The sequence below is a fragment of the Halomonas fontilapidosi genome (genome assembly GCF_014192285.1).
Classification (GTDB): Bacteria; Pseudomonadota; Gammaproteobacteria; order Pseudomonadales; family Halomonadaceae; genus Halomonas; species Halomonas fontilapidosi.
Window position 1 is genome coordinate 510,588 of record NZ_JACHXQ010000001.1, and the last position, 57,671, is coordinate 568,258.

Consider the following 57,671-nt stretch of genomic DNA (forward strand, 5'->3'; position numbering starts at 1 on the left):
ACGGCGAACACCCGCTGGACGTCCAGCTTGCCCTCGGCAAACAGCTTGCCGAAGGCGATGACGTCCTGATAGCCGGTGTGCCAGACGCGCTTGTGCAGGGCCACGGGCGAGAGGTGGTGGATATGCGTACCAACCAGGCCGGCAGGATGCGGGCCGGCGAAGGTCTCGTGCTGCACGCCCTGGATGTCGGCACCCGGGAGGCGGGCTTCCGGTGCCGTGCACAGATAGACCTTGCCTTCGGTGAGCCTGGCCAGCACCTTGAGCCCGTCCTCGAAGGCCTCGGGCTGCTCGTTGATGATGCCGGCAGGATCCGGCGCCAGCGGATGGGTATCGATGGCCGTGACGAAGATGTCGGTCGGCGTGCTGTCGATGGCCGGCGTGCGCGAGTAGGGACGCGTGCGCAGCGCCGTCCACAGGCCGGACTCGACCAGCTGGTCGACGACAACCTGGCGCTCGAGGCTCTCGAGCTTGTCGCGGCCGTGGGCCGTGAACTCGACCGCCTCTTCGCTCTCGTCGACCTTGATCACCACCGAGAGCAGCTTGCGCTTCTCGCCGCGATGGATGGCGACAACCTCGCCGGCCGCGGGCGCCGTGAAGCGCACCCCGTCGATCTTCTTGTCGGTGAAGAGCAGTTGGCCCAGCTTGACCCTGTCCCCCTCACTGACCTCCATGGTCGGCTTCATGCCGACATAGTCGGTGCCCAGGACGGCCACATGGCGCACCGGTCGCGCATTCTCGATCTGCGCCTCCGGCGTCCCCGCGATGGGGAGATCCAGGCCTTTTTTGACTTCGATCATAGTCTCGCCCAGTTGATGGATCGGATATGTGAGGCCCGAGCCACGCTCGAACCACCCCGAAAATCCACCATATTATAAAGAGAAGCGAGAAGGATGGCCACCTGACCTAAGGTCGCAAAGCGGCCAAGCGGCCAAGCGGCCAAGCGGCCAAGCGGCCAAGCGGCCAAGCGGCCAAGCGGCCAAGCGGCCAAGCGGCCAAGCGGCCAAGCGGCATAATGGTCCTGCCACCCCTAGCGTCAACACAAAGCCCCTGCTGGATGCTTGATCCGGCAGGGGCTCATTTTACCTCCGCACCTGCCGCCCGTTAGGGATCAGCTTGGCGGCTCGGCGCTTGGCGGCTTGGCGCTGCCCGAAGGGCCTTACCCCTTGACGCGCGGCAGCTTAAGGAAGTGCACGTTGGAGACGTGCTGCAGGATGCGGATCACCTGGCAGCTGTAGCCGAACTCGTTGTCGTACCAGACATAGACCACGGCATTCTTGCCGTTGGCGATCGTCGCCTTGGCGTCGACGATGCCGGCGTGGCGGTTGCCGACGAAGTCGGTGGAGACCACCTCGGGCGAGTCGACGTAGTCGATCTGCTTCTGGTAGGGCGAGTCCAGCGACATGCGCCGCAGGTAGTCGTTGAGCGCCTCGGCGTCGGTCTCCTTTTCCAGGCGCAGGTTGAGGATCGCCATGGAGACGTTGGGCGTCGGCACGCGGATGGCGTTGCCGGTGAGCTTGCCGTCGAACTCCGGCAGCGCCTTGGCCACCGCCTTGGCGGCGCCGGTCTCGGTCAGCACCATGTTGAGCGGCGCGCTGCGGCCGCGACGGTCGCCCTTGTGGTAGTTGTCGATCAGGTTCTGGTCGTTAGTATAGGAATGCACGGTCTCGACGTGGCCGTGCTCGACGCCGAACGCGTCGTTGAGCACCTTGAGCACCGGCACGATGGCATTGGTGGTGCACGAGGCCGCGGAGAGGATGCGATCCTGCTCGCCGATATCCTGATGGTTGATGCCGTAGACGATGTTGGCGATGTTGCCCTTGCCCGGGGCGGTGAGGATCGCCTTGGCCACGCCTTTGCACTGGATATGCTGGCCGAGGCCGTCCTCGTCGCGCCAGATGCCGGTATTGTCGACCACCACGGCATTATCGATGCCGTAGTCGGTGTAGTTGATCTCGGTGGGCGAATCGGCGTAGATCACCTTGATGACGTTGCCATTGGCGGTAATGGTGCGCGCCTCGGCATCGACGCTGATGGTGCCGTTGAAGGGCCCGTGCACGGAGTCGCGGCGCAGCAGACTGGCGCGCTTTTCCAGGTCCTTGGCGATGTCGCCGCGGCCGCGCACCACGATGGCGCGCAGGCGCAGCAGGTTGCCGCCGCCGGCCTTCTCGACCAGCACGCGCGCCAGGATCCGCCCGATACGACCGAAGCCATATAGCACCACGTCCTTGGGCTGGCCGTTGTCGCCGTCGGCGTCATGGCCATCGACGATTTCGGCCAGTTCGTCACGCAGGAAGGCCACCGGGTCGCCGCCGCGCGCCTTGAAGGCCACACCGAGCTTGCCCACGTCGACATGCGCCGGCCCCAGGTTGAGCTCGGTCATCGCCTTGACCAGCGGGAAGGTGTCCTGAACGGAGAGCTCGGTACCCTCGACCTTGCGCACATAGCGGTGATCCTTGAGGATGCGGATCACGCTGCGGTTGAACAGCGACCGCCCGTACATGGTCACCACCACGTTGTTATGGCGATACAGGCTGCCGATCATGGGGATCATCTGTTCGGCGATCGCCTGGTTGTCGTGCCATTCCTGGAAGACGCTATCGAGGGGTTGCTGACTCACGGGTGACCTCTCCTTGGGGATAGGGGTGGGCTAAGGCTATCTGCGCATTATCCGGGGCGGCGTCGGCCGGGGCAATCGCAGGATGGTCGCACTGGCTGTAGGCGTTTTACAGAACGCCATCCTGGACTACAGGCCCGCCGCGAGGCTGGTATCATACCCGCTTTCCGCAAGCCGCTCATGACCACGGTTGGGTAACCGATAGCATGCCGAATTTCTCGCCGCTCGACCCGCCGCGCCCCCAGGGGCTGCGCGACACCCTCTACTGGCAGGCACCGCCGGGCAGCGCCAGCGCCCTGGCCCTGGCCCACCTGGCCGAGGACGCGCCGCTGCTGGTGGTCACGCCCGACACCGCCTCAGCCCAGCGCCTGGAGAGTGACCTGGGCTTCTATGGCCACCTGCCGGTGCTGCCCTTCCCCGACTGGGAGACGCTGCCCTACGACAGCTTCTCGCCGCACCAGGATATCGTCTCGGCGCGGCTGCGCACGCTGCGCCGGCTGCAGGACGGCGAACACGGCATCGTGCTGGCGGCCATGAACACCCTGATGCAGCGCCTGCCACCGGTCGACTACATCGCCGGGCGCGTGATGACGCTGGAAACCGGCCAGACCCTCGACCGCGAGGGCTTTCGCGACGCCCTGTCGCGGGCCGGCTACAGGGCCGTGGAGACGGTCTATGAACCCGGCGAATACGCCCTGCGCGGCGCCCTGATCGACCTCTTCCCGATGGGCGCCGAGGCGCCGCTGCGTATCGACCTGTTCGACGACGAGATCGACACCCTGCGCCACTTCGACCCCGACACCCAGCGTAGCCAGGACCGGGTCGAGCGCGTGGAACTGCTGCCCGCCCACGAATATTCGCTGTCACGCTCGGCGATTGCCTGCTTCCGCGAGGGCTTCGAGACGCTGTTCGACGTCGACCCGCGCCAGTGCCCGCTCTATGTGGATGCCCTCAAGGGCATTCCCGCCCCGGGCCTGGAGCAGTACCTGCCGCTGTTCTTCGACGAGACCGCCACGCTCTTCGAGCACCTGGCCGAGGGCACCCGGGTGGCCATGCTGCCCGGGGTCTTCGAGGCGGCCGAGCATCACTGGGCGGCCATCGAGAGCCGCTACGAAAACCTCGGGGTCGACCCCACCCGGCCGCTGCTGCCGCCCCACCGCGCCTTCGTGCCGGTCGCCGAAGTGTTCGGCGCCATCAAGCGCCACCCGCGGGTGGCGCTGACCACCGAGACCGACCACCGCCACGCCGTGACGCCGGCCACCCGCACCCCGCCGACGGTGACGGTGAATGCCCGGGCCAAGCAGCCCTTGGCCGCCCTCGAGACCTTCCTGGCCGAGCACCCGGCCACCCGGGCGCTGTTCGTCGCCGAGTCGCGCGGGCGTCGCGAGGCGCTCGAGGAGACCCTGGCGCCGCTCAAGCTCGCGTTGCGCCATGTCGAGGACTTCCCCGCCTTTCTGGACAGCGACGACCGGCTGGCGATCACCGAGGGCGAGATCGATGCCGGCCTGTGGCTGACCGACCCGGACCTGGCGGTGGTCAGCGAGACCGAGCTGTTCGGTGAAGTGGTTCGCCAGAGCCGCCGCCGCGAACGCGCCACCGACGACAGCGAGCTGGCAATTCGCCACCTGTCGGAGCTGCGCCCCGGCGCCCCGGTCGTCCACCAGGCCCATGGCGTGGGCCGCTACAAGGGCCTCGAGACCCTCGAGGCCGGTGGCCAGGCCGCCGAGTTCGTGACCCTGGAGTACGCCGACGGGGCACGCCTCTATGTGCCGGTCGACAGCCTGCACCTGATCTCGCGCTATGCCGGCGCCGATGACGAGCTTGCCCCGCTGCACAAGCTCGGCTCCGACCAGTGGGAAAAGGCCCGGCGGCGTGCCGCCGAGAAGATCCGCGATACCGCCGCCGAGCTGCTCGACATCTATGCCCGCCGCGAGGCCCGCGAGGGCTTCGCCTGCGACCTGCCCGACGCGGAGTACGCGCGCTTTGCCGGCAGCTTCCCGTTCGAGGAGACTCCCGACCAACGGGCGGCGATTCAGGCGGTGATCGGCGACATGACCGCCCCGCGCCCCATGGACCGGGTGGTCTGCGGCGACGTGGGCTTCGGCAAGACCGAGGTCGCCATGCGCGCCGCCTTCCTGGCCGTGCACTCCGGGCGCCAGGTGGTGGTGCTGGTGCCCACCACCCTGCTCGCCCGCCAGCACTACGAGAACTTCCGCGACCGCTTCGCCGACACCGCGGTGAACATCGAGCTGATCTCGCGCTTCACCGCGGGCAAGGGCCAGTCGGCGTCGCTGAAACGCATCGAGGAGGGTCAGGCCGACATCGTCATCGGCACCCACAAGCTGCTCTCGAAGAGCACCAAGCTGCCGCACATGGGACTGTTGATCATCGACGAGGAGCACCGCTTCGGCGTGGCCCAGAAGGAGCGCCTCAAGAGCCTGCGCGCCGAGGTCGACATCCTGACCATGACCGCCACGCCGATCCCGCGCACGCTCAACATGGCGATGAGCGGCATCCGCGATCTATCGATCATCGCTACCCCGCCGGCCCGGCGCCTGTCGGTGAAGACCTTTGTCCAGCAGCGCGACGAGGCGGTGATCAAGGAGGCGATCCTGCGCGAGATCCTGCGCGGCGGGCAGGTCTACTTCCTGCACAACGAGGTCAAGACCATCGAGCCCGCCGCCGAGAAAGTACGCGAGCTGGTGCCTGATGCCCGGGTAGGCGTCGCGCATGGCCAGCTGCCGGAGCGCTCGCTGGAGCGGGTGATGTCCGACTTCTACCACAAGCGCTTCAACGTGCTGGTCTGCTCGACCATCATCGAGACCGGCATCGACGTGCCCAGCGCCAATACCATCGTCATCGAGCGCGCCGACAAGTTCGGCCTGGCCCAGCTCCACCAGCTGCGCGGCCGCGTCGGGCGCAGCCACCATCAGGCCTACGCCTACCTGCTCGCTCCGCCGCCGCGGGTGATGAGCAAGGATGCCGTCAAGCGGCTGGAGGCCATCGCCGGCGCCGAGGACCTGGGCGCCGGCTTCACCCTGGCCAGCCATGACATGGAGATTCGCGGCGCGGGGGAACTGCTCGGCGAGGAGCAGAGCGGGCAGATGGAAGCGGTGGGCTATGGCCTCTACATGCAGATGCTCGACCGCGCCGTGACGGCCATCCGGGAGGGCCGCACGCCCAATATCGAGGCGCCGCTGGACCAGGGCGTCGAGGTCAGCCTCAATCTGCCGGCGCTGATCCCCGACGACTACCTGCATGATGTCCAGCAGCGCCTGGTGATGTACAAGCGCATCGCCAACGCCGGCGACGAGGCCGAACTGAATGAGCTCAGGGTCGAGATGATCGACCGCTTCGGCCTGCTGCCGGACCCGGTCAAGACCCTATTGCGCCAGACCCGGCTGCGCCAGCGCGCCGAGCGCCTGGGCATCACCCGCCTGGAAGCCGGCCCCGAGAAGGGCCGGGTGATCTTCGGCAGCCAGACCCCCGTCGACCCGCTGGTGCTCGTGGAGCTCATCCAGAAGGCGCCGGACCGCTATCGCCTGGACGGCGCCGACACGCTGCGCTTCGAAGCGCCCATGGAGAAGGCCGACGACCGCTTCCAGGCCGTGGAACAGCTGCTCGATACCCTTAACCGCAAGGCCGAAGCGGCGTAGCTGTCAACCTGGGTGGTCAACCGGGGTCAGACCCCAACTGGGAAGGGGACCCCAAGTGGGAATTTCTGATTCGCCGGGCGATACTATAGGCTAAGGATGCCCAGGATGGGCCCATCGCAGCCCCGACCCACGGCAACCACGAGACCATGACTCGATGACGCACTCTTTCCCGCTCGGGCGCACCGCCCGATTCGCCTCGGCGCTGGCGCTCTGCGCCGCCCTGGCAACGCCCCTGCAGGCCAACAGCGAAGAATGGCCCCGCGGTTACTATCCCCTTCCCGAAGAGGGCGACCTGGTAGGCGAAGTCTATCGCGTCGTTGCCGAGAGCGGCGACACCCTGATCGATATCGGCCATGAGCACGGCATCGGCTACGAGGAGATGGTGCGCGCCAACCCGGGGGTCAGCATCTGGGCGCCCTTCGAGGGCACCGAGGTGGTGATTCCCGGTCGCTTCATCCTCCCCGACGAGCCCCGCGAGGGGCTGGTGGTCAACGTGGCGGAGATGCGCCTCTACTATTATCCGCCGTCCGATGACGGCGAGACGCCGCGCGTCGAGACCTACCCCATCGCCGTCGGGCGCATGGACTGGAAGACGCCGCTGGGCACCACCCGCATCACCGAGAAGGTCAAGAACCCGGCGTGGTATCCACCGGCCTCGATCCGCCGCGAGCACGCCGAGGCCGGCGACCCGCTTCCCAGCGTGGTGCCACCGGGCCCCGACAACCCCATGGGCACGCGCAAGATGCGCCTGGGCATCCCCGGCTACCTGATCCATGGCACCAATCGCCCCGAGGGGGTGGGCATGCGCGTGACCCATGGCTGCATCCGCATGCTGCCCGAGGATATCGAGGCCCTCTTCCCGCGCCTGCCCACCGGCACCCAGGTCAAGCTGATCAACGAGACGCTCAAGCTCGGCTGGTCGGATGGCACCCTGCACGTTCAGGCCTACCCGTACCTGGACGAGGAGGACGGCACCACCATCCAGCGCATCACCGAGGCCCTCGATCAGGTGGACATGGCAACCGACGGGCTCGACTACCCGGTGGACTACGCCCGTCTTCGTGAAGTGGTGGAAGTACCGCGCGGCATGCCCGTGGCGCTGGAGGTCAGCGCCCCCGAGCCCGCGCCGGAAACGCTCTGGGATCGCCTGGAGCTGATCGCTGCCGATACCGAATCCCTCGAGAACCAGCCCGAGGAAAGCTGAGGCTCTGCTGGTCTGATCGCGAAGAGGCAGCCACCCCATCGCGATGCAAGTCGAGGCGTCGAACCGTTCGCTCCCACAAGGACAACAGTGCCGCCACAGAGTGAATAGCACACTTCAAGCAAACAACAAGGGCCTCGCCGTTACCGGCGAGGCCCTTGTCTTGAACGTTCTGCTACCGCCCTAGCGGGCGGCGGAGAACGATCACTTGCGCATGGAACGCTCGAACATGCGGTTCATCTCTTCACGGTTCTGCTCGGACATCTGCAGGGCCGCCTGAGCATCGCGCTGCGCCTGGTTGGCGGTGTTCTGCGCCTGGGTGGCGATGCTGCGTGCTTCAGCAGCGTCGGCCTGGGCAGACTCGGCGGTCATGCGGACTTCTTCCAGGGCGCTGGTAGAGGCACAACCGGCCAGGATGGCCAGCGAGGCGGCAGCGGCAGTCAGCTTCAGGGTAGTCTTCAGAGTCATGATGTTCTCCTTGAGTCTTCCTTGGATACGGCATTGGTGTTGCCTGAAATTCAGGCTGCCTGCGGAAGCAGGCCTTCTTGCAGCGACTTCTGCTGCGAAGCACAGGAGTCAAACGCTGTTTTATGATATGCAACGGCGCTTGTCCATAGCTTAGAACGTCCCTAGCGCATGTAAAGCCTAGCGGATGACGACGCGTGTGCCAATGTCGATCAGTGACGACAGGCGCTCGACCTGATCGTCGGTCACCGCCACACAGCCATCCGTCCAGTGGAACTGCTGGTGGATGTCGAGATCCCCCTCACCGACACCATGGATGCCGATGAAACCACCCAGCACCGTATCCTGGGGAGGATAGCCGTGTCGACGGTAGTAGGAGAAGTAGTCGTCGTAGTCCTGCTGCGTGTAGACCCCTGCCTCCAGCGCCATGCGGGCATGGGTCGGCGTGGGGTAGTCGAGTCCGATGAAGATATGGAACTTGCTGCGGCGATTGAAGCGATTGACCCGGAACTCGCCAAACGGCGTGGCGCGGTCGCCCCGCTGACGCTGCGGCCGGGCCCCACCCCGGCCCAGCGAGACCGGTTCGAAGCGCTCGACAAGGCGATTGCCGCGATAGACGCTCAGCATCGCCTCGCGATCCTCGACCAGCACCCAAAGCTCGTCGTCATGGCGAGGCACGATGGCGCGGGACAGCAGGCTCTCCATCAGGCTGGCAGACGCAGGAGGGGCCAGCAGCAGCAGCGGCGAACTCAGCGCCAGCAGGCCGAAGCGACGACGGGACAGGAGCTTCATCGGTGACGCCTCAGGGACAAGCAGGATGGAAAAACTTCATGTTGACAGCCGTTATACCGGATTGCTGCCGGCCTGTCAGGGGGTGTGGGCCACCGCTGAGACATGACCGGCATCGACCCAAGGACTGAACCAGCGCGACACGGCGTTTCAGGCGCGCAGGATGGCGCCCATCCGGAAGACCTCACGCAGGCTGGTGATGCCGGCCTCGGCCTTGGCCAGGCCATCGGCAAACATCAGGGTCTCGCCGCGTTCCAGGAGGTTGCGTCGCAAAACGGCGTCATCGGCGTGGCGCAGCAGCAGCGCATGATCCTCGGGGGTAGGCTGCCAGATCTCGAAGACCCCGGTGCGCTCCCGATAGCCCAAGCCATCACAGTGCTCGCATCCCACGGGCACCCAGGCGTACTCTGGCACTTCGACCCCCACCGCCTCGAGCCATTGGGCATCCCGAGAAGGCGTCGGCTGCCGTTCCCGACAGTGCTCGCATAGCCGGCGCACCAGACGCTGGGCGATCACCAGGCCAAGCGTGGCGCTGATTTCGGCATCCTCCAAGCCCAACTGTCGCAGTGTGGAGACAGCCCCCACGGCGTCCCGACTGTGCAGCGTGCCCATCAGCGAGCGGCCGCTGCCGGCCACGCTCACGGCCGCCTCGGCGGAGCCGGCATCACGGACCTCGCCGATCAGCACATAGTCCGGATCCAGGCGCAGCATGGAACGCGTGCCGGAGGCGAAATCGAGCCCATTGGCGGGGTCCACCTGGATCTGGTTGATGCCGGGGATGGCATACTCCACGGGATCCTCGAGCGTTACCACATGACTGTCGCTGAGACGCAGCTGATTCAGCAGGGTGTAGAGGGTGGTGGTCTTGCCGGCGCCGGTGGGTCCGGCCACCAGCAGCATGCCGCCGGTGGCATCCATCCAGCGGCGGATCCCCTGCGCACCCTGCTCGCCGATCCCCAGCGACAGAGTGTCCTGGAAGGTTCTGGGCGGTGCGAGAAAGCGGATGGCCAGTTTTTCACCGGCCACACAGTTCACCGCGGTAACCCGCAGCGAGGTCTCTTCCAGGCCCTCCTCATCGAGGGGCCAGCTGAAGCTGCCGTCGTGGGCGACACGCGAGGGCATGGGGTCGAGCCGGGCAAGCACCTTGAACTGGTTGACCAGCTGGAGGCCGATGCCGACATCAAGGTCCAGCGCATCGATGACGCGACCGTCGATGCGCAGTCGAACGCGCCATTGCTCTGGAGAGGGGTCGATATGGATGTCGCTGGCCCGTGCGCGGATGGCTTCATCGAGCAGCACATGGGCCATCAGGGTCTCATCGTCACCCCCGGCCGGATCGGCAACCAGGGCCGAGAGACGCGGCAGTAGCCGCCACCCTGCCGGCTGCCGTTGTTCCGCCATCAGTCGGCGCGCTCGACGATGAACTGCGAAACCAGCTTGTCGGTGCGACCGCGCAGATGCATCTCGGTGGTATCGAAGGGAAAGCGGTCGATGTAATCGTGGTTCACCGGCGGCTTGTGGAGGTTCACCATGGCCGCTTCGAGACGCTCGCGGTAGACATAGGTCGCCGCCGCCACGCTATAGCAGAGGACCTGTCCGCTCTCCAGTTGGCCGGACCACTTCTCACGCAGCTCATGATGGCGGATGCGTTGACGCACGTCACCGGACTCACCGATATACAGCAGCCGCTCGACCTCGGGCTCGCCTTCACCGGCGGGGGTGCCGGCATACACACAGAAGATACCCGATATATCGGGAATATCGCCAAGCTGCTCGTCCGTCCAGTAGCCCAGCAGCTTGAGTGACAGAATCTGATCCGACATCGCTTTCTCCTCAGTAGTCCTCTAGACGTTGCATGTCGCGGGCAATGCGGCGAACCTCGGCATCGTGACCGTTGGAGAGTGCGGCAAAGAATTCACGCTCGTCTTCCGCCGTTGCCCGTTCGACTCGGTGAGCATACAGGTCCTGAAGCGTCCTGTGCATCGTCAAGGCGGTGGAGAGCACATCTTGCACGCTGTCGCAGGATATGCTGCCGGTGAGGCGGTCGAGCGTGGGCGCATGGGGAAAGTCCTCGGGGTCATCGAACCAGGTCTCGAGCACCTTGCGATGCTGGCTCTTTTCCTTGAGGTACTCGGCCAGTTCGGTCTGCATCTTGCGCTCATGCTCGGCCAGGTACTCCAGCGCCATGCGTACCCGGTCGTTGACGTCACCGGCGGCCAGCTGGTCGTACTGCTCGGCGAGCCCCCGGTGGTAATCGGCCGCCCAGGCGACCAGTTCCTTGACCTGATGAAAGCGCATTGCGACTCCTCCCCTGCGGATGCCCTGACGCGGGCGATTCGTTCATAGCTTCATCCTAGCCAAGCCGCGTCCATCATGCTTGATGCATATCAACTCGAGGGGATACGGGGTCGCTGATCAGCCAAATAGCCCCTGACTGCGCAGGTAGTCGTCGTAGCTGCCGCTGAAGTCGGCGACGCCCTGCTCGCTCATGTCGAGAATGCGGGTCGCCAGGGAAGAGACGAACTCGCGGTCATGGCTGACGAAGATCAGGGTGCCGGGATAGTACGCCAGGGCCAGGTTGAGCGCCTCGATGGACTCCATGTCCAGGTGATTGGTGGGCTCGTCCATCAGCAGCACGTTGGGGCGCGTCAGGGCGAGCTTGCCGAACAGCATGCGACCCTGCTCGCCGCCGGAGATCACCTTGACCGACTTGCCGATGTCGTCGCTCGAGAACAGCATCCTGCCCAGCGCGCCGCGCACTTCCTGCTCCCCGCCCGTGGTCCACTGGGCCATCCACTCGAACAGCGTCGCGTCATTGGCGAAGTCGTCGGCATGGTCCTGGGCATAGACCCCGAGTTCGGCACTGTCGGTCCAGCGCACCTCGCCGCCATCGGGATGCAGCTCACCGGCCAGGGTGCGCAGCAGGGTCGTCTTGCCGATGCCGTTGGGGCCGATGATGGCGATGCGCTCGCCGGCTTCCACGGTCATCGAGAGGCGCTCGAACAGCGGCGCCTCGTCGTCGAAACCCTTGGTGATGGCCTCGACGTTGACCGCATTGCGATGGATCTTCTTGGCCTGCTCGAAGCGGATGAAGGGGCTGACGCGGCTGGAGGGCTTGATCTCCTCGAGCTTGATCTTGTCGATCTGGCGCGCCCGCGACGTCGCCTGCTTGGCCTTCGAGGCGTTGGCCGAGAAGCGGCTGACGAAGGCCTGCAGGTCGGCGATCTGCGCCTTCTTCTTGGCGTTGTCGGCGTGCTGGCGTTCGCGGGCGGCGGTGGCCGCCGTCATGTAGTCATCGTAGTTGCCGGGGAACAGCGTGATCTCGCCGTAGTCCAGGTCCGCCATGTGGGTGCAGACACTGTTGAGGAAGTGGCGGTCATGGGAAATGATGATCATGGTGCTGTTGCGCGCCGTGAGCATCCCCTCCAGCCAGCGGATGGTGTTGATATCGAGGTGGTTGGTGGGCTCATCGAGCAGCAGCACATCGGGGTCGGCGAACAGCGCCTGGGCGAGCAGCACGCGCAGCTTCCAGCCCGGCGCGATCTCGCTCATCGGACCGGTATGCTGGTGCAGCGGAATCCCCAGGCCCAGCAGCAGCTCCGCGGCTCGCGGTTCGGCGGTATAGCCGTCGAGCTCGGCGAAGCGCACTTCCAGGTCGGCCACGGCCATGCCGTCCTCCTCGCTCATCTCGGGCAGCGCGTAGATGCGTTCACGCTCGGCCGCGACCTGCCAGAGTTCGGCGTTGCCCATGATCACGGTGTCGATGACCCGCTCGTCCTCGAAGGCGAACTGGTCCTGGCGCAACTTGCCGAGGCGGGTACCGGACTCGACCATCACCTGGCCCGAGGTGGGCTCGAGGTCACCGCCGAGGATCTTCATGAAGGTGGACTTGCCGCAGCCGTTGGCCCCGATCAGGCCGTACCGGTTGCCATTGCCGAACTTGACGGAGACATTCTCGAACAGCGGCTTGGCGCCGAACTGCATGGTGATATTGGCGGTGGAGATCAATGAGGGGTCCAGGTCAGTGCGTAAATTCAGGGGGCGCGATTGTACCGGTTATCGCCGCTGCACACACCCGCATCGTCGCGGCGCCAGTCGAAGCGTCGGGCTGGTCGCTCCCAAAGGATGCACAGAAGTTTTTTGGGAGCGGTGCTTGCACCGCGATGGGAGGCCTCCGGTCCCACAAGGACCGGCCAACCTCACCGCCGCTACGCGCCGGATCGCGCAGCAAGCTGCGCTCCCACCGCTATCACGGAGAGCATCGACAACGCTTCCAGGAGAGCTTTTCTCTTTACGCGATTTCCCTGGCTTAGAGCAGCAGCTCACCCTCGATGGGCACAAAGTGGCTGGCGGCGCGGACCAGCGAGTCGGCGGTGAGCCGTTCCACGCCGACCACCTCCACCACCACCCCATGGCGCTCGCGCATCCGCTCGACCAGCAGGTCGAAGTCGCCATCGCCCGAGACCAGCACCACCCGGTCGACCCGCGGTGCGGCCTCGATGGCGTCCAGCGCGATGCCCACGTCCCAGTCGCCCTTGGCGGAGCCATCACGCCGCTGGATGAAGGGTTTGAGCTTCACGGTGAAGCCGATGCGGCGCAGGATGGCCTGGAACTGCTGCTGGCGGGGGTCGCCACGCTCCACCGCGTAGGCGTTGGCCTCGACCACCTCGCAACCGGCCGCGAAGCGGGCCCAGAAGGCGTGATAGTCGAAGTGCCGGCCGAAGGCCTCGCGGGTGGTGTAGTAGACGTTCTGGACATCGACGAAGATGGCCACACGTTGCATGGCGGTAACCTTGAGCGGCAAAACCGCTAGCCTGACACAGTAGAAGTCCCGCTGTCGCGACGCTGCGCGTCGTCTCGCGGCGGCGCGTCCTCCGCGTCGAACGGCACCCGCATCAGCAGGGAATAGAGCACCGGCACGATACACAGGGTCAGCACGGAGGCGACCAGCAGTCCGAAGATGATGGCGATCGCCATGGGAGCCCACAGCAGTCCGCCGCCCAGCCATAGCGGCACCAGGCCGCCACTGGTGGTCAGGGTCGACATGGCCACGGGGCGCAAGCGGCGTCGGCCCGCCTCGAGAATGGCCTGCTGGTGACGCATGCCGGCGCGGGCTTCCCGATCGATACGCTCGATCAACACGATGCCGTTGTTGATCACGATACCGGCGAGCGAGACCACGCCGAGAAAGGTCATGATCCCGAAATAGGAGCCGGTGAGGGTCAGGCCGAGCACCACGCCGATCAACGCCATGGGAATGGTGGTGAGGATGATCAGCGGCCGACGCAGCGAGTTGAACTGAGCCACCAGCAGCAACAGGATCACCGCGGCGCCGATCGGCAGCTTCGCGGCGATCGACTCCATGGCGATCCGCGAGGACTCCACCTCGCCGCCGAACTCGTGGAAGAAGCCCTCCGGCCAGTCTGCCTGCTGCTCCGCCAGCCAGGGGCGCAGCGTCGTCACCACCTCGGCCGCGGTCACGCCCTCGGCCAGTTCGGCTTCCACGGCCATGGTGAGAAAGCGGTCACGACGCAGGATACGCGCCGGCCCCCAATCGAGCTCGACCTCGGCGACCTGAGCCAAGGGCACGCCCTTGCCTCCCTGGGCAGGCAGGACCGTGATCCCCTCGAGGGCATCGGGGCTGCGCTGTTCGCCATGCTGATTGCGCAGCATGATCGGCACCAGGGTGTCGTCGTCGCGGAAGGTGTCGACCCGCAACCCCGACAGGGCGGTCTGCAGACTCATCGCCACGTCACGCTCGGTGACGCCGGCGCGCAGCGCGCGAGCCGGATCCACGTCGATACGCAGGCGCTTGATCCACGGCCCCCAGTCGTCGCGCACATTGCGCGTGCCGGGCAGCGAGGTCACTTTCTGCCTCACTCGGTCAGCAATCTCGCGAAGCTCTGCCTCGTCATGGCCGGAGAGCCTGACCGACAGCGGTACCGTCACAGGAGGGCCAAAGCTCGTCGACTCGATGCTCGCATGCAGATCCGGGAAACGCGTCCCGAGCCAGCCCTCCAGCCGTTCGATCACCGCGTCCACTGCCTGCCAGCGATTGGCCTGCAGCAGCAGGAACGCATACTCCGGGCTTGGCGGCTCCGGGGCGTGATTGATGATATAGCGCTCCCCGCCGAAACCGATGAAGCTGCCCCAGCGATCGACGCCGTCGCGAACCCACCCGCCGTTGGCGTCGCGCTCGGCGGCAAGCTCGCCGGCCAGGAAGGTCTCGATCTCCTCCACCACCGAGCGCGTGCGCTCGATGGGCGCGGAGTACGGCAGGCGCAACTCCACGGTGACGAGGGTGCGCTCCGCCTGGGGGAAGAAAATCTTGGGCAGCTGACCGAAGCCCAGCCAGGCGACCCCCATGCAGGCCGCCACGACCGCCAGGGTGACGAGTCGGTGGCGCAGCAGCGTCAGCAGGATACGCTGATAGCGGTCGTGGGCGGCCGTCGCCAGCCGCTCGCCAAGCCCGGGGCGCGACGTCGCGCCCTGGCGGCTGTCGTCGTCCTCGCGACGCCGTGTCGAGGGTTTCCTGACCTTGAGAAAGGCCACGCAGAGCAGCGGAATCATGGTCAGCGACAGCACCCAGGAGGCGAGCAAGGTGATGGTGACCACCTGGAACAGCGAGCGGGTGTATTCGCCCACGTCGGAGACGGCCAGGAACTGGGGCAGAAAGGCGGCCGATGTCGTCAGCGACGCGGTCAGCAACGGGAAACGCAGCTCGCTGGCCGCGGCGAGGGCGGCCTCACGGACCGAGCGCCCTTCCCGGGCGCCCACCTGGGTGGACTCCACCATGACGATGGCGTTGTCGACCAGCATGCCCAGGGAGATGATCAGCGCACCGAGCGACACCTGATGCAGGCCGATATCGAAGAGTCCCATCAGCGCCAGGCAGGCGAGAATGGTCATCGGCACCAGGCTCGCGACGATCAGCCCGGTGCGCAGCCCCAGGAACAGCAGCATCACCACGCACACCAGCACGACCGCCTGGAGCAGGTTGTTCAGGAACTCGTTGATGCGCACCTCGACCCGCTGGGGCTGGTCGGTCAGGACCTCGAAGGTCAAGCCGATCGGCAGTGTCTGTTCCAGGCGGGTAATCAGCGCGGCGACCTGCTCGCCCAGGTCGAGAATGTTGCCGCCTTCGCGCATGGCCACGGCTATCGCCAACCCCTGATGGCCGCTGGCGTGGTAGCGGGTGGTGGGCGGATCGGCATAGCCATGGCGAACCTCGAGCAGCGACCCCAGCGGTACCAGGGAGCCGTCGGGGAGCGGGACCAGCGCGTCACGGATGTCATCGAGGCGGGTGAAGTTGCCCGTGGGCTCGACCACCAGGCGCTCGTCGTCGCTGCGAATCGCCCCGCCGGGCAGCACGATATTGCGGGCGGCCAGCAGCCGCGCCAGCCCCTGCGGCGAGACGCCAAGCTCGGCCAGGCGTGCCTCACGGTACTCCAGAAAGATGCGCTCCTCGGCATAGCCGTGCAGCTTGACCTTGGCCACGTCGTCGAGCAGCAGCAGCCGGTCGTGCACGTCGTCGGCCACCTCCTTGAGCTCCGCCTGCTCAAAGCCCTCGCCGGTCAGCGACAGCATGATACCGAAGACATCGCCGAACTCGTCATTGACGATCGGCGGTAGCGCCTCGTCGGGCAATTGCCGCCGAGCGTCGGTGATCTTGCGGCGCAGCTTGTCCCAGCTGGCCTGCACATCCTCGACCACGGGGCGCAGCTCCACGCGAAGGATCGACACGCCCGCGCGCGACGTGCTCTCCACGAAATCGAGCTCTGGCATCTCCATGACGGCGGCTTCGAGCGGCTCGGTGACCAGCTGCTCCACGCGCTCGGGGATAGCGCCGGGGAGATAGGTGACGATCTGTGCGACCCGCACCGTCACGGCCGGATCCTCGGCCCGGGAAATGCTGAGGTAGCTGTAGAGCGCGCCCAGCAGCACCATCAGCAAGCCGGCGATGGTGATCCGGTTATAGCGCAGCGCCGCCTCGGTCAGCGTCACTGCCGCGCCTCCCGATGCGCGTCCATCACGCGCACCCGCTGGCCATCATGCAGCCGGCTCATGCCGGCGACGACCAGCGACATGCCTTCGGCCAGGCCCGCGTCGATTCGCATGCGCTCGCCGCGCTGATCGCCAAGCACCACGTCCCGGCGACGAATGGTCGCTTCCCGCCCCTCGCTCCCCGACGCCGGCGCCTCGACGTCGGCCACATAGACATAGGCCCCGCGCGCATCACGCTGCACCGCCGCCATAGGCACCCAGATCCCGCTCTCCGGGCCGTTCACCGGCAGCGTGAGCTCTGCCGCCATGCCGGGACGCAAGGCCACCCGCTCGGCGGACGAGAGCCCAGACAACGCCACGCGCAGCGGCCAGGTAGCCTGGCGCGGGTCCACCGGCAGGCCGATCTCGGTAACCTCCCCGGCAACGCTGAGCCCCGCCAGGGGCAGGTGGACCCGCACCGGGGCGCCCGCCGACAGCTCGCCCAGCAGATCCTCGGAGAGCGCGGCGCGCACCTCCAGTTCATCGCCGCAGGCCAGCACCAGCACCGGCAGACCGGCCGCGACGTTCTCGCCGGCCTCCGCCAGCCGGGTCGCCACCCGGCAGTCGCCGGGTGCTTCGAGCCGCGTGAAGCTCAGCTGCCGTTCGGCCAAGGCCAGGGCATCACGCGCGCTGTCGCGTCGGGCAAGCGCCGCCTCCCGCTGGGCGCGGGCGGCGTCCAGGTCCCGGGCCGGGGCGCTGCCGGCTTCAAAGAGCCGCCGGGCCCGCTGCCACTCGGCCTCGGCATTGGCGGCCGCCGCCTCGGCGCCGGCCAGCGCCGAACGGGCGCGATCGCGCTGCAGGCGCAGGTCGGTAGCCTCGAGGCGGGCCAGCAGCTGGCCGGCGGCCACTGTCTCCCCCACCGCCACGCGATGGGCCTCGAGCTGGCCCGCCACGCGAAAGCTCAGGCGACGGTTGGCGGCTGCCTCCAGGCGGCCCGGCAGCTCGCGTGCGGCATCAACCTCGCTGACCGCCACGCTGAGCGTGTGCACCGGCCGCAGCGGCGCCTCGTCCACGCGCTCCTCGGCACAGCCAACGAGCAGCACCAGCGCCATCAAGATGGCCCCCCGCATGATCATCGCCGTCCTCCGCTGGGTAGCGTACTGTCGATGCCCGCCAGCAGTCGGTCGCGGGCCGCGGTCGTCATGGGGCCCGGCGTCATGCCCAGTGCACGCTGCAGGTGCACCAGCGCCTGCAGCGCCTGCCAGCGCGCCTCGGCGGCGGCGAGCCCCGCCTGGCGCGCGCTGGTCCGGGCGTCGATCAGCGCGACCTGGGACAGCGCCCCTTCCCGCCAGGCCACTCCGGCCAGTTCCAGCGCCTCCTCGGCGTGGCCGCGTGCCTCGTCGCGCAGGGTGATGCGCCGCCAGGCGGCAAGCAGCTCGACGCTCGCCGCGCGCAGCCGCGCTTCCAGCCCAAGGCGCGCCTCGGCGTCCTCGAGCGCCACCTGCTCGAGGCGAGCCGCGCTGCGGTCGCGTTCGATGCTGCGCCGGCCCCCGGCATAGAGCGGCAGCCGCGCCGAGACGCCGACACTCCACTGGTCGCGGCCGGTCTCGGGCAGCGACACGCCCAGCCTTTCCAGCGCCCCAACACCGGCCTGGACCAGCGGCCGGGACGACTCCCAGGGCGCCCGGTCGCCTGCGCCGTCGCGGGACAGTTCGCTGGTGTAGCGGGCCTCCAGGCCCACTTCGGGCAGCCAGAAGGCACGACGGCGCGAGACCAGCTCACGCTGGGCGGCGCGGCGCAACTCGCCCAGCGCGTCGAGCTCCGCGGAGTGGCGCAAGGCGCTGGTCACCAGCCGTGACTGCCAGTCGGCAAAGCGCGCGGGATTGTCGAGGACCGTGGCGAAACGCGCGTCGCCGCCCAGCCATTCGACGCGCGTCAGGTCCGGTTCGGCCGGTTCCAGCGGCCTGGCGGGGTCACGGCCAAGGCGTCGATTGAGCGACACTCGCAGCCGCTCCCGGTCGGCGACTGCCCGCTCATGGCGCTCGCGGGCCTGGGCCAGCTCGGCCGCGAAGCGGGCCACCTCGCCACGCCCTACCGCGCCGGCCACCTCGCCGCGCTGCGCCCGGTCGTATTGGGCGCGGGCCAGCTCGAGATCGGCCTCGAGCACCTTGCGGCTGGCATCGAGCCTGAGCAGATCGAGGAACTCGGCTGACACGTCGAGTGCCACATCGAGGCTCTCCACCTCGAGTTCGGCGCGCCGCGCACGGTCGCGGCGGTCGGCAATCTCGATGGCCGCCAGGGCCGGCTCGGAGAACAGCAGCTGCTCGAGCACCGCCGATCCGCTGGCCAGCCGCTCGGGCTGCTGACCGAGGGCCAGACGCGCGCGTGTCTCGTCGATGACCCGTCCGGTGGCCTCCAGATAAAGATTGGGACGGTAGCGCGACGCCGCCAGGTCGCGATCGAAGGCCTCGACCTGGATCTCCTGGCGCACGGTGGCAAGCCCCAGGTTGTCGGCGAGTGCCAGCGCCACGGCCCGCTCAAGATCCAGTGGGCCGTGCCGAGGCGCGACGGCCTCGCCGATCAGCCGCGACCGGCTGAGCAGATCGAAGCTTGGCGAATGGTCGAGACGTGCCGCCGTTTCCAGGTTGAGCCAGGGGCGCGGCAGCGTGGGTCGCTCATCCAGCGGCTCGGGCCGGCGCCCCGCGGCTCGATCCGCCAGGCGTAGCGCCACCGCGCGTCGCCAGGCGTCGTGATCCAGCGCCTGCGGCGAGGAGAGCAGCACCCCGCGCTCCACCTGGCGGGCGTCGGTCAGTGCCATGCTGGGCACCCCGGCCTCGACCAGCATGGCGAAGAGCCGGCGCTGGGCGGCCTCGTCGAGGTGCGGCAGGGCGAGCACCAGCGCGGCGTCGGCCCCGCGTAGGGCAGCATCGTCGGGCTCAAGGGCAGATTCGTCGACGGGCAGCGACACCAACGTGGCACCGTGGGCTCGCGCCTGGCCGACCAGGGCGTCGACGGCGGCGTCGAGCGTTTCAGGCGGGCCGATCAGCACGATTCGGCTAGCGCTTGCAAGCGGCTCTTGTCCGAAAGGCGCCGCGGCGACAAGAAAGTCGGGCGTTTCCAGCACATCCCGTCCGGGCAGCGCTGCGCCGGCACCGGGCCGTGCCGGCGCGAGCCCGGGCGTGGGGCGACCGGCAGAAAGGCGCGAGAACTCCTGACGCAGGGCGGGGAAATCGGCTTCGCCCCCCGGCATCAGTCGGGCGTCAAGGACGAGGTCGGCCGCCTCAGCGACGGCCGAGGCCAGCAGGAGGGCCAACAGCGGCGCAAGGAACAGGCGCTTGCATGCGGTGGCATTCATGTGGGTCGACCGATCGGGGAGCAAGGAACCCGATTATAAGCGTCTGTTTGAAGGTTGCCAGGCGCCCTACCACTCCTCGCTGGTTTCGCGCAGGGCGGCGATCTCGGCCTTGGCCTCGGCGAGACACCAGCTCAGCTCTTCCCCCAGTGCTGCGCCGCTGCCCACGGCGATCAACCCGGCGGCGGCGCCGCTGCGGCGGCGGGCCACGCCATCGCTGCCGTGCAGCGCCTCGAGCTTTCCAACCAGCCAGGCCAGCCAGCTGTCGGGGCGCACGGCCAATTCGCGCAGACGATGCAATTCGGCAATGTCGGCGCCCTCGGGGCCGAGCAGCTCACGCCAGTCGTGACGCTCCAGGTTGGCGAGTTCGGTGACTTCACGCAGCAGCGACTGCAGCGCCAGCTCGGCCAGCGCCAGGCTGCCCTCCTCCGCGGCCATGCGCCGCGCCTGGGCGTGCTCGTCGCTGCCGACCGGCGTCTCGAGCAGCAGCTCGGCCTGATAGAGCAGCTGATTGGTGCGGGATCGCGGCGTCACTTGCGCTTGTCCTCCACGTGCCACTGGCGGCCATCGAAGTTGGCCTTCCAGCCGGTGGCCTTGCCACCCTCGTCGGTCATCACATACTGCTCCTTGGCCTTGCGCGAGAAGCGGATCTGCGCCGGGCGGCCGTCCGGATCCTCGCTGGGGGCATCGAGCAGGTAGCGGTACTTGTCGGGCAACTCCTCGGCATGCGCCTTGAGCTCCTTGACCAGCGGCGGGCGCGTCTCACGGTTCTTGGGGAACTTGCTGGCCGCCAGGAACAGGCCGCTGGCACCGTCGCGCAGCACGTAGTGGTCGTCGACCTTCTGACACTCGAGCTCCGGCATGGGGATGGGGTCCATCTTGGGCGGCGCCACGTCCCCGCTGCGCAGCAGCTTGCGGGTGTTCTTGCAGTCGCTGTTGGTGCAGCCGAAGTACTTGCCGAAGCGGCCGGTCTTGAGCTGCATCTCGCTGCCGCACTTGTCGCACTCGATGGTCGGACCATCGTAGCCCTTGATGCGGAACTTGCCCTTCTCGACCTCGTAGCCGTCACAATCGGGGCTGTTGCCGCAGATGTGCAGCTTGCGGGTCTCGTCGATCAGGTAGCTGTCCATGGCGGTACCGCACTTGGGACAGCGATGCTTGGCCCGCAGCGCATCGGTCTCGGCATCCTCGCCGGCATCGGCGGCCACCGCCTCGTCGCCGGGCAGCAGGTCGATGGTGGTCTTGCAGCGCTCCTTGGGCGGCAGGTTGTAGCCCGAGCAGCCCAGGAAGACACCGGTGGAAGCGGTGCGGATCTGCATCTTGCGCCCGCAGGTCGGGCAGTCGATGTCGGTCGGCACCGGCTGGTTGGGCCGCATGCCATCCTCGCTCTCGGCCTCCTCGAGCTCCTTCTTGAACTCGGCATAGAAGGCATCGAGCAGCGCCTGCCAGTTGCGCTCCCCTTCGGCCACCTCGTCGAGACCATCCTCCATGCGCGCGGTGAAGGAGTAGTCCATCAGGTCGGGAAAGGACTCCTTGAGCCGCTCGGTGACGATGTCGCCGAGCTTCTCGGCATAGAAGCGCCGATTCTCCAGGGTGACGTAGCCGCGGTCCTGAATGGTGGAAATGATCGAGGCGTAGGTGGAGGGACGGCCGATACCGCGCTTCTCCAGCTCCTTGACCAGGCTGGCCTCGGTATAGCGCGCCGGCGGCTTGGTGAAGTGCTGCTGGGGATCGAGCTGCGCCAGGCTCATGGGCGTGCCCTCGGCGAGGTCGGGCAGCGACTGATCCTCCTCCTTGCGGCCCATCGGCTTCATCACCCGGGTGTAGCCGTCGAACTTCAGCACCCGCCCCTTGGCGCGCAGCTCGAAGCCATCGACCTCGACGGTCAGGGTGCTGGAGAGGTACTCCGCGGGCGTCATCTGGCACGCCACGAATTGGCGCCAGATCAGCTCGTAGAGCCGCTCGGCGTCGCGTTCCATGCCGGCCAGGTCGGTGGCGCGGCGCGCGACCTCGGAGGGGCGGATGGCCTCGTGGGCCTCCTGGGCGCCCTCCTTGCTGGAGTAGCGATTGGGCGCCTCGGGCAGGTAGCGGGAGCCGAATTCCGAGCCGATGAACTCCCGCACGTTCTCCACCGCATCCTTCGAGAGGTTGGTGGAGTCGGTCCGCATATAGGTGATATAGCCGGCCTCGTAGAGGCGCTGGGCCAGGGTCATGGTCTTCTTCACCGAGAACCCCAGGCGACCGCTGGCCGCCTGCTGCAGGGTCGAGGTGATGAAAGGCGCGTTCGGCTTGGAGCGCGTCGGCTTGTCTTCCCTCGCCGTGATCGCCAGGTTCGCCTGGCGCAGCGGGGCAATGCGCTCCAGCGTCTCGGCCTCGGAGGTGGGTCGGAACGCCTTGCCGTCCTGACGCACCAGCTCGAAGCGCACCGCCGGCTGGTCGCCGCCGGCCCCGTCGACGTGGGGCACCAGGTCGGCCTGGACGTCCCAGAACTCCTCGGGAATGAAGGCGTGGATCTCGCGCTCACGCTCGACGATCAGCCGCGTGGCCACCGACTGCACCCGACCGGCGGAGAGGCCACGGGCGATCTTGGCCCACAGCAGCGGTGAGAGCATGAAGCCCACCACGCGATCGAGGAAGCGGCGGGCCTGCTGGGCCTCGACGCGCGGAATGTTCAGGCTGCCGGGATCCTGGAAGGCGTCCTGGATGGCGTTCTTGGTGATCTCGTTGAACACCACCCGCCGATAGCGAGTCTCGTCGCCACCGATGGTCTCGCGCAAGTGCCAGGCGATGGCCTCCCCCTCGCGGTCAAGGTCGGTGGCGAGATAGACGGTATCGGCCTTCTCGGCGAGCTTCTTGAGCTCGGCCACCACCTTCTCCTTGCCCGGGAGAATCTCGTAATGCGCCTCCCAGCCGTGCTCGGGGTCGATGCCCATGCGCCGGATCAGCTGGTCATGGGACTTGCGCTTGCGGTGCTCGGCCTTCTCCTCGGGCGACATCTTGCGGGTCGCGGCCGCCTGGCGGGCACGCTCCTTGGGGTCCGTGGCTGCCTTGCCAGAGCCGCTGGTCGGCAGGTCGCGGATGTGCCCCACGCTCGACTTCACGATGAAGTCGTTGCCGAGATACTTGTTGATCGTCTTGGCCTTGGCCGGCGACTCGACGATGACCAGTGACTTGCCCATAGTGCTCCACTGTGCTGATGACGCCAGCGCGACGGCTGGCACCAGACGGTTTCGGTCACCCTGTTGCGCGGGTGAAAAATGCGCTTACCCTACCCCAGCGCTCGACGTCACGCCAGTCGCCGCCGGCAGCCGGCCCCCGTGGTGATCGCGGATAGTGGCATTGTCCAGGCTGATCGGACGACCTTTTGACCCTAGCTTCCCGGACGTTATCACGCCAAGCCGGAAAGGATGCCGGACTCAACGAGCGCGCCCCCGCCGAAGGGTGGCGGGGGCGCGGGTGCGGCGGGAAGAGCCGATCAGCTCTTGTCGGTCTTGCGCGGCGTCCGCCGCCGCGGCGTGCCGCGGCTGGCGGGCTTGCGCCTGGCCGGCGCCTTGGTGCTTGCGGCCGTATTCGCGCTGGCCGTTGATGCGCTGCCGGGGTTTGCCTTGGCATCGGCAGAGCCTTCGGCGCCCTGGTCGGAGCCTTCAGCACTCTGACTGGAGCCCTCACTGCCCTGTTCAGCGCCTTCAGTGCCCTGGTCGGAGTCATCACCGCCCTGAGCAGGCGCTTCCTTGGAGGCCGTCTCAGACACGGCGTCAGACGCGGACTCCGGGGGCGCCTCAGCGGCCTTGGCCTCGGCGGCAGGCGCCTGCACCGGTGCCTTGGCAGCGGGCTCGCTGACAGGTTCCTTGACCGGGGCCGTGGCAACAGGCTCGCTGGCAGGCGTCGGGGACGGAGCCGCAGAGGCTGCCTGTTGGCGGGAGGCCGCCGATGGCGCCGGCTGGGCGACGGGCAGCGACTCCATCAGGCTCTCCATCTCATGGCGGGCGAGCTGGCCGGCCTGGGCCTGGCTGGCGACACTCGCCTGGGCCTCGCGCCGCGCCTCCTGCTCCTCCTGCGGGGCCTGCTTGATGGCCTGGTGGAACAGCGCCTTGATGTGCTCGAAGCGATCCGCGGCATGCTCGCTCAGCTCGCCGCTGGCCGCCAGGACATGCTCGATATGCGCCAGGTGGGCATCGATCTGACTGGCCGTCTGCCCGCGCAGCAGGGTCGGGATGGCCGCCAGGGCCGCTTCATGATCCTGCTGCAGGGTGAAGAACTGCTCACGCACCAGGTGCTTGAAGTCGGCCAGCTGGATGCCCGGCTCGAGTTCGGCGCGCGAGGCGCGCAGCCGCTTGAAGTTGCGCTCGTCAGTCGCCGGGGCCCCACCCAGCACATGGATCACCGAGCGCATGACCGCCTCGTGGCTGCCGCCCTGGGTGGTAGCGCGATGTACCTCATCACGGCGACGCTCGATGAAGCGGCGATGCTCCGGCTCGGCCCCCGGACGACGGCGATGCGCATGGGCGTCACCGCCCAGGCCGACCATCGCCTGCAGCATCGGCTGGCCATAGAAGTCGAGGAAGAAACGCTCGCTGCTACTGTCGCGCAGATCGCGCCACGCATTCAGGCTGCGCGTGATCTGGTCGGAGAAGATACCCTCGACCGCGCGGAAGACGTTGTCCTCGTGAACCGGATGGCGGTCGGCCCGGATCTTGTCGGCCAGCACCGGAATCGCGGTCATCAACGGATTGCGATCGGAAAGCAGACGGTAGCCCATGCGGTTGGGGTGCATGCGCCGCATCCACTTGGCGGACTCAGGGGTCGCCAGGCCACGGATCCAGGGCTGCACAAACAGGCGGTAGAGGCCCAGATTGATCTCGGAGATCCGCGCCACCGCCGCGAAGCGGGTGTCGTCCTCGGGGTCATGCTGAACCTCCTGGTCGAGCTCCTCGATGGTGCGAGGCGAGAACTCGAGCAGGTAGTCGCGCTCGATCAGCTCGGCATCTTCACGCTCGGCGGCACTGGAGACGGTGGTCTCATAGAGGCCGGGCGGCAGGACGTCGATGTAGTCCATGTTGGCGGTGAACTCGGCGTGCTCCTTGCGGGAGACACTGCCGGACACGAAGATGCCGAGATGGCCGGTGGTGTCATGGACGCAATAGACGATGGTCTGCTCGTTGGCGATCACGTCCTCGACCCCTTCGTAGAGGTCGCGCACCCAGCCCAAGGCCTGCGGCGGCGGCGTGATGTCATCGCCGCGCGAGCAGAACACCACTACCGGGGAGCGCACGTTGCGCAGGTCGATGCGGCGGCCGTCCGAGGTCACCAGCTGGGCGGTGGAGAGCCGGTTGCCGACGAACAGGTTGTCGACGATGTACTGGATCTCGTCACCGCCAAGGACCACATGCCCCCCCCACCAGCGCTCGAACTCCAGGTAGCGCTCGGCTTCGGTGTCGACCTGGGCGTAGAGCCGGTACTGCTTGGTCCACCAGGTATTGGCCGGATTCAAGCGCTCGAAGTTCTGGACCAGCCAGGCGCCATCGAAGAGGCCGGCGCCCAGGTCGCTGAACAGCGAGGTCATCCAGCTGCCACCGGTCAGCCCGCCGGTGTAGCGCATCGGCGCCTTGCCGTGCTCGCCAGCCCAGTAGGAGAGCGGTGCACCGGCGATGAGAAGTGGACCGAAGAGCTGAGGCTCCAGGGCGGCGGCCATCATGATCTGCCAGCCGGCCTGGCAGTTGCCGACCACCATCGGCTTCTCGGAGGTCTCCGGATGCCGCTCGATGATGTGGCGAAGGAAGGCGACTTCGGCCTCGACCACGTCCTCGACGGTTTGGCCCTGCACCGGATAGGGCAGAAAGCCGATGAAATAGCAGGGATGCCCGGCGCGCAGCGCCACGCCGATTTCGCTATCCGGCTTGAAGCCACCGATGCCGGGGCCGTGACCGGCGCGCGGGTCTACCACCACGAAGGGGCGCATCTGCAGGTCGGTCTCGACCCCCGCGGGCGGCTGGATGCGCAGCAGCTCGTAGTTGACCGGACGGGGCAGGTTGCGCCCATCCATCAGCACCTCGGTGTCGAAGCCCAGCACATTGGGCTTGGTCTTCTCGATATGCTCGAGGTACTGGTTGCCGCGCTGGCGCATGACATCCATGAAGAGCACGCTGCGCTCCAGGGTGTCGCGCCAGTAGTTGCAGGCGGCACGTCCGAAACCGAACGGATCCACGAGGGGCAGCATGCTGGCTGGAGGAGTCGGTATCAGGGAATTCATTTTTCAGCTCCAGGGTTGCTCGGTGCCGGGCAGTCCCGGTGCCGATGCATGAAATCGGGCTTTGTTGCAGTGCAATATAGCGTATGCGGCGCGCTGAGGCGAGCACGGGATGCCACACTCCTAAGCGCGTTTCAGGTCCTCTGCCTGCGCATAGCGCGCGAGCGGCACGCACATAGCGGGCGGGCGGCGCATCAGGCGCCGAGACCTTTTGCCGCTTCGCGCCGCCCTTGCCGCGCCATGGCATCGATGGTCGGCGGCCAACGGCGCAACGACGGTCCGCCGGGTGACCCAGGGCACGGGCCGCGGCTGTCCAGGGTGACAATTCCTGTGGTATTTTTGGGGGCATAGATCCCCGAATCATTCGACGTGCCAGGCTGCCTGGAACCGCCGACCGGCGCACTCCCGGAGATCCCGCGGCAGCGCCCGCATGGCGTCGACAGCCGGCGAGCAGAGAGGCTCACAGCTATGCGCGACACCCCCTCCCCACGCGTCTCCAGCGGAGAGAAATACCGCAACGATCATGGCACGGCCGCCATCAAGGATGGCATGAAGGTACGTCGCCAGGTCGAAGACGGCGCTGCCGACGGCCGCAAGCCGAAGTGGTTGCGCGCCCAGATTCCCGGCGGCGAACGCTTCGAGGCGGTCAAGAGGAACGTGGCCACCCATCGTCTCAGCACCGTCTGTGCCGAATCACACTGTCCCAACCAGGGCGAGTGCTGGAGCAACGGCACCGCCACGATCATGCTGATGGGCTCGGTGTGCACCCGTGCCTGCCGCTTCTGTGCGGTAGACACCGGCAACCCCAGGGGCTGGCTGGACACGGAAGAGCCGGACAATACCGCTCGCTCGGTCGAGCTGATGGGCCTGCGCTACATCGTGCTGACCTCCGTGGATCGCGATGACCTGCCCGATGGCGGCGCCACCCACTATGCCGACTGCATCCGCGCCATCAAGGCCCGCACCCCCGAGGTAGTCGTCGAGGCATTGACGCCGGACTTCGACGCCGAGCCCTCGGCCATCGAGCGGGTCGTCGATTCGGGCCTCGAGGTCTTTGCCCAGAATGTCGAAACCGTCGAGCGGCTCACCGAGCGGGTTCGCGACCCTCGGGCCGGCTATCGCAAGACCCTGGACGTGCTGGCCCATGCCAAGCGCCACCGCCCGGGGGTGATCACCAAGACCAGCCTGATGCTCGGTCTCGGCGAGACCGAAGAGGAGATCCTGGCGACCTTCGACGACCTGCGCGCCATCGGCGTCGACATCGTCACGCTCGGCCAGTACCTGCGCCCCACCCGCAACCACCTGCCGGTGGAGCGCTGGGTCACGCCGGAAGAGTTCGAACGCTATCGCGTGCTGGGCCTGGAGAAGGGCTTCATGGAGGTACCGTCCGGCCCCCTGGTGCGCTCCAGCTACCGGGCCGACCGCGTCTTCGAGAAGAACAACCTGGGCCTGGCCGCCCCCGCCGAGGTACCCGGCCAGCAGGCCGACCCGAACCGCATCGACGCGGTGAATGTGGGTTGAGCGCCAAGCGGCCAAGCGGCCAAGCGGCCAAGCGGCCAAGCGGCCAAGCGGCCAAGCGGCCAAGCGGCCAAGCGGCCAAGCGGCCAAGCGGCCAAGCAATCCAGAGTGAGCCCCGAAAACAAAAACAACCCCCCGAAGATCATTGCCTTCGGGGGGTTACTTGTGGCTCGGCGCATGGCTGCTTGGCGCTGCTAGCTCCCTCCCCAGTTCCCGCGCCAGGCACGCCGCCAGGCCCTCCCCCACCGCCGCGACGTCGGCGCCGTCGTCAATCAGGTCCGCCAGGCGGGTCATGGCCATGCCGGCATAGCCGCAGGGGTTGATGCGCTGAAAGGGCGAGAGGTCGCCGTCGACGTTGAGCGCCACGCCATGGAAGCTGGCACCACGACGGATCCGCAACCCCAAGGAAGCGATCTTGGCCTCCCCGACATAGACCCCGGGCGCGTCCGGTCGGGCCTGGGCCACCACGCCATGCTCGGCCAGCAGGGCGATCACGGCATTCTCCAGCGCACTGACCAGGTCGCGCACGCCCAGGCGTGCGCGGCGCACGTCGAGCAGCGGGTAGAGCACAACCTGGCCGGGACCATGGTAGGTCACCTGCCCGCCGCGATCGGTGGCCACTACCGGGATATCGCCCGGCATCAGCAGGTGCTCGGGCTTGCCGGCCTGTCCCTGGGTAAATACCGGGTCGTGCTCGACCAGCCAGAACTGGTCGGGGGTCTGCGCATCTCGTCCGTCGGTGAGCTCACGCATCGCCTGCCAGACAGGCGTATAGGGACGACGCCCGAGGCGATGCAGCTGGATCGGTGACCGCTCGCATCCGGCTGCCATCAGACGACCATGTGCACGCGGCCCGTGGCCTTGAGCTCGTCGAAGAGCGCCTTGAGCTGCACCTCGCCGGTGGCGCGTATCGTCAGGCGCACCGACTGGAAGCGGCCCCGGCGGCTGGGCACCACCTGAATGGTGCTCGCGTCGAAGCTCGGGTCATGCCGGATGACAATCTGGCAGACCGTGGCGGCAAAATCCTCGGCGGCGTCGCCGACGACCTTGATCGGGTAGTCGCAGGGAAAGGTGATCTTCGGCGGCTTGCCAGCTGCCTGGCGGCGAGGCTTGCGAAGATCACGCAGGGAGTTGTCATTCATGAAGCCTTCCGGCAGGTCGGGAATATGCCCGCATTTTACCCAACCTGGCGCGGAGAGACCAACGCCGGCCCTAGTCGAACCAGCCGCCGATGAGGTTGGTGAAGAAGCGCTGCACCTGGTCGAAGAAGCGCTTGAACAACCCGCCCTCCTCGATGTTCTCGAGCGCCACCAGGGGCCGTTCGCCAACCACCTCATCGCCTTGGCGCACCTCCATGGTGCCCACCCGAACACCGGCCTCGATGGGGGCGGTAAGATCGGCCTCGATGTCCAGCTTGGCGGTGAGCTCCTCATTGCGGGCGCGCGGCACGGTCATGACCACGTTGCGGTCGACGCCGACGCGCAGCTCGTTCTTGTCGCCCCCCCAGATCCGCGGGGTATTCAGCACGGCGCCGGCGTCGTAAAGCTTGAGGGTCTCGTAGTAGCGAAACCCGTAGCTGAGCAGCTTCTGGGTCTCCTGGGCCCGGGCCTCCTCGGACGCGGTGCCCATGACCACCGAGATCAGGCGCATGTCGTCACGCTTGGCCGAGGCCACCAGGCAGTAGCCGGCGGCCTCGGTCCAGCCGGTCTTCAGGCCATCGACGCTGTTGTCGCGCCACAGCAGGCGGTTGCGATTGGGCTGCTCGATACCGCCGTAGCTGAACTGCTTGCTGGCGTAGTTGGCATAGTGTTCCGGGTAGTCATTGATGATGTGCTGGGAAAGCAGCGCCAGATCACGGGCCGACGAGTAGTGGTTATCGTCGGGCAGGCCGGTGGCATTGACGAAATTGGTGTTATGCATGCCCAGCCGGGTGGCGTGCTGGTTCATCAGGTCGGCGAAGGGGCGCTCGCCGCCGGCCAGGTGCTCGGCCATGGCCACACTGGCATCGTTGCCCGAGACGATGATGATGCCCTTGAGCAGTTCGTCGACGCTCACCAGGGTGTCGACCTCGATGAACATCTTGGATCCCCCGGTGCGCCAGGCCTTCTCGCTGATGGGCACCTGGTCCTGGGGCGAGATGTTGCCACGATCGAGTTCGCGCTCCACGAGATAGGCCGTCATCAGCTTGGTCAGGCTGGCCGGTGGCAGGCGCTCGTCGGCATTGTGCTCGACCAGTACCCGGCCGCTGTCGGCATCCATCAAGATCCAGGAGGTGGCCGCCAGCTGCGGCGGAGAGGGGATCATGGTCTGAGGCGTCGGAATCGCCTGAGCCGAGGCCTGTGAGGCGACCAGCAGCAGGCCGGCCAGCAGCAGCGGCAACAGCCCGTTACGGCGGAAGGAAAGCGTGAATCTCATGGCAAGGGTTCTCATCAAGGGCATCGCGGGGTCATTCGAAAAAAGGAGCGCCGACTCAGTCGGCATCGTTGACGACAAAAGCCTGGGCAAAGCCCGCACGGCGCAGTTGTTCGCGGACGGGGGCCAGTTGGCCGGCATTGTCCAGCGGGCCGACTTGCACGCGGTGGAGGCCGGTGGCACTGGCGACGCGCACGGGCCGGTCGATCTCGCCCTCCAGGCGCAACTTCAGCTGGCGGGCGCTCGCGGCGGAGCCTAGGGCCGCCACCTGCAGGAAGACGCCGCTGTCAGCCACGGGCGGGTCTAGTACGCGCTGCGGCGCAGCGGCATCAGAGACCTGCCGGGAGGTGACCTGCTCGACGGGAGTCGACTGCGCGTCGTTTTGCGCGGTAGCGCCGTTGTCGGCGATCCAGCGCTCCACGTCGATGGCCTCGACCTTCACCCGCCCGGTCCCCTGCTCGAGGATGCCCAGGCGGGCAGCCGCCGCGTAGGAGAGGTCGATCTCGCGCTCGCTGTGGAAGGGGCCGCGATCGTTGACCCGCACGATCGCCGAACGCCCGTTGTCGAGGCTGGTGACGCGGACGAAACTGGGCAGGGGCAGGGAGCGGTGGGCGGCGCTCATCTTGTACATGTCATAGATCTCGCCGTTGGAGGTCGCATAGCCATGGAACTTCTCGCCGTACCAGGACGCCCTGCCCCGGCGGCTGTAGCCACTGGCATCCGCCATCACCTCATAGCGCTTGCCCCACACCTCGTAGGACGAGGCGTTGCCGCCCCGGGAGCGCGCCTCGCGACGCGGCACCGCGTCGGGCACTGTGGCGACATCGGGCGGGTCCTCGGGGTAGGCGTCGCCGGCCAGAGCATAGCGCCCGCCACCCGTTGCGGCGTCCGGAGACTGGCTGACCGCCTCGTCGGCCACCGGACGCGGCCCGCCACCGCCCCCGGCACAGCCGGCCAATAACAGCAGCACGCTCAAGGCAGCCAGAGTGCGTCTCATCAAACGTCTCCCGGGGTGGTGTCGGTGGCCTCGAGCCAGTGAGCATCCAGGCCCCGCACTTCGGTGATCGCCTCAGCCAGTTCGGTCACCGCCATCGCATACAGGTGGCTGTGATTGTAACGGGTGATCACGTAGAAATTGTATTCGCCGAGCACGTAGCGCCAGTTGTCCTCGCCATCCTCCAGCGCCACCGGCAGCAGACGATGCGCATCGGCCAGCGCATCCGGCACCTCGAGGCCCGCGGCGGCGAGCGCTGCTGACGGCACGGCGGGCGGCCGAGCGGCGCGGTTGAAGTCGATACCGGCGGGAGGCGATGCGGGCCCCTCGGCCTGGTGGTAGATCGGCTCGCCGGCGCGCCAGCCGTGTTCGGCGAGGTAGTTCGCCACGCTACCGATGGCATCCACCGGGTTGGTCCAGAGGTCGCGGATCCCGTCGCCGTCGAAGTCCACAGCGTAGGCGCGGTAGCTGGTGGGTATGAACTGCGGGTAGCCCATGGCCCCCGCGTAGGAACCGGTGAGGCTGCCGGGCGCACGCTCTTCCTCGAAGGCGATCTCCAGAAAGGCGGCCAGTTCACCACGGAAGAAGCGACCGCGGCTGGGGTGATGAAAGGCCAGCGTCGCCAGGGAATCGAGCACGCGGTGGTGACCGGTGACGCCTCCGTAACGGGTCTCGACACCGATGATGGCGGCGATGACCTCGGGCGGCACGCCATACTCGGCCTCGGCCCGCTCGAAGGCCTGCGAATGCGCCTCGATGAAGGCGGCCCCGTTGGCGATGCGCGGCGCATCCAGGAAGATGGCGCGATATTCATCCCAGCGCAGGCGATGTTCGGCGGCGCCGGCCATGGCATCCAGCACCGGCTGGCGGAACTCGGCGTCGGACAGGGCCGCCTGCAACCAGTCGCGGTCAACACCCTTGTCGGCTAGCTCCTCCATCAGGCGTTGCGCCTCGGCATGGCGCTGAGGATCGAAGTCCGCCGCCAGCGCCGTTGTCGCCCCCCAGGCCAGCAGGCCGCTCGCGAGCCAGGTCAACCAGCGTTTTCTCCGTGGTGACGATACCGTCATAGCAGCTCTCCCTGAGTCATACCATTTATCTAGCGCGGCAGCAGGCGGCGGTGGGCATGAATGGCCATGAGAATACCGAAACCCGCCATCAAGGTCACGCTGGAGGTCCCGCCGTAGCTGACCAATGGCAGCGGTACGCCGACCACCGGCAGGATGCCGCTGACCATGCCCACGTTGACGAACACATAGATGAAGAAGGTCAGGGTAATACTGCCTGCCACCAGGCGCCCGTAGGTTTCCTGAGCGGCGCCGGCGAGCCACAGCCCGCGCCCCACGATCAGCAGGTAGAGCAGCAGGAAGGCCAGCATGCCGATGAGCCCGAACTCTTCGCCGAGCACCGCGACGATGAAGTCGGTATGGCGCTCGGGCAGGAATTCCAGCTGCGACTGAGTGCCCTGCAGCCAGCCCTTGCCCCAGAAACCGCCGCTGCCGATGGCGGTGGTCGACTGGATGATGTTCCAGCCCGCCCCCAGCGGATCACTCTCTGGGTCGAGAAAGGTCAGCACCCGCTGGCGCTGATAATTGTGCAGGTTCATCCACAGCAGCGGCAGCGCAGAGGCCGCCAGCACGCCACAGAACACGATGAAGCGCCAGGAGAGCCCCGCCAGCAGGATCGCAAAGACCCCGGCGGAGGTGACCAGCAGCGAGGTACCCAGGTCGGGCTGCCTGGCGATCAGCACCACCGGCACGCCGATGATCGCCGCGCATACCAGCAGGTCACGCCAGCGCGGCGGAAGCGGCTGGCGGCTCAACCAGGCGGCCACCATCATGGGCATGGCCAGTTTCATCAGCTCCGAGGGCTGGAAGCGGATGACGCCGGGAATCTCCAGCCAGCGCTGGGCCCCCATGCCCATGTCGCCGATCAGTTCCACGGCGACCAGCATCAGCACGCCGGCCAGATAGAGGGGCGGGGTCCAGCGCAGCAGGGTCGTCGGCGAGAGCTGGGCAAGCCCTGCCATCACCACCAGGGCCACCCCGAAGCGGATGGCCTGGGCGGTCACCACCGGCAGGCGTTGGCCGCTGGCGCTATAGAGCACCACCAGCCCGGCCAGCATCAGCACCAGCAACATGCCGAGCAGCCAGGGATCCAGATGAATGCGCTCCCAGAGGCTGCGCCGACGCGCAATGCCGCTCAGCGAGGGCTTCACGGGATGGGCGCGCAGGCCTCGGGTCAGCTCGTTCCAGATCATCGTCAGTTCCCCGCCACCCGGTCGTCTTCGCGCTCGAGCACGTCGCGCACCTCCTCGCTATCGGGCGCCTCATCCTCGAGCAGCCAGGCATCGGTCATCGCCTTGGCCAGGTGAGCGGCGTGGGTGCTGCCCCCACCGGCATTCTCGACGATCACCGCCACGGCGATCTGCGGGTCCTCCACCGGTGCGAAGGCCATGAACAGGGCGTGGTCGCGCAGCCGCTCCTTGAGCTCGTCGGCGTTGTACTTCTGGTCCTGGCCCAGCGAGAACACCTGGGCGGTACCGGACTTGCCCGCCATCCGATACTCGAGGTCCGTGCCGATACGCCGCGCGGTGCCCTCGTGGCCCGACACCACCTTTTCCATGCCGGAGAACACCCGGTCCCACCACCCCTCGTTGTCAAGCGTGATGTCGGGTGGGGTATCGGGAAGCTCGACGGGCACTTGCTCGTCGCCGACCTGGCGGGCCAGGCGAGGCTTGACCCAGTTCCCGCGATTGGCCAGCACTGCCGTGGCGGTGGCCAGCTGCAGCGGGGTGAGCTGCCAGTAGCCCTGGCCGATGCCTACCGAGAGTGTCTCGCCGGGGTACCAGGGCTGGTTGAAGCGCCCACGCTTCCAGTCACGCGAGGGCATCAGGGCATCGCTCTCGCCATGCACATCGTGGGCCACGCGCTGGCCGAAGCCGAACGCCGACATGTTCTCGTGGATCTTATCGATGCCCAGGTCATGAGCCAGGGTATAAAAGTAGGTGTTGTTGGACACGGCAATGGCGCGTTCCAGGTCGACCCGGCCATGCCCCCAGCGCAACCAGTTGCGGTAGCGCCGGGAGTCGTTGGGCAGCTGGAAGTAGCCGGGGTCGCGGATGGTGCTATCGGGCGTGATCTTGCCCTCCGCCAGCCCCGCCAGGGCCAGGAAGGGCTTGATGGTGGAGCCTGGCGGATAATGACCGCGGATCGCCCGATTGTAGAGCGGCAGGTCCAGGTCCTCCTGGAGCGCCCGGTAGGAGGCGACGTCGATACCGGTGACGAACTGGTTGCTGTCAAACCCCGGTACCGAGGCCAGGGCGAGAATCTCGCCACTCTTCGGCGCGATCGCGACGATCGAGCCGCGGCGGCCATCGAGCAGTTCCACGGCGAGCTTCTGGAGCTCGCTGTCCAGCGTCAGGGTCAGGTCCTTGCCCGGCACCGGGTCGGTATGGCCGAGCTCGCGGAGCACCCGCCCGCGGGCATTGGTTTCCACCTTGCGCAACCCCGCCTGACCGTGCAGTTCGTCCTCGTAGAAGCGCTCCACCCCCGTCTTGCCGATGAAGTGGGTGCCGGCGTAGTTGCCCGCATCGATGCTGGCGAGCTCCTCGGCGTTGATCCGTCCCACATAGCCCAACGCGTGCACCATGGTCTCGGCATCGGGATAGTAGCGCAGCAGCTGAGCCTCGACCTCGACACCGGGCAGGCGATGACGATTGACCGCAAGTCGGGCGATCTGCTCTTCCTCGAGATCGCTCATCAGCAGTGCCGGCTGGAAGGGGCGCTGTCGCTGGCGGGAGCGCGCTCGAAAGGCGTCGGCCTCCTCCTCGGGCACCCCCAGCAGCTCGATCAGCAGCGACAGGGTGGCATCGAGGTCCTCGACCCGTTCTCGCACCAGGGTCAAGTTGTAGGTGGGACGGTTCTCGGCCAGCAGCACGCCGTTGCGATCATAGATCAGGCCGCGCGTGGGCGGCAGCGGCTCGACACGCACCCGGTTCTTCTCCGAGCGGGTACTGTAGAGTTCGTGCTGCACGACCTGCAGATAGAACAGCCGGCCGCCCAGCAGCCCGGTCAGGCATACCGCCACCAGCACGGCCAGCAGCGCGCGCATGCGGAAGACACGCAGCTCCTGTTCCGGGTTCTTCAGGGTTTCGCGGCGCCGACGCATGCTCGGTGACAACCTCGGGGTGATTGAGCAGGAAAGCCTTCAGCGGTCATGGAACACAAGCGCCTGCAGCACACGTGAATCGGACCATGTTTCGCGCCGAGAGTGCAGAAAAGAGGCCAGAAAACCCGCGTCATCGGTGATAGGGGTGGCCCACCAGCAGGGTCCAGGCGCGATAGAGCTGTTCGGCGAGCAGAATACGCACCAGCGGATGGGGCAAGGTGAGCGGCGACAGTGACCAGCGCTGGTCGGCACTCGCCGAGAGCGATGGCTCCAGGCCATCGGGGCCACCCACCAGCAGTGCCACGTCTCGCCCTTCGAGGCGCCAGGCATCGGCCTCGCGGGCCAGCTGCTCGGTGCTCCAGGGTTTGCCTCCCACCTCCAGCGCGACGAGGTGCTCCGCGCCCTTGAGACGACCACGAATGCGCTCGGCTTCCAGCGTCATGGCCCGGCTGACGTCGGCATTCTTGCCGCGCTGCCCCGGGGTGATCTCCTCCACCTCCAGGGCGAAGTCCCTGGGCAGGCGCTTGCGGTACTCCTCGACGCCAGACGCTACCCAATCGGGCATGCGCGTGCCCACCGCCAGCAGGCGGATCCTCATGAACGCTGGACCCCTTCCTCGAGCCGGGATCCCGTATCGCTGGGCAGGTCGGCCCATAGCCGCTCCAGGTCGTAGAGCTGCCGGGTCTCGGGGAGCATCACATGCACCACCAGGTTGCCCAGGTCGACCAGCACCCAGTCGGCACCGTTCTCGCCCTCGACGCCCAGCGGCGGCATGCCCTGCTCCTTGGCCGCCTGAACGACGTTGTCGGCCAGCGCCGCCACGTGGCGGCTGGAGGTGCCATTGGCCACCACCATCAGGTCGGTCACGCTGGTCAATCGTGAAACATCCAGGACGGTGATGTCCTGGGCCTTGAGGTCCTCCAGTGCGTCGATCACCAGAGTCTTGAGTGCGTCGATATGCATAGCCCTTCGTGTCAGCCCTTCGTTCTCGGGAATACGCTTTCCATTGTACCGGCTCGACGCCCGCGTGGGCAGCACTCAGCCACGCCGATAGAGGCCCCGCGACAGGAGATGCGCCTCGACCGCCTCCGGCAGCAGATAGCGCACGCTGCGGCCCGCCGACAGCCGCCGGCGGACCTCGGTGGCCGAGATCGCCATGCGCGACGGCAGCCTGAGGCGCAGCAGCTGCCCCGCGGGCCTTGCCATCAGCGCCGCACGCTCCTCGACCTCGCGCCCCTCCAGCAGTTCGACAAGCTTCTCGGGCAGCGCGGCTTGATGGTCCGGCCGATCGACCACCACCACATGGGCCAGTGCGAACAGGCGTTCCGGCTCGTGCCAGTCCGCGAGGCGCAGGAAGGCGTCATGACCCAGCGCCATGATCAGACGCGCCTCGGCCCCCAGCTCCCGACGCAGCGAGGCGAGCGTGTCAGCGGTGTAGGACGGCCCGTCTCGCTCGAGTTCGCGCGGATCGGCGACCAGGCCCGGCGTGTCGCCGATGCCCAGGCGTAACAGGGCGAGGCGGTCGGCGGCAGAGACGCTGGGCTCGCCACGCAGCGGCGGCATGGCGGCGGGCACCATGTGCACGCAATCCAGGTCGAGCGCCTCACGAAGCTCCACGGCACTGCGCAGGTGCCCCAGGTGAACGGGATCGAAGGTCCCGCCGAGCATGGCAAGCCGCGGCGGGGAAGACCCGGCGCGGTCGATGCTGGCGGGCAGGCCCGATCGACTCACCGGCGTACCTGGCCGTCGCCGAGCACGACGTACTTGCGGGTGGTCAGCCCCTCGAGCCCCACGGGGCCCCGCGCATGCAGACGATCGGTGGAGATGCCGATCTCGGCCCCCAGGCCATACTCGAAGCCGTCGGCAAAGCGGGTCGAGGCGTTGACCATTACCGAACTGGAATCCACCTCGGCGAGGAAGCGCCGCGCCAGGCCGTAATGTTCGGTGACGATGGCGTCGGTGTGCCGCGACCCATAGCGCTCGATATGCGCCATTGCCTCCTCGATGCCATCGACCACGCGGATGGCCAGCACCGGGGCCAGGTACTCGGTGTGCCAGTCGGCCTCGCTGGCCGCGGTGACGTCGCCGAGGATTGCGCGGGTGCGCTCGCAGCCGCGCAGCTCGACATCGTGCTCGCCGTAGGCGACGGCCAGGGTCGGCAGCAGGGCATCCGCCAGCGAGGCATCGACCAGCAGAGTCTCCATGGTGTTGCAGGTGCCGTAGCGGTGCGTCTTGGCATTGACCGCGATGGCCAGCGCCTTGTCGCGATCGGCGCTGGCTTCGATATAGACGTGGCAGACCCCATCGAGGTGCTTGATCACCGGCACCCGGGCCTCCCGGGTGATGCGCTCGATCAGCGACTTGCCGCCCCGCGGGATGATCACGTCGACATATTCCGGCATGCTGATAAGGTGGCCCACGGCGGCCCGGTCGGTGGTCGCCACCACCTGGACAGCGCCCTCGGGAAGGCAGGCACGCGCCAGCCCGGCACGGATGCAGGAGGCGATGGCGGCATTGGTCTCGCGGGCCTCGGAGCCGCCCCGCAGGATGGCGGCATTGCCCGACTTCAGACACAGGCTCGCTGCTTCCAGGGTAACGTTGGGGCGCGACTCGTAGATGATGCCGATCACCCCGAGCGGCACACGCATCTGGCCGACCTGGATGCCGCTGGGGCGCGAGCGCAGGCCATCAATCTCGCCGACCGGGTCTGGCAGGGAAGCGACCTGGGCCAGGCCATCGAGCATGGCGTCGAGGCGAGTATCATCCAGCGCCAGGCGGTCAAGCAGGGCGGAATCAAGCCCGCTCTCGCGGCCGCGGGCAAGATCACGGGCGTTGGCCGCCAGCACCTCGCTACGCGCCTGCTCGAGAGATTCGGCCATGGCCAGCAGGGCCGCATTCTTGGCCGCGGTGTCGACGCGGCGCATCCGGGTGGCTGCCTCGCGGGCGCCCTGCCCCAGGCGCTGCATGTAGGCGTCGACATCGCCGATGTCGGGGGTCGCGAGGTCTTGATCCGAGCGAGGGGCTTGAGCTGTCATGCCGTTACGGGTCTCCTGGGAGCCGGCGATGCCGCGACAAGGGGGCGCCGGCGGTATACTGTGCCGTGAACAGGGTAAGGGAATCATACTAAGCCACCATGCAGACCAAGTACAAAGTCGGACTGCTGCGCGGCAACCTGCTGCTCGCGGCGCTGCTGCTGGCCACGCTGGCCCTCGCCACGACGGCCCTGACCGAGGCCCTGCTGCTGTGGCTGGCCGCAACCTGGCTGGCCATCACCGCGCTGCTGCTTGCCTTCAACCATCGCCGACCCGCCACGGTGCCCTGGCAGCTGTTGCCGGGCCTGCTGCTCGCCGCCCTGCTGTGGCTGGAGCCCGGGCAGCACATCACCTGGCTATGGGCCTGGGCGGTGCTGGTGATGTTGCCCCAGCCCCGCTGGCTGCTGCTGCTCGAGGCCCTGCTCGCCGTGACCACCTGGTGGCCGCTGCGCGACCTGCTGGGGCTCGAGCAGTGGGCCCTGACCGGCCTGCTGCTCGCGGCCCTGATGCTGCTGGGGCTGTCCCGGGCACTCGATCTGCGCGCGCTGCGCCAGCAAACCCTGCAGCGGGCCCGCCTGGTGCCGGGCCTCCCGCTCTGGCCCGGCACCAGGCTGAGCAGGGACCTCGCGGTGGAACGCGCCCGAAGCCATCGCCAGGGAGTGCATGCCGAACTGCTGCTGCTGCACACCCCGCGACACCGCTGCTGGACGCTGGCCCACCGGCTGTGCCGCCTGACTCACCGCTTCGAGCCCTGCTACCGCCTCAACGCGACAACCCTGGCGGTGATTTTGACCAGCCGCGGCCGGCGCGAGGCCGAGGCGCGTCGTCAGGCGCTTTGGCACCACCTCGAGATCCGCGGGCCGGGCCGGGCAACCGCCCTGCCCGACCTGGTATCGCTCGACAACGAGCGCCAGGCCCTGGCCAGGCAGGCAGCCGGTCTTCAGACAAGCGGGGAGGCGGTCGATGCCTGAACGTCGAATCCGCTTCTCGCGGGGCTTCGCGGCATGGTATGCCGGCGGCGCGCTACTGCTGCTGGGCATGGCCCTGTGGCTCTATCTGATGGGCGACTACTCGCGGACCCCCCTGCCTGCGGCCCTCTTTCTGCTGATGCTGGTGGCCACCCTGCTGAGCGCGACGCGCGAGGAGCCGTCGCGACTGGCCGCCTACCTGGCATTGATCTGCGGTTACCTGCTGATTGCCGTCGAACTGCCTCTCCAGTCGGGGCTGCCGGCGCTCTGGGTGGGCTTGCCGCCGGTGCTGACCCTGCTGCTGCTGCCGCTGGGACCGGCCATGCTGCTCAACCTGGCGCTGACACCGGTGTGGCTATCGCTGCTCGGCAACGGCGAACTCGACCGCCCCATGTTGCTGAGCTATCTGACACTGGTCATCGTGGCAGCCCTGGTGCCCTGGGAGCAGGTCCGACAGCACGCCCTGCTGAGGGCCACCGACCCTCGCGACCCTGAATGCCCGGCGGTGGAACGCGAGACCCTGCATGAACGATTGCTCAGCGAGGCCGAACGCGCATCGCTGCTCGAGCAGCCGCTGGCCGTGCTGCTGGTTCACCTGCCCCAGCTGGAGATGGCCGGCGAGCAGTTCGGGGCCCAGGCGCGACAGGCGCTACTTAATGGCTTCTGCCAGGCCGTCGACCGCTGCTGCCGCGAGCATGACATCCTGGGCCGAGAGGGGCCGGGAGATTTCTGGCTGGTTCTTCCCGACACCACCGAGAGTGGCGCCCTGCTGGTGCAACAGCGACTCGACCAGGTCGTGGCGCAGACCACGCTGGTCGAGACCGGCCAGATGCAGGTGCGACGCAGGCTCTGCCGGCCGCGTCTGGGCGAGTCCTGGCAACGCTTCGAGCAACGCCTGCAGGCCGTCAGCCAGTCGCTGGCCGATGGCTGAACCGCGCCTCCCCTGGTGAATACGGCAACGGAGTCCCCTTGAGCATCGCCGACACCCTCTTTCATCTGGCACCGTCACCGTCGCTGCTGCTGCTGATCATCGCCGCCATCGCGCTGGTGGAATCCCTGGCGCTGGTGGGGCTGCTGGTACCGGGCGTGGTGCTGATCACCGCCGCCACCTCGCTGGCCGGTCATCAGGAGCTGGCCGTGGGCCCGGTACTGGCCGCCGCCTTTCTTGGTGCCGTGGTGGGCGATGGCCTGAGCTTCCTGCTCGGCTATACCCAGCGCGAGCGTGTCACCGCCCTATGGCCGCTGTCGCGACACCCCGAATGGCTCGCAAGAGGCGCCCGCTTCTTCCAGCGACATGGCTCGCTGTCGGTCGTCCTGGGCCGCTTCGTGGGGCCGGTAAGGCCAGTGGTGCCGCTGATCGCCGGCATGCTGCGGATGTCACCGCGCACCTTCACCTGGGCAAACCTGGGCTCGGCATTGATCTGGGCACCGGCCTATGTGCTGCCGGGCTACCTGCTGGGACGGACCTGGCAGAAGGTACTGGCACTGCCCGAGGGACTCGAGCCCTGGTTGATCGCTCTCGGCGTGCTGGTGGTCCTGCTCGCGGTGGTCTTCTCCTGGGTGCGTCACCTGGTGACCCGAGATGGGTTCGCCTATCGGCGCCTGGTCGGGCTCTCGCGGCGCAGCCTCCTCGGCCGGCGCCTGTGGCGGTGGCTCGCTCCAGCCCATGACGTGGAGCCCCCCCTGGCGTCATGGCTGCTGCTGATCCTCTCGCTGGCGGCGTTCTCGGCCTGGACCCTGGTGGTGATCCACCATCAGGGCCCGCTCCCCCTGGATCTGCGGCTTGCGGACGTGCTCAAGGCGCTATCCGTGCCGGGTCTGCCCGCCTTCGGCGAACTGATGGCCAGGGCCGGCGACCTGCTGGGCGTGCTCGCCCTGAGCCTGCCCTGGGCGGCATGGCTGCTGTGGCGACGTCAGCTGTCGGCCTTCTGGCACATCGCCGGGGGGCTTGTCGGCATCGCCCTGCTCAACAGCCTGTTCAAGGCCGCCATCGGCCGTGCACGCCCCGAGACCCCGGCTCATCTGGCCGACTCCCTCTCCTACCCCAGCGCCCACACCTCGACCGCCGTGGTGCTGTTCGGCATGGCCGCGGCCTTCGCCAGCCGAGCGTTGCCCGACGGGCGGCGCTTTCTGGCCTACTGGGCGGCCATTGCGGTGATCCTGCCGATGGCCCTGTCGCGCCTGCTGGTCGGGGTACACTGGCTCAGCGACCTGATCGGCGGCGCCCTGCTCGGCCTGGTGGTCTGCGCCCTGGTGCAGCTGGCCTGGCAGCGACAGCCGCGGCCGAGCCTCGCGCCCTGTCCCTGGCACCTGTTGGGCGTCGCCTCGCTGGTGCTGGTCGCTTCCCGGATCGCCTGGCTGCCGCCGGTCTAGCCTCTCCTCACCCCAGGGCCAGCCAAAGCCCCACGCCGACCATCAGGCTGCCGGCAATACGATTGAGCAGGCGCACGTTGCCACTCTCGCCAAGCAGGCGACGCAGGGTGCGCCCACCGGTGGCGTAGAGCAGCAGGCAGAGGAATTCGATGGAGAGAATCACCGCGATCAGTGCCGCCAGCTGGCCGACCAGCGGGCGCGAGGCATCCAGAAAGGGCGGCAGCAGGGCCATGAAGAAGGCCCAGCCCTTGGGGTTGGCCACCGCCGTGACCAGCCCCTGCAGAGCCAGCTGACCCCGGGCGGCGGGCGGCCCCGCCTCCAGGGTCTGGGGGATCGCCATGCGTCCCCGGGAACGCCACATCATCACCCCCAGATAGCCGAGGTAGGCACCGCCCAGCCACTTGAACAGCGCGAAGAGCTCGGGCTGGCGAAGCATCAGGGCCGCCACGCCGGCCCCCGCGGCGAAGGCTACCAGGCCCACGCCCACCAGCTCGCCGATCATCATCCACAGGGTGCGCCTGACGCCCTGGGTCATGCCCAGCACCATCGCCAGGGTCATGCACATCCCGGGGGTGAGCGAGACCAGCAGGAAAGTCGGCACGAACACCGACAGCAGCGCGAGACTAATCACCGCGAGATGTCGCTCCTTGGCCCGCGCCTTCGCCCCAACGGGGCATCAGACGATGCGCGATCCCCAACTGGTTGAGGATCCGCGCCACGATGAAGTCGACCAGGTCGTCCACCGAGGTCGGCTGGTGGTAGAACCCCGGGGCAGCGGGCAGGATTACCGCCCCCATGCGGGTCAGGGCGAGCATATGCTCCAGGTGGATCGCCGAGAACGGAGTCTCGCGGGGGACCAGGATCAGCGTGCGGCGCTCCTTGAGCGCCACGTCGGCGGCGCGCTCGATCAGGTTGTTGCTGGCCCCGGTGGCGACCGCCGAGAGGGTGCCGGTGCTGCAGGGGCAGATCACCATGGCCGAGGGGGCCCCGGACCCCGAGGCGACCGGCGCCATCCAGTCCTCGCGGGCGAAGCAGCGGATCTGTCCGGGTGCCGCCGCGCAGCGTTCGGTGAGCACCTCGGCGAGCCGAGCGGGGCGCGCCGGCAGCTCATGGTCGGTCTCGGTAGCAATCACCAGATGGGCGGCCTTGGAGATCATTACCCAGACCTGATGGTCGGCGGCGACCAGCGCCTCGATCAGCCGCAGCCCGTACTGGGCGCCGGAGGCGCCGGTCAGGGCCACCGTGACCGGGTCACGAAGTTCCGTCGGCATGGGCCACCTCCAGCGCCGCCAGCAGCTTGTCATGGATACCGCCGAAGCCGCCGTTGGACATCACCACGATGCGATCCAGCGGCCGCGCCTCGGCGACCAGCGCCGCCACCAGGGCATCGAGGTCATCGAGCAGCCGAGCCGGCACCGGGCTCGCCTCGAGCAGCGGCGTCAGCGACCAGTCGAGGCCCGGCGGCTGGAACCAGTAGGCCGCATCGGCGGCGCCGACGCTGGCCGCCAGCCGGTCGCGCAGCGTGCCCAGGCGCATGGTATTGGAGCGTGGCTCGATCACCGCCAGCAGTCGCCCGCGCGGCGTCGCGGCCCGCAGCCCCTGCAGGGTGGCGGCGATCGCCGTGGGGTGATGGGCGAAGTCGTCGATGACTTCGATGCCCGCCACCTCGCCGCGCAGTTCCTGACGCCGGCGCGGCGTCGCGAAACGCGACAGCGCGGCGGCGGCGCGCGGCAGGTCGACCCCGCAGGCGCTGGCCGCCGCCAGGGCGGCCAGGGCGTTGCGCGCGTTATGGGCACCGGTCAGCGCCCAGTCGACCACGGCGTCCTCGTTCACCTCACTTTGTTCCCCATGGCACTCGTGGATCACCCGGAAGCGCGAGGCATCCTCGCGCTCGAGCGCCAGCCGCCAGGGGCTGTCGATGGCGTCGCCAAAGCGCACCACCGGCGTCCAGGCGCCCATCTCGAGCACCCGGTCCAGCGCCGGCTCAGCGTCGGCGACCAGCAGTCGGCCACGCCCGGGGACGGTGCGCACCAGGTGGTGGAACTGCCGCTCGATGGCGGCCAGGTCATCGAAGATATCCGCGTGGTCGAACTCCAAATTGCCCAGGATGGCGATCTCGGGGCGGTAGTGGACGAACTTGGAGCGCTTGTCGAAGAAGGCCGTATCGTACTCGTCGGCTTCTACCACGAAGGGGGCATCGTGAGCGCCGAGGCGGGCCGAGATGCCGAAGTTGCGCGGTACCCCGCCGATCAGAAACCCCGGCGCAAGCCCCGCCGACTCCAGCAGCCAGGCCAGCAGGCTCGCGGTGGTGGTCTTGCCGTGAGTGCCGGCCACGGCGATCACCCGTCGCCCGGGGAGCACTTCCTCGGCCAGCCACTGGGGGCCGGATACGTAGGGCAACCCCTCGTTCAGCACCGCTTCGACTTCGGGGTTACCCCGGGAGAGGGCATTGCCGATCACCACGCGGTCCGGCCGCGGCGCGAGATTGCCCGCCGAATATCCCTCGCTCAGCGCGATGCCCGCCTCCTCGAGCTGGGTGCTCATCGGCGGATAGACATTGGCATCCGAGCCGCTGACGGTGTGGCCCAGCTCGCGGGCGAGCAGCGCCAGGCTACCCATGAAGGTGCCACAGATGCCGAGGATGTGGAGGTGCATGCGTGCTCCGGGAACTCATGACGCCGCTGGCCGCGGCAAGGTTGCGCGAGACTAGCATGGCCCCCAGTGCGCGCTCCAGCCACTGGCGCCGAGTCGCCACGACGAAGGGCCACGGATGCAGCCCATGCCACTTTCGGCTAGACTCTCGGGCTTTCGGATCCCTTGACGTGACCAGGAACAGGTAAGCCCCATGGCCCAGCATAACGCCTTCTACGCCCAGTCCGGCGGCGTCACCGCCGTGATCAACGCCAGCGCCTGCGGCGTGATCGAAGCCTGCCGCCGTTATCCGGAGCAGATCGGCAAGGTCTACGCCGGTCACAACGGCATTATCGGCGCTCTCACCGAGGACCTGATCGACGTCAGCCAGGAGTCGGACGAGACCATCGCCGCGCTGCGCCATACCCCCGGGGGCGCCTTCGGCTCCTGCCGCTACAAGCTCAAGGACATCGAGACGCATCGGGCCCAGTACGAGCGACTGATCGAGGTCTTCAAGGCCCACGACATTCGCTACTTCTTCTACAACGGTGGCGGCGACAGCGCCGATACCTGCCTCAAGGTCTCGCAGCTCTCCGAGAAGCTCGGCTATCCGCTGACCGCCATCCACGTACCCAAGACCGTGGACAACGACCTGCCGATCACCGACAACTCCCCGGGCTTCGGCAGCGTGGCCAAGTACATCGCGACCTCCACGCTGGAGGCCTCGCTGGACATCGCCTCGATGTGCGCCACCTCCACCAAGGTGTTCGTACTCGAGGTCATGGGCCGTCATGCCGGCTGGATTGCTGCCGCCGGGGCACTGGCCGGCCAGGGCGAAGGCGAGCCGCCCCACCTGGTCATCTTCCCCGAGGTGCACTTCGATCGTGCAAAGGTCATGGCCCGGGTGGAGGAGTCGGTCAAGCACTACGGCTACTGCGTGATCGTGGTCTCCGAGGGCGCGCGCTACGAGGATGGCACCTTCCTCGCCGACTCCGGCAATACCGATGCCTTCGGCCACCGCCAGCTGGGTGGCGTCGCGCCGACCCTGGCCGGCATGGTCAAGCAGGACCTGGGCTACAAGTACCACTGGGCGGTGGCCGACTACCTGCAGCGCGCCGCGCGCCACCTGGCCTCGAAGACCGACGTCGAGCAGGCTTACGCGGTGGGCGAGAAGGCCGTGGAACTGGCCATCGCCGGCAAGAATGCCATGATGCCGGCAATCAAGCGCGTCAGCGAGACCCCCTACGAGTGGCGCATCGACGCGGCGCCGCTGGCCGAGGTCGCCAATCGCGAGAAGTTCATGCCGCGGGAGTTCATCCGCGAGGACGGCTTCGGCATCACCGAGGCCTGCCGCCAGTATCTCTCGCCGCTGATCGAGGGCGAGGACTTCCCCCCGTTCGAGAACGGCCTGCCCAAGGTGGCGCACCTCAAGCGCGCCCGGGCCGAGCGCAAGCTGCCCGACTTCACGATTTAACAGGGTCCCCGTTCATTAACCCCAAATTCAAATTTACCTGAGCAACCAGGAGAGCACCAGCAACAGTAGCAGGATGCCCGCGATGCCCTGCCAGAAGCGGGCGGGTTCGCGCGGTGCCTGAGTCCCGGCCTGGCCTCCCATACGGGCGCCGTCCCGCGGCGGGCGCAGCGCACGACGAAACTCCGACATGCGCCGAAAGCGCAGGGCCCGCTGGGGATCCAGGGCCCGCCGCAGGGCATCGTCGAGGGCCACAGGCACCTCCGGATTGAGGGTGCGTGCACTCCGGTAGGCAAGCTGTTCCAGATCGGTGTGGCTGCGCAGCCGGTTGGGTGCCAACGCATAGGGCAACTCGCCGGTGAGCAGCCAGTAGGTCGTCGAGGCCAGGGAGTACTGGTCACTGCGCCGGCCGACGTCGTCCTCCAGCGCATACTCCGGCGCGGAGTGTTCGGTCAGCCCGAGCTGGCGAACCAGGCTCCGTGAGCGGCGATGGCCATCCACATCCCGCAGATGGCAGGCGCTGAAGTCGGCGAGCACCACCTGACCGTGCGCGTCGATCAAGACATTGTCGGGGTGGATACGCTGATGCAGCAGATCCCGATGGTGCAAGGCCTGCACCGCCTTGCCCAGCTGATTGGCAATGTCGAGACGCTGCTCGAGACTGGCCTGGGGATGTCGCCGAGCCCATTCGGTCAAGGTTTCGCCCCTGACGTGGGCCATCAGGTAGTAGAGGAAACGCCGCGGACGCGAAGGCTCCATGATACGCACCACGAAAGGCGACTTGACGCGCTCCACCACCCACTGCTGCAGCAGAAAATGCTCCAGGTAGGCATTGCGGTTGGAGAGCTCGGGACTCGGTGCCTTCATCACCATCTCACGGCCGCAGTGCCGGTCGCGGACGTGGTAGACCCGCGACTGGGCCGTGCGCGACAGTACCGACAGCACCTCGAGGCCGTCGAGATGATCGCCGGGCGAGAGCTCAGGGGGAATCGGCAGGTCGCCATAGACACGGCCCGGCTTTTCCTGCGAGGCCTCATCGGGAAGCGCATCGATGCGCACCAGCTGGAAACAGAACTGGTCGCCGCCGTACCCGCGCTCCTGGGCCCGTTCACGCGCCGCTGCGGCCAGCCGCTCACAGGCGGCATCCAGGTCACTGACATCCTCGCGGATCAAGCGCACGTAATCCGAGGGCATCAGCGTGCCCTGTATCACCTGAGTGGTGAACAGGAAGATGTCGCCCTGCTTGAGCGGCACGTTGATGTAATCGATCTCGAGGCCACTGTCCATGCCCATGGCCCGGGAGGGATAGCGATAACCTCCCAGGTCGGTGACATGATCCCGGGAGAGCTGCTCGAACTCGGCACCGCGCAGGCGAAACACCAGGGTGTCGCCCATGTGAAAGAGGTGTGCCTGTCGCCCGTGAAAGACCATCGCGGAAAGCGAGGAGACGTAGCTGCCGTCGGACAGCTGGCGGTTCTGGCTGAAGCACCAGGCGTTCAGTGCCCTCAGCACGCGGGTCGCCGACGTCTTGACGTCCCAATGGTCGGGGGTAGCGAAATAGTCGGCCAGGAACCCCTTCACGCTGAGGTCTCCCGCCTGCTTGGCCAGGTTGTTGCGCAGGGTGGAGTCGCTGATCATGGCGCAAGCCCCCTTGGCCGCCAGCAGCGGCGGCTCGGGGAAGCGCACCGCCATCGAGCTGCGATGCCGCCGCCGATCAGGCGCCACGAAGGCCTGTCCGTAGCTCAGTGACAGTTGCACGGGTATCAAGGCACTCTCCTTGCTATCAGCGCGAAGCGCCGGCCGGTGGCCGGGACCGTCCATCGGAGACCCATGATACACCCTGCCTTGCCGGCTGGCCCGTCGACCAAAGGCCTGGCATGCCACCTAAGGCCCATTGGTAATCCCCGCCGCGGGTTCGTATAATTCGGCGGACTTTACACCTGCCCGATTCGCCAAGCCTTACTATTGCCAACCCAAGGAAGCGACGATGAACCTCGACAACATCCCCGCCGGCAAGGATCTCCCCAACGACGTCTACGTGGCGATCGAGATCCCTGCTAACCACGTGCCGATCAAGTACGAGATCGACAAGGACATGGGCGCGCTGCTGGTCGACCGCTTCATGGCCACGCCGATGTTCTATCCGGCCAACTACGGCTTCATCCCGCACACGCTGGCCGACGACGGCGACGCCCTGGATGCTCTGGTCGTGACGCCCTACCCGGTCCAGCCCGGCGCCGTGATCCGCGCCCGCCCGGTGGGCATCCTCAACATGACCGACGAGGCCGGCGAGGACGCCAAGCTGGTGTGCGTCCCGCATCCCAAGCTGTCCAGCCTCTACGATGACGTCCACGAGGTCACCGACCTGCCCGAGCTGCTGCGCCAGCAGATCGCCCATTTCTTCGAGAACTACAAGGATCTCGAGAAGGGCAAGTGGGTCAAGGTGGAATCCTGGGAAGGCGCCGAGGCGGCCTGCAAGGCTATCGAGAAGGCCGTGGCCGCCCACGAGAAGGCCTGAAGCCAGGCCGCCCGACCTCGGCCGAGCGCCTGAAAAGACAACGGGCCGCCCGCCAGGGCGGCCCGTTGTCGTTCGGGGATATCTGTTTTCCTCAGTTCGCCGACGGCTCGCCCTCGGTCGTGGCGCCTGCGTCGACCGAGGCGTCGCTGCTGCCTTCTTCCACGCTATCGCTGGGCCTCTGCTGGCCCTCCTGGGAGGCGTCGTCGCTGCCCTCGACGCTATCGGCAGCCTGCTGTTCGACGACCGATTCGTCGGCGACGCTCTCATCGCTGGCCGCCTCTTCGGCGGGTGCTTCGCCGCTGGACGCCGGCACCTCGCCCTCGGACGCATCGCCAGTATCCGTGTCAACGGCACTCTCCGCGGTGACGGCTTCCTCGGTGGGGGCGGGCATCGGGTCCCCGCCTTCATCGGCGACCGGTTCCTGGCCGGCATCCTCGCGGCGCTCGACGTCCACCACCGGCGGCTCGCTGGCCGTGGCAGCCGGTGCCGGCGCCACCTCGGCCAGGCCCTCGGTGACCTGACGGGCCAGGTCTCGGGCTCGCACCATATGATTGGCCAACACCAGCGAATGGTTGGCGAAGATGCCGAAACCCGAGCCATTCAGCACCAGCGGGCTCCACAGCCGGCGCTGGCTCTGTTCGAGCTCGGCCACCAGGCGCTCCCAATGGTCGGTAACCCCGGCCGAGGCCAGCACGTCGGCCTGGTCCCGCCGCATCGCCTCGAGCAGGTGCATCAGCGCCCAGGCCTGGCCGCGCGCCTCGAAGAAGACGTTGTCGACTCGATACCAGGGTGTCTTCCCCGGGATGTTCTCGGCATCGATATCCAGGTCGCGCAGCTCTTCGTGACTGCCGATGCTCGCCGAGAGCCGCAGACCCAGCTCGTCCAGTGACTCAGTGATGGCCTCTAGCCAGGCCACCAGGCCCTGCCCCTGGTCACCGAAAGCGGCGTCACCGCCCGTGCCAAGCGCCTCGAGATAGTCGCTCAGTTCCCCCAGGGCCTGATTGAGGCGCTTCTCGGTGGAGGGATAGAGCCAGTCACTGCTGTCCCCCATCAGGCTCTCCTGCACGACGCCCAGCACCGGAGCCGACGACTGCTCCATGGCCGGCAGCGACCTCGAGATCCGACGGGCCTGGACGAGCACACCCAGTTCCCAGGCCGGCATGTTGTCGAGCCACAATCCGGGCGGGGCCACATCATTGCGCAGGTAGCCACCCGGCTTCTCGAGCAGGGTCTCGATCAGGGTCATCAGCCCGGCGGTAGTGACGGCCCCGCGGGCTGCCGTGTTGCCCGACGCGGTGCCGCGCTGGTCGACGACGGCCTGCTCAACGTTGAAGCTCGCCGGCGGGCGGCTCCACCAGATGCCCAGCGCGAGGCATACCACCAGGTAGATGACCAGCAGCGTCAGCAGCGGCTTCCAGATCCAGCCATACTCCGGACGCTCGAGTACCTCGTTCCGGTTGCGGCGCCTGGCGGCACCCTTATGCGTCAATGCCATGATCGGGTTTCCTTGATGGTGAGAGCTTCCGGCAACGCGACAATACGGCGCAGCCATGCGGGCGGGAGGCCATCAACAGCCGCCCTGTTACTGCGATATCCTAGCAGGACCTTGGCCTCGGCGCCGATGAACGGAACCCGGCGTCACAGAAAGGGGTCCAAGCCGCGCCTTGCGTCAACGATTTCACCGCAATAAGGAAGTGTCGTGCCGATCGTCCTGAGATTCGTCCTGCTGATCACGCTGCTGCTGCCGCTGGGCGCCCAGGCCCAGTGGTTCTCCCAGAAAGACGATGAGGCGTTCCTGCCGGTGCTCGAGGCCTTTCAGCCCAGCGCCTGGCATGACGGCGAGACGCTCCATGTCGGCATCGAGAATGCCGAAGGCTACTATCTCTATCGTCACCAGCTCGCCGTCGAGACAGCCGAGAAGGGCCTCGAACTGGGCAGCCCCGCCCTGCCTACAGGACTCGCCAAGAGCGACGAATTCCTGGGCGACGTCAAGGTCTTCTATGACAGCGTGGTCTTCGCTGTGCCCCTCGAGCCGGGCCATGAGGGTCCACTGGACATCACCTTGACCTTCCAGGGCTGTGCCGATGCCGGCCTCTGTTATCCGCCGGAACGCGTCGAACTGACCGCCGCCGAGGGGGAGGCACCGGCGGCTTTTGCCGGCTGGTCACCGAACGACGAGACGGGCACGTCCGGCCGTGACACGTCGGCTGGCGATATGCCTTCCGCCGACCAGGCGAGCGGACAGGATGTCGCCGGAACGAGTGGCAATGCCTTGGGTGGCGCCCCTCAGAGCGAGGATGGCCGCTTTCGTGCCCTGATGGCCGAGGCCAGCCTGCCGCTGGTCCTCGGACTGTTCTTCCTCGCCGGCCTGGGGCTGACCTTCACGCCCTGCGTGCTGCCCATGGTGCCGATCCTCTCGTCGATCATCGTCGGCCAGCACCCAACGCGTTCCCGCGCTTTCTTCCTCTCAGCCAGCTATGTGGCCGGAATGGCGCTGACCTATGCGGCCGTGGGGGTGCTGATGGGCCTGTTCGGGGCCGGCCTCAACCTCCAGGCCCGGCTGCAGTCCGCCCCGGTGCTGATCACCTTCGCGGCGCTTTTTACCCTCTTCGCCCTGGCCATGTTCGGTGCCTTTGACCTGCGCTTCTCGCCCCGCCTGGCCGGCCGCATCGATGGCTGGCAGGCCCGCGCCCAGCGCAGCGGCCCCGCGGGTCTGGCCCTGGCCGGGGCCCTCTCCGTGCTGGTGGTCTCGCCCTGTGTGTCGGCACCGCTGGCGGGGGCCCTGGTGTTCATCTCCTCCACCGGTGATGCGCTGATGGGCGGGGCCGCGCTATTGGCGCTGGCGCTGGGGATGGGCGTGCCGCTGCTGTTGGTGGGCACCTTTGGCACCACGCTGCTGCCGCGTTCCGGCGCCTGGATGAATGGGGTCAAGGCCACCTTCGGCATCCTGCTGCTGGGGGTCGCCATCTGGCTGGTGGAGCGGCTGCTACCGGGCAGTATCGCCCTGCTGCTGTGGGCCGGGCTTGCCATCGGCAGTGCCCTGGCACTGGGCGCGCTGACCGTGAACCAGGCCCAGGGCTGGCCGCGGGTTCGCCAGGCAGCGGGCGTGATGTTGCTGATCTGGGGCATCGCCCTGGTGATCGGCGCGTCGCGAGGCGGGGATGACCCACTGCGCCCCCTGGCGCCCGTCACATCGGCGCCTGCCACACCGGTGGCCGGCACCGTGCCCGCCGAGACGGCCAACGCTGCCCGGGCGATCACCACCGTGGAGGACCTCGATGCCTTGCAGGCCTCGCTTGCCGAGAGCGAGCGGCCGGCATTCGTCAACGTCACCGCCGACTGGTGTATCTCCTGCAAGATCATGGAACGCGACGTCTATCCGGCAGCCGAGGTAGCCGGCCCGCTGGCCAACTTCCGGCGCATCAACGTCGACGTCACCGACAGCGATGCCACCAGCCGCGAGATGCTGGACCACTTCCAGCTGTTCGGCCCGCCCAGCCTGCTATTCTTCGACGACGGCAAGGAGCTGCGTGATGCCCGGGTACAGGGCGAGGTCACGGCCCCTCAGCTGGCCAGCCACCTCGAGGGGGTGCTGGAGTGGCTCAAGGGTCGCCAAGGCTGAGCCTGAGCCCCGCCTGCCAACGGCTCGAACACTGTTCCCGCACGGCTGGACATCCCGCCGGAATTTCGTCAGACTCCGGCATCATTGCTCCTTCATGGTCAATAGATGCCTCAAGACACGTTATCTTGCCGCGATCTATTGAAAGTTGGCCGGGGTTGACAGCACCCCGGATCACCCCCCAACCCCACCGGTCGAGACAACGTCATGGATATCCGCAAGGTCAAGAAGCTGATCGAGCTGCTCGAAGAGTCCAACATCAGCGAGATCGAAATCCAGGAAGGGGAAGAGTCGGTTCGCATCAGCCGTCACCCCAACGGCACGAATTGGCAAGCGCCCATGTCCCAGGCGGCGCCGGCAGCCCCCGCGCCCCAGACACCGGCCCCGACCGCCGAACCCGCCGCCGATGCCGCCCCGACCTACACGGGGCATACCGTCAACTCGCCGATGGTCGGCACCTTCTATCGCTCCCCGGCACCTGGCTCCAAGTCCTTTGTCGAGGTCGGCTCGAGCGTCAAGAAGGGCGAGACCATCTGCATCGTCGAAGCGATGAAGATGATGAACCAGATCGAGGCCGACCGTGACGGCGTGATCGAGGCCTTCCTGGTCGAGGATGGCGAACCGGTCGAGTTCGATCAGCCGATGCTGGTCATCGCCTGACGCGCCCCCTGTCCTCATCATTCACCAACTGGCGGATTCCTCATGTTGGACAAGGTCCTCATCGCCAATCGCGGCGAGATTGCCCTGCGCATCCTGCGCGCCTGCAAGGAGCTGGGTATCAAGACGGTGGCCGTCCATTCGACGGCCGATCGCGAGCTGATGCACGTACGCCTGGCCGATGAGGCGGTGTGCATCGGGCCGGCCTCCTCGGCGAACTCCTACCTGAACATTCCGTCGCTGATCAGCGCCGCCGAAGTCACCGACTCCAGTGCCATCCACCCCGGCTACGGCTTTCTTTCCGAGAATGCCAACTTCGCCGAGCAGGTGGAACGCTCCGGCTTTACCTTCATCGGGCCCCGGGCCGAGACCATCCGCCTGATGGGCGACAAGGTCAGCGCCATCGAGTCGATGAAGAAAGCCGGCGTGCCGACCGTGCCAGGCTCCGACGGCCCGCTGGGCGACGACGAGAGCGAGACCCTCGCCGTGGCGCGGCGCATCGGCTACCCGGTGATCATCAAGGCGGCCGCCGGCGGCGGCGGGCGCGGCATGCGCGTGGTGCACACCGAGGCCCACCTGCTCTCGGCGGTCAACGTCACCCGCACCGAGGCCTACTCCTCCTTCGGCGACGGCACCGTCTACATGGAGAAGTTCCTCGAGAACCCGCGCCACGTGGAGGTGCAGGTGCTGGCCGATGGCCAGGGCAACGCCATCCACCTGTATGATCGCGACTGCTCGCTGCAGCGTCGTCACCAGAAGGTGATCGAGGAAGCGCCGGCACCCGGGCTCGACGAGGCTGCCCGCGCCGAGGTTCTCGACGCCTGCCGGGAGGCGTGCATCACCATCGGCTATCGTGGTGCCGGCACCTTCGAGTTCCTCTACGAGGACGGCCAGTTCTTCTTCATCGAGATGAACACCCGGGTCCAGGTGGAGCACCCGGTCACCGAGATGGTCACCGGCGTGGATATCGTCCGCGAACAGCTGCGCATCGCCTCGGGCCTGCCGTTGTCGGTCCGCCAGGAAGACGTCAAGCTCGCCGGCCACGCCTTCGAGTGCCGCATCAACGCCGAGGACTCCCGCACCTTCATGCCCTCGCCGGGCAGGGTGACCCTCTACCACCCGCCCGGCGGTCTCGGCGTGCGCATGGACTCCCATGTCTACACGGGCTACACCGTGCCGCCCCACTACGACTCGCTGATCGGCAAGCTGATCACCTGGGGCGTGGACCGGGAGACGGCGCTGATCCGCATGCGCAACGCCCTGGACGAGCTGCTGGTGGAAGGCATCAAGACCAACACCGACCTGCACAAGGACCTGGTGCGCGACGGCTACTTCCAGCAGGGCGGCGTCAACATCCACTACCTGGAGAAGAAGCTGGGGCTATAGCCTCACGACCGCCTCTCCTGTGCCAGCTGAAAGGGGCGCCGGGGACAGGCTTGGAGGGGGTCCTACGCCAGGGATGGCGTCGGTAGCGCCCAGGGAAGGGTTCACAGCGCCCCCGAACAAGCCTGTCGCGGGTCAGCCCCGAGCCTTCTGCACGTTCCATCAGACCCCGCCCTTCTTCCTAACCGACCATTACGGACGCCCATGCCCTGGCTGCAACTCAAGGCTCGCATCGCCCCCGAGCACGCCGAGCCCCTCGAGGAGCTGCTGCTCGCCGAGGGTGCGACCGCCATCACCCTTCAGGATGCCCATGACGATCCGGTCTTCGAGCCGGAGCGGGGTACCACCCCGCTGTGGGACGAGACGGTGCTCACCGGCCTCTACGACGACCTGGAGGGCATCGAAGCGATGCTCGACCGGGTGCGCCAGGCCTGGGCCGCCGAGTTTCCCGAGGAGCCCTGCCCCGAGGTCGAGGTCGAGCTGCTGGCCGACCGCGACTGGGAGCGCGAGTGGATGGACGACTTCCATCCCCTGCGAATGGGCGAGAAGCTGTGGATCGTGCCCAGCTGGCACGCCCCGCCGGAGCCCGACGCCGTCAACCTCCACCTGGACCCGGGGCTGGCCTTCGGCACCGGCACCCACCCCACCACGGCCCTCTGCCTGGCCTGGCTCGACGGCCTGTCGGTGTCTGGCGAACTGCAGGGCCTGACGGTGCTCGACGTGGGGTGCGGCTCGGGCATCCTGGCCATCGCCGCCCTCAAGCTCGGGGCACAACGGGCCACCGGCACCGATATCGACCCCCAGGCGCTGCAAGCCAGCCGCGACAATGCCGAGCGCAACGCGGTGAGCGAGAGCGACTTTCGGCTCTGCTATCCCGAGCAGCTCGAGCCGGGCGACTTCCCGCTGGTGGTCGCCAACATCCTCGCCGGGCCCCTCGTAGAGCTGGCCGACGAGATCGCCGGTCGCGTGGCACCGGGGGGCCTTCTGGCCCTCTCGGGGATCCTCGAGGGCCAGGCCGAGGAGGTCCTTGAGGCCTACCGCGGACAGGGCCTGGTCATGGATGAACCTGAGGTCCGCGAGGGTTGGGTGCTACTCGCCGGGCGGCGCGTCGGGCACCGCCCCTGACAGGCATTCGCCTTGAGTAGCGGTTCACCAACGTCGAGCGGGGGCGTATGATATGCAGCCCCTGACGCCAGCGATCCCGACCATGACCGACTCTCGCCCCCTGCCCCGCATCGGCCGCCACCAGCTGCTCAACCGAGTGGTCCTGGCACCCATGGCCGGGGTCACCGACCGCCCGTTTCGAACGCTCTGTCGTCGTCTCGGGGCAGGCCTGGTGGTGGGCGAGATGGTCACCTCGGACCCCAGCCTGTGGCATACCCGCAAGTCCCGGCTGCGCATGGACCACCGCGGCGAGCCGGGTCCGCGCAGCGTGCAGATCGCCGGCGGCGACGCCCAGATGCTCGCCGAGGCGGCGCGTCTCAATGCCAGGATGGGCGCCGAGATCATCGACATCAACATGGGCTGCCCGGCCAAGAAGGTCTGCAATAAAGCGGCAGGCTCCGCCCTGCTGCGCGACGAGACCCTGGTGGCCGAGATTGTGGAGCGGGTGGTGGCCGCGGTGAACATACCGGTCACGCTGAAGATCCGTACCGGCTGGTGCGCCGACAGCAACAACGGCGTGCGGGTCGCGCGGATTGCCGAGGACGCCGGCATCCAGGCCCTGGCCGTGCATGGTCGTCATCGCCAGCAGCGCTATGGCGGCGAGGCAGAGTACGACACCATCGCTGCCATCGCCTCGGCCGTCGACATCCCGGTGTTCGCCAACGGTGATATCGATTCTCCCACCAAGGCCGCTCACGTCCTCGACTATACTGGGGCGGATGCGGTGATGGTCGGTCGCGCTGCCCAGGGCAACCCCTGGATCTTCCGCGAGATCGATCACTACCTGCGCCATGGCCAGCCGTTTGCCCCGCCGGGGAGGGCGGAGCGTGCCGAGGTCCTCGGCGACCATCTCGCGGCACTGCATGACTTCTACGGCGAGCACATGGGAGTGCGCATTGCACGCAAGCATCTCGGCTGGTACCTGGCCGAAGATGAACGTTTCGACGACGCCGGGCGACGCGCCCTGCGAGCCACCTTCAACGGCCTTGAGAGCCGCCAGGCCCAGCGTCGCTTTATCGAAGAACTCTTTCGTCACGACCCTGCCGCGACACCCGATCGCGTTGCCCGGGCCGTGACCTCGGATGGAATCTGTGCCGCATGACCAGCAGCCAACCCTTTGACCCGAATGCCGCGCTGCCTGGGCTGGATGCCCAGGCTTCCCGTGACCTCGCCATATTGAGCGAAGGCGTGCGTCCGAGCCCGCCGGACGATCGCCCCCTGCGCGAGGCGGTGGAAGCCTCGCTGACGCGCTATTTCGACCACCTTGACGGCAGCAACGTCACCGACCTCTATGCCATGGTAATGGCCGAGGTCGAGGCCCCCCTGCTGGCCTCGGTCCTCGAGCATGCCCAGGGCAACCAGACACGCGCCGCCGAGATGCTTGGCCTCAATCGCGGGACCCTGCGCAAGAAGCTCAAGCACTATGGCCTGATCTGACCACTGCCCTGGCGTTGCTGCCACCCTTCACCCCCATCGACAAAGAGTGACCCCCATGGCCCAAGCCTCCTCCGCCGCGGTTCGCCGCGCCCTGATCAGCGTCTCCGACAAGACCGGTATCGTCGACTTCGCCCGCGGCCTGGTCGAGCAGGGCGTCGCGCTGCTCTCCACCGGCGGCACCTTCCGCCTGCTCCAGGAGAATGGCATCGACGTGACCGAGGTCTCCGAGCACACCGGATTCCCCGAGATCATGGACGGCCGGGTCAAGACACTGCACCCGAAGATCCACGGCGGCATCCTTGGCCGCCGCGGGCAGGATGACGCGGTGATGGCGGAACATGCCATCGACCCCATCGACATGGTTGTGGTCAACCTCTACCCCTTCTCGGCCACCGTGGCACGCCCGGAGTGCACCCTCACTGACGCCATCGAGAATATCGATATCGGTGGCCCGACCATGGTGCGCGCCTGCGCCAAGAACCATGCCCACACCACCATCGTGGTGGATACCGGCGACTATGCCCGGGTGCTGGGCGAGATCGCCGCCGGGGACGGCGCGGTGAGCGATGCCACCCGCTTCGACCTGGCGGTCAAGGCCTTCGAGCACACCGCCGGCTATGACGCCGCCATCGCCGACTATCTGGGAAGCCGGGTTCCCGGCGGCGAGGATGGCTTCCCGCGCACCTACAACCTGCAGTTCGAGAAGAAGCAGGCCATGCGCTACGGCGAGAACCCCCACCAGGGGGCCGCCTTCTACGTGGAAGCCGACGCCAGCGAGGCCAGCGTGGCCACTGCCACCCAGCTTCAGGGCAAGGCACTCTCCTTCAACAACGTCGCCGATACCGATGCCGCCTTCGAGTGCGTCAAGGCCTTCACCGACACCGCCTGTGTGATCGTCAAGCACGCCAACCCCTGCGGCGTGGCGGTGGGCGCAAGTCCTAAAGAAGCCTATGAAAAGGCCTTCGCCACCGATCCGACCAGCGCTTTCGGCGGCATCATCGCCTTCAACGTAGCGCTCAC

At 67.6% G+C, this 57,671-nt stretch carries 46 protein-coding genes (2 of these 46 cut by a window edge); 15 read left to right on the plus strand and 31 right to left on the minus strand.

Annotated elements, in window-relative coordinates; all coding sequences use genetic code 11:
- Together FHR95_RS02380 and FHR95_RS02385 are read right to left on the minus strand one after the other, a co-directional pair.
- On the minus strand, nucleotides 1-797 hold the 5' portion of the coding sequence (locus tag FHR95_RS02380; protein WP_183313212.1) for a Na(+)-translocating NADH-quinone reductase subunit A. The gene continues 553 nt to the left of window position 1, outside the view; 797 of the gene's 1,350 nt are visible here — the first part of the coding sequence; the start codon lies at nucleotides 795-797; the stop codon falls past the left edge of the window.
- Nucleotides 798-1,156: 359 nt separating this feature from the next.
- Nucleotides 1,157-2,617 (minus strand): glyceraldehyde-3-phosphate dehydrogenase, encoded by a 1,461-nt coding sequence (locus FHR95_RS02385; protein ID WP_183313213.1) that lies wholly within the window; start codon nucleotides 2,615-2,617, stop codon nucleotides 1,157-1,159.
- Nucleotides 2,618-2,820: 203 nt separating this feature from the next.
- Here FHR95_RS02385 and mfd point away from each other — a divergent pair, with 203 nt between their 5' ends.
- Together mfd and FHR95_RS02395 are read left to right on the plus strand one after the other, a co-directional pair.
- Entirely contained in the window at nucleotides 2,821-6,270 is a 3,450-nt protein-coding gene (gene mfd / locus FHR95_RS02390) for a transcription-repair coupling factor (RefSeq protein WP_183313214.1), read from the plus strand.
- Nucleotides 6,271-6,424: 154 nt separating this feature from the next.
- Nucleotides 6,425-7,474: a L,D-transpeptidase family protein gene (locus tag FHR95_RS02395; protein ID WP_183313215.1), complete on the plus strand. Its 1,050-nt coding sequence runs from the start codon at nucleotides 6,425-6,427 to the stop codon at nucleotides 7,472-7,474.
- Between the two features lie 201 nt (nucleotides 7,475-7,675).
- On the opposite strand, the gene FHR95_RS02400 is transcribed toward FHR95_RS02395, so the two are convergent.
- The 13 genes from FHR95_RS02400 to FHR95_RS02460 all read right to left on the minus strand — a co-directional run bounded on the left by FHR95_RS02400 (nucleotide 7,676) and on the right by FHR95_RS02460 (nucleotide 26,310).
- Nucleotides 7,676-7,939, minus strand: coding sequence for an Lpp/OprI family alanine-zipper lipoprotein (locus FHR95_RS02400; protein ID WP_040186261.1), 264 nt, complete (start codon nucleotides 7,937-7,939; stop codon nucleotides 7,676-7,678).
- A gap of 177 nt (nucleotides 7,940-8,116) precedes the next feature.
- A complete protein-coding gene (locus tag FHR95_RS02405) occupies nucleotides 8,117-8,728 on the minus strand; it encodes a L,D-transpeptidase family protein (RefSeq protein WP_183313216.1) in 612 nt (203 codons plus the stop codon).
- Between the two features lie 147 nt (nucleotides 8,729-8,875).
- A complete protein-coding gene (locus tag FHR95_RS02410) occupies nucleotides 8,876-10,126 on the minus strand; it encodes a GspE/PulE family protein (protein ID WP_183313217.1) in 1,251 nt (416 codons plus the stop codon).
- Nucleotides 10,126-10,548: a GIY-YIG nuclease family protein gene (locus FHR95_RS02415; RefSeq protein ID WP_040186258.1), complete on the minus strand. Its 423-nt coding sequence runs from the start codon at nucleotides 10,546-10,548 to the stop codon at nucleotides 10,126-10,128. The genes FHR95_RS02410 and FHR95_RS02415 overlap by 1 nt, the downstream gene beginning before the upstream one ends.
- Nucleotides 10,549-10,558: 10 nt before the next feature.
- On the minus strand, nucleotides 10,559-11,023 hold the full coding sequence (locus tag FHR95_RS02420; RefSeq protein WP_183313218.1) for a 2-hydroxyacyl-CoA dehydratase: 465 nt from the start codon (nucleotides 11,021-11,023) through the stop codon (nucleotides 10,559-10,561).
- A gap of 117 nt (nucleotides 11,024-11,140) precedes the next feature.
- Nucleotides 11,141-12,733: an ABC-F family ATPase gene (locus tag FHR95_RS02425; protein ID WP_183313219.1), complete on the minus strand. Its 1,593-nt coding sequence runs from the start codon at nucleotides 12,731-12,733 to the stop codon at nucleotides 11,141-11,143.
- A 301-nt stretch (nucleotides 12,734-13,034) separates the two neighbouring features.
- The gene (locus tag FHR95_RS02430) at nucleotides 13,035-13,508 is read right to left on the minus strand and encodes a LabA-like NYN domain-containing protein (RefSeq protein WP_183313220.1); all 474 of its coding nucleotides are present in this window, start codon (nucleotides 13,506-13,508) and stop codon (nucleotides 13,035-13,037) included.
- Between the two features lie 26 nt (nucleotides 13,509-13,534).
- Nucleotides 13,535-16,729 (minus strand): efflux RND transporter permease subunit, encoded by a 3,195-nt coding sequence (locus FHR95_RS02435; RefSeq protein WP_183313221.1) that lies wholly within the window; start codon nucleotides 16,727-16,729, stop codon nucleotides 13,535-13,537.
- Nucleotides 16,726-17,838, minus strand: coding sequence for an efflux RND transporter periplasmic adaptor subunit (locus FHR95_RS02440; protein ID WP_183313222.1), 1,113 nt, complete (start codon nucleotides 17,836-17,838; stop codon nucleotides 16,726-16,728). The genes FHR95_RS02435 and FHR95_RS02440 overlap by 4 nt, the downstream gene beginning before the upstream one ends.
- 2 nt (nucleotides 17,839-17,840) lie before the next feature.
- Nucleotides 17,841-20,063, minus strand: coding sequence for a TolC family protein (locus FHR95_RS02445; RefSeq protein WP_183313223.1), 2,223 nt, complete (start codon nucleotides 20,061-20,063; stop codon nucleotides 17,841-17,843).
- 66 nt (nucleotides 20,064-20,129) lie between these two features.
- A complete protein-coding gene (locus FHR95_RS02450; protein ID WP_040186247.1) occupies nucleotides 20,130-20,594 on the minus strand; it encodes a DUF6586 family protein in 465 nt (154 codons plus the stop codon).
- Entirely contained in the window at nucleotides 20,591-23,239 is a 2,649-nt protein-coding gene (topA, locus tag FHR95_RS02455) for a type I DNA topoisomerase (protein ID WP_183313224.1), read from the minus strand. The genes FHR95_RS02450 and topA overlap by 4 nt, the downstream gene beginning before the upstream one ends.
- 296 nt (nucleotides 23,240-23,535) lie before the next feature.
- A complete protein-coding gene (locus tag FHR95_RS02460) occupies nucleotides 23,536-26,310 on the minus strand; it encodes a DUF3141 domain-containing protein (protein WP_183313225.1) in 2,775 nt (924 codons plus the stop codon).
- Nucleotides 26,311-26,775: 465 nt separating this feature from the next.
- On the opposite strand from FHR95_RS02460, the gene lipA reads away from it, so the two are divergent.
- Entirely contained in the window at nucleotides 26,776-27,828 is a 1,053-nt protein-coding gene (gene lipA, locus FHR95_RS02465) for a lipoyl synthase (protein ID WP_040186239.1), read from the plus strand.
- A 156-nt stretch (nucleotides 27,829-27,984) separates the two neighbouring features.
- Here the strand turns inward: lipA and lipB are convergent, their stop codons facing one another.
- From lipB to FHR95_RS02520, 11 genes are all read right to left on the minus strand, one after another.
- Entirely contained in the window at nucleotides 27,985-28,656 is a 672-nt protein-coding gene (gene lipB / locus FHR95_RS02470) for a lipoyl(octanoyl) transferase LipB (RefSeq protein WP_183313226.1), read from the minus strand.
- Nucleotides 28,656-28,967 (minus strand): HP0495 family protein, encoded by a 312-nt coding sequence (locus tag FHR95_RS02475; RefSeq protein ID WP_040186237.1) that lies wholly within the window; start codon nucleotides 28,965-28,967, stop codon nucleotides 28,656-28,658. Before FHR95_RS02475 ends, lipB begins: the two co-directional genes overlap by 1 nt.
- Before the next feature lie 70 nt (nucleotides 28,968-29,037).
- Nucleotides 29,038-30,240, minus strand: coding sequence for a D-alanyl-D-alanine carboxypeptidase family protein (locus FHR95_RS02480; RefSeq protein WP_246378322.1), 1,203 nt, complete (start codon nucleotides 30,238-30,240; stop codon nucleotides 29,038-29,040).
- A 55-nt stretch (nucleotides 30,241-30,295) separates the two neighbouring features.
- A complete protein-coding gene (locus FHR95_RS02485; protein WP_183313228.1) occupies nucleotides 30,296-31,234 on the minus strand; it encodes a septal ring lytic transglycosylase RlpA family protein in 939 nt (312 codons plus the stop codon).
- A complete protein-coding gene (gene mltB / locus FHR95_RS02490; RefSeq protein ID WP_183313229.1) occupies nucleotides 31,234-32,298 on the minus strand; it encodes a lytic murein transglycosylase B in 1,065 nt (354 codons plus the stop codon). The genes FHR95_RS02485 and mltB overlap by 1 nt, the downstream gene beginning before the upstream one ends.
- A 29-nt stretch (nucleotides 32,299-32,327) precedes the next feature.
- Nucleotides 32,328-33,488 carry a rod shape-determining protein RodA gene (gene rodA / locus FHR95_RS02495; RefSeq protein WP_040186230.1) on the minus strand — a complete coding sequence of 387 codons (1,161 nt, stop codon included), beginning with the start codon at nucleotides 33,486-33,488 and terminating at the stop codon, nucleotides 32,328-32,330.
- A gap of 2 nt (nucleotides 33,489-33,490) precedes the next feature.
- Complete coding sequence (gene mrdA / locus FHR95_RS02500; protein WP_183313230.1) at nucleotides 33,491-35,398, minus strand: penicillin-binding protein 2; 1,908 nt, start codon at nucleotides 35,396-35,398, stop codon at nucleotides 33,491-33,493.
- A 130-nt stretch (nucleotides 35,399-35,528) separates the two neighbouring features.
- Entirely contained in the window at nucleotides 35,529-35,996 is a 468-nt protein-coding gene (gene rlmH, locus FHR95_RS02505) for a 23S rRNA (pseudouridine(1915)-N(3))-methyltransferase RlmH (protein WP_040186227.1), read from the minus strand.
- The gene (gene rsfS / locus FHR95_RS02510) at nucleotides 35,993-36,361 is read right to left on the minus strand and encodes a ribosome silencing factor (RefSeq protein ID WP_040186226.1); all 369 of its coding nucleotides are present in this window, start codon (nucleotides 36,359-36,361) and stop codon (nucleotides 35,993-35,995) included. Before rsfS ends, rlmH begins: the two co-directional genes overlap by 4 nt.
- 75 nt (nucleotides 36,362-36,436) lie before the next feature.
- Nucleotides 36,437-37,066 carry a nicotinate-nucleotide adenylyltransferase gene (nadD, locus tag FHR95_RS02515; protein ID WP_183313388.1) on the minus strand — a complete coding sequence of 210 codons (630 nt, stop codon included), beginning with the start codon at nucleotides 37,064-37,066 and terminating at the stop codon, nucleotides 36,437-36,439.
- Nucleotides 37,067-37,125: 59 nt separating this feature from the next.
- Nucleotides 37,126-38,433 carry a glutamate-5-semialdehyde dehydrogenase gene (locus tag FHR95_RS02520; RefSeq protein ID WP_183313231.1) on the minus strand — a complete coding sequence of 436 codons (1,308 nt, stop codon included), beginning with the start codon at nucleotides 38,431-38,433 and terminating at the stop codon, nucleotides 37,126-37,128.
- Nucleotides 38,434-38,531: 98 nt separating this feature from the next.
- Between FHR95_RS02520 and FHR95_RS02525 the strand changes: the two genes are divergently transcribed.
- Genes FHR95_RS02525 through FHR95_RS02535 form a run of 3 tightly spaced genes read left to right on the plus strand, consistent with a single transcriptional unit; the run spans nucleotide 38,532 to nucleotide 41,771 of the window.
- A complete protein-coding gene (locus tag FHR95_RS02525; RefSeq protein ID WP_183313232.1) occupies nucleotides 38,532-39,401 on the plus strand; it encodes a hypothetical protein in 870 nt (289 codons plus the stop codon).
- Complete coding sequence (locus tag FHR95_RS02530; RefSeq protein ID WP_183313233.1) at nucleotides 39,394-40,329, plus strand: diguanylate cyclase domain-containing protein; 936 nt, start codon at nucleotides 39,394-39,396, stop codon at nucleotides 40,327-40,329. The genes FHR95_RS02525 and FHR95_RS02530 overlap by 8 nt, the downstream gene beginning before the upstream one ends.
- Before the next feature lie 38 nt (nucleotides 40,330-40,367).
- Nucleotides 40,368-41,771, plus strand: coding sequence for a bifunctional DedA family/phosphatase PAP2 family protein (locus FHR95_RS02535; protein WP_183313234.1), 1,404 nt, complete (start codon nucleotides 40,368-40,370; stop codon nucleotides 41,769-41,771).
- 7 nt (nucleotides 41,772-41,778) lie between these two features.
- On the opposite strand, the gene FHR95_RS02540 is transcribed toward FHR95_RS02535, so the two are convergent.
- Genes FHR95_RS02540 through mpl form a run of 3 tightly spaced genes read right to left on the minus strand, consistent with a single transcriptional unit; the run spans nucleotide 41,779 to nucleotide 44,426 of the window.
- Nucleotides 41,779-42,402, minus strand: a complete 624-nt coding sequence (locus tag FHR95_RS02540; protein ID WP_183313235.1) for a LysE family transporter — start codon at nucleotides 42,400-42,402, stop codon at nucleotides 41,779-41,781.
- Nucleotides 42,395-43,042 (minus strand): flavin prenyltransferase UbiX, encoded by a 648-nt coding sequence (locus FHR95_RS02545; RefSeq protein ID WP_040186221.1) that lies wholly within the window; start codon nucleotides 43,040-43,042, stop codon nucleotides 42,395-42,397. The genes FHR95_RS02540 and FHR95_RS02545 overlap by 8 nt, the downstream gene beginning before the upstream one ends.
- On the minus strand, nucleotides 43,023-44,426 hold the full coding sequence (mpl, locus tag FHR95_RS02550; RefSeq protein ID WP_183313236.1) for a UDP-N-acetylmuramate:L-alanyl-gamma-D-glutamyl-meso-diaminopimelate ligase: 1,404 nt from the start codon (nucleotides 44,424-44,426) through the stop codon (nucleotides 43,023-43,025). Before mpl ends, FHR95_RS02545 begins: the two co-directional genes overlap by 20 nt.
- 190 nt (nucleotides 44,427-44,616) lie before the next feature.
- Here mpl and FHR95_RS02555 point away from each other — a divergent pair, with 190 nt between their 5' ends.
- Entirely contained in the window at nucleotides 44,617-45,876 is a 1,260-nt protein-coding gene (locus FHR95_RS02555; RefSeq protein ID WP_040186216.1) for a 6-phosphofructokinase, read from the plus strand.
- Between the two features lie 33 nt (nucleotides 45,877-45,909).
- On the opposite strand, the gene FHR95_RS02560 is transcribed toward FHR95_RS02555, so the two are convergent.
- Nucleotides 45,910-47,565: a protein kinase domain-containing protein gene (locus FHR95_RS02560; RefSeq protein ID WP_425485258.1), complete on the minus strand. Its 1,656-nt coding sequence runs from the start codon at nucleotides 47,563-47,565 to the stop codon at nucleotides 45,910-45,912.
- Between the two features lie 295 nt (nucleotides 47,566-47,860).
- Here FHR95_RS02560 and ppa point away from each other — a divergent pair, with 295 nt between their 5' ends.
- Entirely contained in the window at nucleotides 47,861-48,391 is a 531-nt protein-coding gene (gene ppa / locus FHR95_RS02565) for an inorganic diphosphatase (protein ID WP_040186214.1), read from the plus strand.
- A 91-nt stretch (nucleotides 48,392-48,482) separates the two neighbouring features.
- Here ppa and FHR95_RS02570 read toward each other — a convergent pair whose 3' ends face one another.
- Nucleotides 48,483-49,886 carry a DUF2333 family protein gene (locus FHR95_RS02570; RefSeq protein WP_183313237.1) on the minus strand — a complete coding sequence of 468 codons (1,404 nt, stop codon included), beginning with the start codon at nucleotides 49,884-49,886 and terminating at the stop codon, nucleotides 48,483-48,485.
- 204 nt (nucleotides 49,887-50,090) lie between these two features.
- On the opposite strand from FHR95_RS02570, the gene dsbD reads away from it, so the two are divergent.
- The 7 genes from dsbD to purH all read left to right on the plus strand — a co-directional run.
- Nucleotides 50,091-52,013 (plus strand): protein-disulfide reductase DsbD, encoded by a 1,923-nt coding sequence (gene dsbD / locus FHR95_RS02575; RefSeq protein ID WP_343065160.1) that lies wholly within the window; start codon nucleotides 50,091-50,093, stop codon nucleotides 52,011-52,013.
- Nucleotides 52,014-52,217: 204 nt separating this feature from the next.
- Nucleotides 52,218-52,670: an acetyl-CoA carboxylase biotin carboxyl carrier protein gene (accB, locus tag FHR95_RS02580; protein ID WP_040182990.1), complete on the plus strand. Its 453-nt coding sequence runs from the start codon at nucleotides 52,218-52,220 to the stop codon at nucleotides 52,668-52,670.
- Between the two features lie 42 nt (nucleotides 52,671-52,712).
- Nucleotides 52,713-54,053 (plus strand): acetyl-CoA carboxylase biotin carboxylase subunit, encoded by a 1,341-nt coding sequence (accC, locus tag FHR95_RS02585; RefSeq protein ID WP_183313238.1) that lies wholly within the window; start codon nucleotides 52,713-52,715, stop codon nucleotides 54,051-54,053.
- Nucleotides 54,054-54,254: 201 nt separating this feature from the next.
- Nucleotides 54,255-55,175, plus strand: coding sequence for a 50S ribosomal protein L11 methyltransferase (prmA, locus tag FHR95_RS02590; RefSeq protein ID WP_183313239.1), 921 nt, complete (start codon nucleotides 54,255-54,257; stop codon nucleotides 55,173-55,175).
- Between the two features lie 82 nt (nucleotides 55,176-55,257).
- Nucleotides 55,258-56,316: a tRNA dihydrouridine synthase DusB gene (gene dusB / locus FHR95_RS02595; RefSeq protein WP_183313240.1), complete on the plus strand. Its 1,059-nt coding sequence runs from the start codon at nucleotides 55,258-55,260 to the stop codon at nucleotides 56,314-56,316.
- Nucleotides 56,313-56,651, plus strand: coding sequence for a DNA-binding transcriptional regulator Fis (gene fis, locus FHR95_RS02600; protein ID WP_183313241.1), 339 nt, complete (start codon nucleotides 56,313-56,315; stop codon nucleotides 56,649-56,651). The genes dusB and fis overlap by 4 nt, the downstream gene beginning before the upstream one ends.
- 55 nt (nucleotides 56,652-56,706) lie before the next feature.
- Nucleotides 56,707-57,671, plus strand: partial view of a bifunctional phosphoribosylaminoimidazolecarboxamide formyltransferase/IMP cyclohydrolase gene (purH, locus tag FHR95_RS02605; protein ID WP_183313242.1) — the 5' portion only. The gene runs 616 nt beyond the window's last position; the window shows 965 of its 1,581 coding nt (coding positions 1-965); its start codon is at nucleotides 56,707-56,709; its stop codon lies beyond the right edge, outside the window.

Excerpts from the sequence above, each read along its gene's own strand:
- mfd (WP_183313214.1), top strand. The coding sequence starts at position 2,821 with ATGCCGAATTTCTCGCCGCTCGACCCGCCGCGCCCCCAGGGGCTGCGC.
- FHR95_RS02395 (WP_183313215.1), top strand. The coding sequence starts at position 6,425 with ATGACGCACTCTTTCCCGCTCGGGCGCACCGCCCGATTCGCCTCGGCG.
- FHR95_RS02400 (WP_040186261.1), bottom strand. The coding sequence starts at position 7,939 with ATGACTCTGAAGACTACCCTGAAGCTGACTGCCGCTGCCGCCTCGCTG.
- FHR95_RS02405 (WP_183313216.1), bottom strand. The coding sequence starts at position 8,728 with ATGAAGCTCCTGTCCCGTCGTCGCTTCGGCCTGCTGGCGCTGAGTTCG.
- FHR95_RS02410 (WP_183313217.1), bottom strand. The coding sequence starts at position 10,126 with ATGGCGGAACAACGGCAGCCGGCAGGGTGGCGGCTACTGCCGCGTCTC.
- FHR95_RS02415 (WP_040186258.1), bottom strand. The coding sequence starts at position 10,548 with ATGTCGGATCAGATTCTGTCACTCAAGCTGCTGGGCTACTGGACGGAC.
- FHR95_RS02420 (WP_183313218.1), bottom strand. The coding sequence starts at position 11,023 with ATGCGCTTTCATCAGGTCAAGGAACTGGTCGCCTGGGCGGCCGATTAC.
- FHR95_RS02430 (WP_183313220.1), bottom strand. The coding sequence starts at position 13,508 with ATGCAACGTGTGGCCATCTTCGTCGATGTCCAGAACGTCTACTACACC.
- FHR95_RS02440 (WP_183313222.1), bottom strand. The coding sequence starts at position 17,838 with ATGCGGGGGGCCATCTTGATGGCGCTGGTGCTGCTCGTTGGCTGTGCC.
- FHR95_RS02445 (WP_183313223.1), bottom strand. The coding sequence starts at position 20,063 with ATGAATGCCACCGCATGCAAGCGCCTGTTCCTTGCGCCGCTGTTGGCC.
- topA (WP_183313224.1), bottom strand. The coding sequence starts at position 23,239 with ATGGGCAAGTCACTGGTCATCGTCGAGTCGCCGGCCAAGGCCAAGACG.
- FHR95_RS02460 (WP_183313225.1), bottom strand. The coding sequence starts at position 26,310 with ATGAATTCCCTGATACCGACTCCTCCAGCCAGCATGCTGCCCCTCGTG.
- lipA (WP_040186239.1), top strand. The coding sequence starts at position 26,776 with ATGCGCGACACCCCCTCCCCACGCGTCTCCAGCGGAGAGAAATACCGC.
- lipB (WP_183313226.1), bottom strand. The coding sequence starts at position 28,656 with ATGGCAGCCGGATGCGAGCGGTCACCGATCCAGCTGCATCGCCTCGGG.
- FHR95_RS02475 (WP_040186237.1), bottom strand. The coding sequence starts at position 28,967 with ATGAATGACAACTCCCTGCGTGATCTTCGCAAGCCTCGCCGCCAGGCA.
- FHR95_RS02480 (WP_246378322.1), bottom strand. The coding sequence starts at position 30,240 with ATGAGATTCACGCTTTCCTTCCGCCGTAACGGGCTGTTGCCGCTGCTG.
- FHR95_RS02485 (WP_183313228.1), bottom strand. The coding sequence starts at position 31,234 with ATGAGACGCACTCTGGCTGCCTTGAGCGTGCTGCTGTTATTGGCCGGC.
- mltB (WP_183313229.1), bottom strand. The coding sequence starts at position 32,298 with ATGACGGTATCGTCACCACGGAGAAAACGCTGGTTGACCTGGCTCGCG.
- rodA (WP_040186230.1), bottom strand. The coding sequence starts at position 33,488 with ATGATCTGGAACGAGCTGACCCGAGGCCTGCGCGCCCATCCCGTGAAG.
- mrdA (WP_183313230.1), bottom strand. The coding sequence starts at position 35,398 with ATGCGTCGGCGCCGCGAAACCCTGAAGAACCCGGAACAGGAGCTGCGT.
- rlmH (WP_040186227.1), bottom strand. The coding sequence starts at position 35,996 with ATGAGGATCCGCCTGCTGGCGGTGGGCACGCGCATGCCCGATTGGGTA.
- rsfS (WP_040186226.1), bottom strand. The coding sequence starts at position 36,361 with ATGCATATCGACGCACTCAAGACTCTGGTGATCGACGCACTGGAGGAC.
- nadD (WP_183313388.1), bottom strand. The coding sequence starts at position 37,066 with ATGCTCGGCGGGACCTTCGATCCCGTTCACCTGGGGCACCTGCGCAGT.
- FHR95_RS02520 (WP_183313231.1), bottom strand. The coding sequence starts at position 38,433 with ATGACAGCTCAAGCCCCTCGCTCGGATCAAGACCTCGCGACCCCCGAC.
- FHR95_RS02525 (WP_183313232.1), top strand. The coding sequence starts at position 38,532 with ATGCAGACCAAGTACAAAGTCGGACTGCTGCGCGGCAACCTGCTGCTC.
- FHR95_RS02530 (WP_183313233.1), top strand. The coding sequence starts at position 39,394 with ATGCCTGAACGTCGAATCCGCTTCTCGCGGGGCTTCGCGGCATGGTAT.
- FHR95_RS02545 (WP_040186221.1), bottom strand. The coding sequence starts at position 43,042 with ATGCCGACGGAACTTCGTGACCCGGTCACGGTGGCCCTGACCGGCGCC.
- mpl (WP_183313236.1), bottom strand. The coding sequence starts at position 44,426 with ATGCACCTCCACATCCTCGGCATCTGTGGCACCTTCATGGGTAGCCTG.
- FHR95_RS02555 (WP_040186216.1), top strand. The coding sequence starts at position 44,617 with ATGGCCCAGCATAACGCCTTCTACGCCCAGTCCGGCGGCGTCACCGCC.
- FHR95_RS02560 (WP_425485258.1), bottom strand. The coding sequence starts at position 47,565 with ATGGCGGTGCGCTTCCCCGAGCCGCCGCTGCTGGCGGCCAAGGGGGCT.
- ppa (WP_040186214.1), top strand. The coding sequence starts at position 47,861 with ATGAACCTCGACAACATCCCCGCCGGCAAGGATCTCCCCAACGACGTC.
- FHR95_RS02570 (WP_183313237.1), bottom strand. The coding sequence starts at position 49,886 with ATGGCATTGACGCATAAGGGTGCCGCCAGGCGCCGCAACCGGAACGAG.
- accB (WP_040182990.1), top strand. The coding sequence starts at position 52,218 with ATGGATATCCGCAAGGTCAAGAAGCTGATCGAGCTGCTCGAAGAGTCC.
- accC (WP_183313238.1), top strand. The coding sequence starts at position 52,713 with ATGTTGGACAAGGTCCTCATCGCCAATCGCGGCGAGATTGCCCTGCGC.
- prmA (WP_183313239.1), top strand. The coding sequence starts at position 54,255 with ATGCCCTGGCTGCAACTCAAGGCTCGCATCGCCCCCGAGCACGCCGAG.
- dusB (WP_183313240.1), top strand. The coding sequence starts at position 55,258 with ATGACCGACTCTCGCCCCCTGCCCCGCATCGGCCGCCACCAGCTGCTC.
- fis (WP_183313241.1), top strand. The coding sequence starts at position 56,313 with ATGACCAGCAGCCAACCCTTTGACCCGAATGCCGCGCTGCCTGGGCTG.